The sequence below is a fragment of the Pseudomonas nitroreducens genome, assembly GCF_010994165.1.
In the GTDB taxonomy this organism is placed as follows: Bacteria; Pseudomonadota; Gammaproteobacteria; order Pseudomonadales; family Pseudomonadaceae; genus Pseudomonas; species Pseudomonas nitroreducens.
Genome location: NZ_WMBX01000001.1, coordinates 111,415 through 166,554, shown reverse-complemented (window position 1 = coordinate 166,554; position 55,140 = coordinate 111,415). Strand labels below are relative to the sequence as shown.

Below are 55,140 nucleotides of genomic sequence, written 5' to 3'. Positions count from 1 at the left end.
GCGGGATGCAAAAGAAAAGGGAGCTGCCAAAGCACCAGGGGGAAGGTTGGGAGGGCGGCAGCTCCACTGAAAGGTTTCTTGCGCGGACCGCACGGCCCGGAGACTGAGGACAATGCGGTGTGACCTGAGTCACGGATCGCATTGTCCCGCAGAACTCCGGAAAACCCTTGAGATAAGTCAGGGATTTCCGCGGTCGCCCTGCGCTCCTTGAGATAAGTCAGGGAGTGTCGGATCGACCCTCGAACTCGTTCGATACCAGATGGCGCGCAGCTTACCGCCGCCGCAGCGTCCTGCTGAAATGCCCAATCTCAATGCCCCCCATAGGCTGCCCCTATGTAGCGGGCAGCCACTGCACCTGTGTCTAGACTCAAGCAAACCAGAGGTCACCCGGACCACCATGAACCTTCGCGCCCGCCTGCTTTGGCTGTGCCTGCCCCTGTTCGTCGCGAGCCTCGCAGGGGTCTGGCTGCTGTCGGACATGATCCTGCTCGACCGCTTCGACCGCGGGGACCGCCAGCGCCTGGCCGACGAGGTACGCATCGTCCACAACCGCATCGCCTACGAGAAGCAGCGCAACCTCGACATCGTCCATAGCTATGCCTGGTGGGACGCCAGCTACCAGTTCATGCGCCTGCCGCAGGCGCGCTTCGTCGAGGACAACCTGGACCAGGACCTGCTGGGCATCCTCGGCTTCGACTATGTCCTGTTCGTCGACCGCAACGGGCACATTCTCGCCCAGCAATGGAAGCTCGACGAACTGGCCCGGCGCTTCCCCGGCCAGCCGGTGCCCGGCACCACCCGGCTGCGCGACGGCATCCTGCGCACCGCGCTGGAACTGGGCGCGCTGGATATCGATGGCGACCCGCGCCACAGCCTGGACCAATTGCTGCAAATCGAAGGCGTCCCCCAGATGCTGCTCAGCTATCCCATCAGCAATACCGCGGGTACCGCCGAGCCGGCCGGTGTGGTCATCGCTGGCGTGCTGCTCGACAGCGCGCGCATGTACAACCTGCAGACCCAGATGGGCGCAAGCCTTCGCCTGGCCCAGGATCCGGTGCAGAACAAGGATTGGCGCACCCTGAACATCCCCACCGGGCGCGGTGCCACCCTGCTCAGCTCGCGGCATCTGCTGGACGGGAACAGTCAGCAGATGTCCCTGCTCTATCTCGACTCCCGCGGCCGGCCGCAACTGCGCCTGGAACTGACCAGCCCGCGGCCGCTGTACCAGCAAGGCCGGCAGTCGGTCAGCCTGTTCCTCTACCTGACCCTGGCCCTGCTCGGCGGCGCCATCCTGCTCACCTACGTGGCCCTGGAGCTGCGGATCATCCGCCGGGTCAGCAGGATGAACCGCGAAGTGGCGGTCATCGGGCAGGACCGCACCGCCCTGCGCCTGAGCCCACAGGGGACGGACGAACTGGGCCAGCTGGCCAACGAGATGAACCGTACCCTCGATCGCCTGGCGCAGAGCGAAGCGCGCGATCGGGCCATCCTCGATGCCATCCGCGATGGCTACTTCGAGATGGACACCCGGGGCATCATCCGCACCGTCAACCCAGCACTGTGCCGGATGCTCGACTACGCCGCCGACCAGCTCAACGGCCAGCACTTCGGCATCCTCCTGCAGGAGGAGGACTATCACCGCGCCCAGAGCCTGTACGACAAGGTTCGCGACGACGAGCAGGAAACCACCTTCTCCGCCCCGTTCAAGCGCCGCGATGGTCGGCTGGTGAGCTGCGAAACGCGGCTCTCGGCGATCCGTGATGGCCAGGGTGGACTCCAGGGCTTCCGCGGCATCCTGCGCGACATCAGCGAGCAGGTGGCCTACCAGAAACAGCTGATCAACCTCGCGTACCGAGACACGCTGACCGCACTGGGCAACCGCAAAGCCTTCAACGAGCAATTGCAGCGCGCCATCGTGCACAGCAATCGGGTGGCCCTGCTGTACATCGACCTGGACCGCTTCAAGCAGGTCAATGACCGCTTCGGCCATGCCATCGGCGATGCGCTGCTCAGCACCGTCGGCGAGCGCATGCGCGGCAGCCTGCGCCAGCCGGACCAGGCCTTCCGCCTGGGCGGCGACGAATTCGCCGTGCTGCTGGAAAATGCCCAGCCGGATCAGGCCGAAGCCCTGGGCATGCGCCTGCTGGGCGTACTCGGCGCCGAGTACCGCCTGGGCGGCCAGGTCATCGACTTCGTCACCCCCAGCATCGGCATCGCCTTCTACCCGCAGGACGCCGCCGATGCCGACGCCCTGACCCGCGCCGCCGACATCGCCATGTACCAGGCCAAGCAGGAACGCAACCGCTGTTATCGCTACACGGTCGCCTGAACGCGCGGCTGCGATGCACATACCCGGCAAAACAGACGGCTCGCCGGGCCTTCGCCGGGTCTGCTAAGGTCGCCTACGGTTCAACCCTGGAGAGTCCGATGTCCACCCTGAGCGGCCCGCAATACCTCGGCGAAGGCCTGAAACTGATGATGCGCCCCGGCCTGCGGCTGTTCGTCCTGCTGCCCCTGAGCATCAACATCCTGCTGTTCGTCGGCCTGATCGGCTTCGCCATCAACCAGTTCAGCCACTGGGTCGACTGGCTGATGCCGACCCTGCCGGACTGGCTGAGCTTCCTGCAGTTCATCCTCTGGCCGCTGTTCGTGGCGCTGGTCCTGCTGATCGTGTTCTTCACCTTCACCATGATCGCCAACATCATCGCCGCGCCCTTCAACGGCTTCCTGGCTGAGAAGGTCGAAGTCGTGGTGCGCGGCACCGACGACTTTCCCGAATTCAGCTGGGGCGAGCTGATGGCCATGGTGCCGCGGACCATCGGCCGCGAGCTGCGCAAGCTCGGCTATTTCCTGCCACGCGCCATCGCGCTGTTCATCCTCAGCCTGATCCCCGGCCTGAACCTGATCGCTGCACCGCTGTGGCTGATCTTCGGCGTGTGGATGATGGCGGTGCAGTACATCGACTACCCGGCGGACAACCACAAGCTGGGCTGGAACGAGATGCTCGCCTGGCTGCGCAGCAAGCGCTGGGCCTGCATGGGCTTCGGTGGCATCACCTACCTCGCGCTGCTGATCCCGCTGGTCAACCTGGTCGCCATGCCCGCCGCCGTGGCCGGCGCCGTGCTGTTCTGGGTGCGCGAGGGTGGTGAAAAGGCGCTGGTGAAGTAACCCGCCGCCGCGCCTGAGCGGCTGTCACCTATCGATCATCGCATTGTCATCGGCGCGCCACCGCGCGCCGGGACACTGCGAGCATGACCACGATTCCCCTGCGCATCGCGCTGATCAGCGAAACCTTTCCGCCGGAAATCAACGGCGTGGCCAACACCCTCGGGCGGCTGGCCTCAGGGCTGTTGCATCTCGGACACCAGATCCAGGTCGTCCGCCCGCGCCAGCAGAGCGACGAAGGCCGACACAGCGATGGCGAGCTGGTGCTGACCCGTGGTTGGCCGCTGCCCGGCTACCCTGGCCTGCAATGGGGCCAGTCGTGCCTGCACAAGCTGCTGCGCCACTGGAAACGCACCCGCCCGGATGTGCTCTACATCGCCACCGAAGGCCCCCTCGGCCTCGCCGCCCTGCGCGCCGCCCGGCGCCTGCAAATCCCGGTGATCAGCGGTTTCCACACCAATTTCCAGCAGTACAGCGCGCACTACGGCTTTGGCCCGCTGATGCGCCTGGTGACCCTGTACCTGCGCTGGTTCCACAACCGCACCCAGCAGACCCTGGTGCCCAGCGCCAGCCAGTCCATGGAGCTGCAGCGGCGCGGATTCGAGCGCCTGGCGCAGCTCTCGCGCGGCGTCGACAGCCAACTGTTCAACCCGGCCCGCCGCGACGAAGCGCTGCGTCGCGAATGGGGCCTGGGCGAACGGGATATTGCCGTGCTGCATGTAGGCCGGCTGGCTGCGGAGAAGAACCTGTCGTTGCTGGGCAGCAGCTTCCGCGCCCTGTGCGCCGACCACCCGCAACTGAAACTGCGCCTGGTGATAGTCGGTGACGGCCCGCAGCGCGCGCACCTGCAGAGGGAACTGCCCGAAGCAGTGTTCTGCGGCCTGCAGCGTGGCGAGGAACTGGCCCGGCACTATGCCAGCGGCGATCTGTTCCTGTTCCCCAGCCTGTCGGAAACCTTTGGCAATGTGGTGCTGGAGGCGCTGGCCTCAGGGCTGGCGGTGGTGGCCTTCGACCAGGCGGCCGCCGGCCAGCACATCCGCCACGGGCACAACGGCGTACTCGGTGTTCCGGGCGAGAGCCAGAGCTTCTTCGAAGCAGCGAGCTGGCTGCTGGCGGACCCGGAGCGTTTGCGCCGGGTGCGCCTCAACGCTCGTCACCACGCCATCCACCAGGCGTGGGACACGGTGGTCGAGCGCTTCGCGGGCTATCTGCAGGAAGCCTGCCGCGCGGGCCTGCCGGGGAAGAACTCCGGCGGCCTGGGTCACCCTGAAACCCACAAGTAGCGATCAGGCGAAGGGCTTGGGCTCGGCGGCGAAGGACAGGCTCATGGCGCCGGCGCCGAGGTTGATGCCGCCGGTGGGGCTGAGCATCGCCAGGTGCACCTGCACGCCCTTGGCCTGGCAGGCCGCTTCCAGCGCGGCGAAGCCCGGCAGGTCACGCAACGCGGAAGGATCGCCGGCATAACTCAGGCTCATCTGCGGCGCCAGCAAGTCGCCCGCCTCGACCCGCGAGCGGGCGAAATTGAGCAGGCGCTCGGCGGATTTCTCGTAGTTGGGCGAAACCGAGACGGGCTTGTCCTCGCCCTGCACCAGGCTCAGCACCGGCTTCATGTCGAGCATCGAACCCAGGCCGAGGAAGGCGCCACGCAGGCGGTCGCCGATGCTGCTGCGGTCGCCCTTCTGGAAGCCACGGCGGCGGATGTGCCCCAGGTCGCTGGCGACCAGGAAGGTGTTCATCTGCTGGCTGAGCTGCTCCAGGCGGGTGCGCACGGCGTTGGGGTGCTGATCTTCGCCGAGCAGGCGCACGCCTTCGGCGGCCAGCACGGCCAGGCCGGCGAACACGGTCTGGCTATCGATCACCCGCAGCGCGAAGGGCCCGGCGATGCCGGCGGCGGCGCGGCGCTCCTTATAACTCTGCAGGAGGCTGAAGGAGGCCTGGGTGGCGTTGTCGAAGATCGGGCTGCGCTGGCTGCTGACGGTCAGGCAGATCACATAGTCGAAATCGGTGACCAGCTTTTCCAGAAACCAGTCGTGGGTCTGCGCCGGCGTCAGCGGCTCGCTGCCGTCCTCGGGGCCGACCTTGGGCAGGTCCTGGGAATAGAACTTCAGGGTGGTGTCGGGATCGCGATCATCGACGATGCGACGCTCGCCCACACGGATACCGATGGGGAGGACGCGAATGTTATGGGCAGCAAGGAATTCGGGGGGAAGGTCGCAGGTTGCATCGACTACCAAGCCGATCCGCATGACTTACTCCTATGGCCGTCTCCCGGCCTATTGTTGTGTGAACGCGTTCATACTCTGCCCGTTTCGGACTGGGAAGTCAGCATGCGGAAAGGTGGGTCTCGGAAAAGATTTGTAAACGCCTGGGACGGTGCTTTCAGACCATTCAGACAATCAATAACCCACCATAAACAAGGCATCACTGGTAGGAGCGAGGGGGGACGCCCTCGTTCCTAGAGAAACGAGAAAGCCCCTGGCACCAACGGTGCCAGGGGCTTTCCTGCATCAGGCGCGGGCGAATCAGGCCAGCGACATCAACGCGTCACGGCTGAACGGTTTGATATCGGCAAGACGACCGTCGCGGACCTTCACTGCCCAGTCCGGGTCGACCAGCAGAGCACGACCGACGGCGACCAGGTCGAACTCCTCCTTGTTCAGACGCTCCAGCAAGCCGTCGATGCCCGAGGGCTGGGCGATTTCCTCGGTGTTGCCGAAGAAGGCCAGGAACTCGCTGCCATCCAGGCCGACGTTACCGACTGTGATGGTCGGCTTGCCGGTGAGCTGGCGGGTCCAGCCGGCGAGGTTGAGGTCGGAGCCTTCGAATTCCGGAATCCAGAAGCGGCGGGTGGAGCAGTGGAAGATGTCCACGCCGGCCTCCGCCAGCGGCTTGAGGAAGGCTTCCAGCTCCTCGGCGGTCTGCACCAGTCGGGCGCTGTAGTCCTGCTGCTTCCACTGGGAGAAGCGGAAGATGATCGGGTAGTCGGGGCCGACGGCCGCGCGCACGGCCTGGATCAGCTCGATGGCGAAGCGCGAACGGTTGGCCAGGCTGCCGCCGTATTCGTCAGTGCGCTTGTTGCTGCCGTCCCAGAAGAACTGGTCGATCAGGTAGCCGTGGGCACCGTGGATTTCCACCCCGTCCATGCCGATGGCCTTGGCGTCGCGAGCGGCCTGGGCAAAGGCGGCGATGACTTCCTGGATGTCATCCTTGGTCATCTCATGGACCAGCACAGTGCCGTCCTTTTCCTTGCCGCTGGGGCCATAGCCCGGAACGCTGGCGTCCGGTTCGGTACCCAGGCGGCGCACGGCACCGACGTGCCACAGCTGCGGGACGATCTTGCCGCCTTCGGCGTGCACGGCGTCGACCACCTGCTTCCAGCCAGCCAGGGCGTCTTCACCATGGAAGCGCGGCACGTTCGGATAGCCGTTGGCAGCCTTGTGGTTGACCGTGGTGCCCTCAGTGACGATCAGGCCAACGCCGGCAGCAGCGCGACGGCGGTAGTACTCGACGACCTGCGCGTGAGGCACGCCGCCGGGGCTGAAATTGCGGGTCATCGGCGCCATCACGATGCGCGTGGGCAGTTCCAGACCGCCCAGGCGGAAGGGCGAGAACAGGGTATCTACGGATGCAGTCATTGAAGTCTCCATGACGGCCAGGCGACCGGTCGTCTCGTTTTTGAGTGGGGCTGAAAAAATGAGTGATGACTCAGGCAGATCAAGCCTGCAGCAAGTGCTCCAGGCGCTCGATAAAGCGTTCCACCGGCTTGAGCGAAGCGCTGACTTTCAGGCGCGCCAGCACACCCTGCCAGGCATTGCCGATGAACTCGGCCAGTTGCTCGACGTTCTCCGAGGCGGGCAATTCCCCGGCGCGCTGGGCGTCGGCCAGGCAGTCGCGCAGGGTGTCGATGGACTGCTGGAGGATGCCGTCGACGCGCTCGGCAATGGGCGGCGACAGCTCAGCCATCTCGAAGCTCAGGCTGCCGATGAAGCAGTGGTACTCGAGCTTCTCCTGACGGGCAAAATGCGCCAGCAGTTCGCGGTAATAGGTGAGGATGCGCGCACGCGGCCCCAGGGCCGGGTTGCCCAGAGCCTCGGCGTAGCGTGCCAGACGCGGCGCGTACAGGTGCTCCAGGGCCTGCAGGGCGAAGTCTTCCTTGCTGTCGAAGTAGTGATAGAAAGAGCCCTTGGGGATGCCGGCGGCCTGGACGATGTCCTGCACGCCGGTGCCGTGGTAGCCGCTGCGGGTCATCGCCAGGGAGCCCTTGGCGAGGATCAGGTCACGCTTGTCGAGTCGGATGCTGTTCATGGCGGCAAGAATATGACCGGTCGTCTCGCTTTTGCCAGCATCATTGATCGCAGTGATTTTCCTTCAGAAGCGGATCAGCGAAGCGCCGGGCTTTCCAGCAGCTCCGCCACGCCTTCCTTCAGCAACTCACGCAGGCGCTCCACCACGGCTTCAGGTTCGGCTTCACTGCAATGCAGGCACAGGCCCAGCGGCTCCATGGTCGGCAGCCCGGCGCGCCCGGCATCCAGCCGCTCGACGCCGACAGGCAAGCCGATGGGAGTACGCAGGCCGATCCCCAACCCCGCGCCGACGGCGGCCCAGATGCCGGACAGCCCGGCACTGGTGAAGGCCACGCGCCAAGGCACGCCGGCCCTGTCCAGGGCCGTCATTGCCGCGCTGCGCAGCAGGCAGGGCGCCTCCAGCATGACCAGCGGCAGCGCTTGGGCAGCGGGAAACAAGGGCGCATCCGGTGCACCGATCCAGCACTGCGCCACTGCCCCCAGGCGTTCCATGTAGGGCGTGCGCTCACCGGTTTCCCACGCCAGCGCCAGGTCCAGTTCGCCGCTGCGCACCCCTTCGATGAGTTGTTGATTGCGCGAGGTACGCACCTCGATGCGCACCTTGGGGTGAGCACGGGCGAAGCGCGCGAGCACGGCGGGCAACAGGGTTTCGCCGAAGTCCTCCTGCAGGCCGAGGCGCACCCGGCCTTCCAGCGAACCACCGCGCAACGCGCCGGCGGCTTCGTCGTTCAACTCCAGCAGGCGGCGGGCGTAGGCCAACAGCGTCTCCCCCGCCTCGGTCAGTGCCATGCCGCGTCCTTCGCGGCGCAACACCGGGGTGCCGGCCTGCTCTTCCAGCTTCTTCAGCTGCGCGCTGACGGCAGAGGTGGAGCGCCCCAGGCGGTCCGCCGCACGGGCGAAGCTGCCCAGCTCGATGCCGGTGACGAAGGTGCGCAGTACGTCCAGATCGAAGTTGATGCGAGCCATGGCAACCATTCTGATTAATCGAACTATCAGTCAAATATTTCCTGATTTTCAGAACAAACTTGCCGCGCTAGCCTGATTCCGTCAAGCCACAGAAGAGGAACGGCAGCATGTCTCGTCCACCCCAGGTCTCCCCTGCCCTGCAACAGCAGGCACCGAAGCTGGCGCAAATCACCGAGCAGGTGCTGTTCGGGGATGTCTGGCAACGCCCACAGCTGAGTCCGCGCGAGCGCAGCCTGGCAACCGTCGCCGCCCTGGTGGTGCAAGGCCGGCAGGAACAACTGCCGTTCCATTTCGAACTGGCCCGCGACAACGGCCTGACCCGCGAGGAGCTGGTCGAGCTGATCACCCACCTGGCCTTCTACGGCGGCTGGCCGACGGCCGCTTCCGCTCTCAACCGTCTCGACGAGGAGTGACATCATGCCCACCGTCCGCATCTCCCTGCGCAAAGGCAAGCAACCGCAGTACCTGCGCCAGCTGGCCGACACCGTGTACGACGCCATGCACGAGGCTTTCAACGTCCCGGAAGGTGACCAGTTCGTGATGATCCACCAGCATGAAGCGGAGGAATTCGTCTACAACCGCGACTACCTCGGCGGCCCGCGCAGCGACGACTTCGTCCTCATCGCCATCACCATCGGCCGCCCGCGCGACTCGCAGACCAAACAGGCGTTCTACCGGCGATTGAACGCGCTGTTGGGCGAGCGACTGGGAATCGCCAGCGAGGACGTGATGGTGCAGATCACCACCAGCGAGGCGGACGACTGGTCCTTCGGCGGCGGGCGCATGGGCGTGCTGACGCGCCCCGATGCGGTCAGTGCCAGCTGACGCGCTGCTCCAGCGGGAAGCGCAGGCGCGGGTTGTAGACGCCGTTGTCCGCAGCCCGCCCTGCCGCCAGCAGCATGATCGGCACCGCGCGGCGGGGAATCTGCAGCACCTTGCGTAACCGCACTTCATCGAAGCCCTCCATGGGGCAACTGGCGAAGCCGTGGCTCTGCAGGGCGAGCATCAGGTTCTGCGCCGCCAGCGCGGTGGATTTCACCGCCCACAGGCGCATTTCGGCGTGGCTGTTGGGCTGCCGCATCAGGGCACGGCGCAACCCGACGACCGAATACAGCGCGCGCTTGAACAGCCCGCGCAAGCCCAATGCGCCCTGGTCGTACTGGAAAGGCGCGGTGCGCTCATAGAAGCGCCGGACCTTCTCCGGCACCTGCGGTTCGGGCCATTGCTCGAGGATGTCGGCGCAGGACTCGCGCCAAGTATCCGGCCGCGCCAGCACCGCGATCAGCACCGGCGCCGTGCGCGCTGCGTTCTGCCCCAGGCAGACCGGCACCAGTTGGCGCCGCAGCTGGGCATCGCGGATCACCTGGAAACTCCAGGGCTGCAGGTTGCAGGCATTGGGAGCGAGCACCGCCAGCTCCAGGCAATCGCGCAGCACGGCATCGGGCACAGGCTCGTCGAGGAAGCGACGAACCGAACGACGCTGCTCGATCAAGGCGCGCAGGGCATCAGGCGTGGCAGGCAAGCAGGCGGACTCGGCGGCGAAACGGTTCATGGCGGGCTCCGGAAGCAGGTCGCCCGATTAAGCCGCCGCACGCTGCGCGAAACAACGTAAAGGAAGAAATGCCAGCGGGAATGGCGCAAGCGCCCTCTCCCGCCGGCAGCGGTCAGGCGCCCAGCGCCTTCTCGATAGCCTGGACCAGCGCCGGATCATCCGGTGCAGTGCGCGGGCTGAAGCGCGCCAGCACGCGGCCGTCCGGACCGAGCAGGAACTTCTCGAAGTTCCAGGTAATGTCGCCGGGGAACTCGGCGCCCTCGCCCGCCAGCAGGCGGTACAGCGGATGACGTTCCGAGCCGTTGACGTCCAGCTTGCCCGACATGGGGAAGCTGACCCCATAGTTCAGCGAGCAGAACGACTGGATCTCGGATTCGCTGCCCGGCTCCTGCCCGGCGAACTGGTTGCAAGGCAGCCCCAGTACCACGAACCCCTGATCCTTGTATTGCTGGTAGAGCTTCTCCAGACCGGCGTACTGCGGAGTCAGGCCGCACTTCGAGGCGACGTTGACCACCAGCACGACCTTGCCCTTGAGCGGGGCCAGCGGCAGATCCTGGCCGTCGAGACCATGCAGCGTCAGATCGTGAAAAGCGCTCATTGCTTGCTCCTTGAAGAAGTAGGCACGAAGTGCCCGCGCAGGGGCGGACAATGTGTCCGACGTGCTGCGCAATCCCAGTCGATGCGGGAAAAATGCCCTGGCATTCTTTGCAGTTGAAGCCGATTGCATGAGAAAGGCGCCCGAAGGCGCCTTTCCCGATTGAGCTTAGCAGCTCAATGATGGCTCCACCCGATCTCGATGAGCGACCGGGTGGCAGCGATCAGTGGTGATGACCACCTTCGCCGTGGACGTGGCCGTGGGCGACTTCTTCAGCCGAAGCGTCACGGATGTCGACCACTTTCACCTTGAAGTTCAGGCGCTGGCCGGCCAGCGGGTGGTTGCCGTCGACAGTCACGTCATCGCCGTCGATGTCGCGGATGGTGACGATCTGCATGCCGCCGTCCGGAGCGGAGGCGTGGAACTGCATGCCGACTTCCAGCTCGTCCACGCCTTCGAACATCTCGCGGGTCAGGGTGGCGACCAGTTCGGCGCTGTACTCGCCATAGGCCTCGGCCGGCTCGACGGTCACGTCCAGTTCATCACCGACCTGCTTGCCTTCGAGGGCTTTTTCCAGGCCGCCAATGATGTTGTGGGCACCGTGCAGGTAGACCAGCGGAGCGCCGCCGGCGGAGCTGTCGATGACCTCACCTGCGTCGTTGGTCAGGGTATAGTCGATGGAAACCGCCTTGTTGGCCGCGATCTGCATGGTTCGAAACCTATCTGATATAGAAGTTGAGCGCGTAAGTTTACGCGGCGACGCCCCCGAATGCGACCCGAAGACGGACGGACGGGACAACGCGGGGCCACCGCGCCTGCTTGACTTTCATCAGGACGAAGACGGCCACTGGGTGGCAGTCTTGTCCTGCGGCCACACCCAGCACCTGCGCCACCAGCCGCCCTGGCAGTCACGGCCCTGGGTGCTGGATCCGCAGCAACGCAAGGCGCAGATCGGCCGCTGGTTCCCCTGCGGCTGGTGCGCCAAGGATTCCGACAGCAACAAGGAGTAGGCATGCCAGCTCGCAATATCCTGGTGATCAACTGCGGCAGTTCTTCGATCAAGTTCGCTCTGGTTCGAGAAGGGCGCGAAGACTTCATCCTCCACGGCCTGGCCGAGCGCCTCGGCTCCAACGGCGCCAGCCTGCGCTGGCAGGGCGAGACCGACGAGCAGCCGCAGACCCTGGAGCTGCCCGGTGGCGACCACAAGGCCGCCCTCGCCCGCCTGCTGCCGCTGGTGGCCCAGGCTGCGCAGGGCGAGTTGCACGCCATCGGCCACCGCGTGGTACACGGCGGCGAGCGCTTCACCCAGGCCTCGCGCCTGACCGATGAAGTGCTCAGCGCCATCCGCGAGACCTCGCCCCTGGCGCCGCTGCACAACCCGGCCAACCTGGTGGGCATCGACGCCGCCATGGCGCTCTACCCGGCCCTCCCGCACATCGCCGTGTTCGATACCGCCTTCCACCAGAGCCTGCCCGAGCGCGCCTACCGCTACGCCATCCCCGAGCCGCTGTACCGCGAGCAGCACGTACGCCGCTACGGCTTCCACGGCACCAGCCACCGCTACGTCAGCCACAAGGCGGCCGAGATGAGCGGGCTGGCGGTGGGCGACAGCTACTGGCTGTCCGCGCACCTGGGCAACGGCAGCTCCACCTGCGCCATCGCCAACGGCCAGAGCCGCGACACCAGCATGGGCCTGACCCCGCTGGAAGGCCTGATGATGGGGACCCGCTCGGGCGACGTCGACCCGAACCTGCACAGCCACCTGGCGCGCACCCTGGGCTGGAGCCTGGAAAAGATCGACCACATGCTCAACCACGACAGCGGCCTGCTCGGCCTGTCGGGGCTGTCCAACGACATGCGCACCCTGGAGCATGCCCGCGAGCAGGGCCACGCCAATGCGGCACTGGCCATCGAAGTATTCTGTTACCGATTGGCCAAGTCGCTGGCCTCGCTGACCTGTGCGCTGCCGCGGCTGGACGGCATCATCTTCACCGGCGGCATCGGCGAGAACTCCGCGCTGGTGCGCAACCTCACGGTCAAGCACCTGCACGTGCTCAACCTCGAACTCGACGGCGAGGCCAACGCCCGCTGCGTGCGCGGCGTCGGCGGGCCGATCCACCTCGCCGGGCACCCGCGCGTGCTGGTCATCCCGACCAATGAGGAAAAGCAGATCGCACTCGACACCCTGGCTGTCCTCGACTGAAGATTCATCGGTTGCGCCCCACAAGGGCACAGACCATTCCCGCACGGCTTAAGGAGCCCGGATGCACACCTTCTTTCTCGCGCCGACCGGTTTCGGTGTCGGCCTGACGTCCACCAGCCTGGGCCTGATCCGCGCCCTGCAACGCGCCGGTCTGAAGGTCGGCTTCTTCAAGCCCATCGCCCAGCCCCATGCAGGGGACGATGGCCCCGAGCGCTCCAGCGAACTGGTCGCGCGCACCCACGGACTCAACGCCCCAACGCCGCTGTCGCTGGCAAAAGTCGAGCGCATGCTCGGCGACGGCCTGCTCGACGAACTGCTCGAAGACATCGTCGGCATGTACAACAACGCCGCTGCGGACAAGGACGTGATGATCGTCGAAGGCATGGTGCCGACCAAGCACGCCAGCTACGCCGCACGCATCAACGCGCACCTGGCGCGCAGCGTGGATGCCGAAGTGATCCTCGTCTCCGCGCCGGACAACGAAACGGTCAGCGAACTGTCCGACCGCATCGAGATCCTCGCCCAGTTGTTCGGCGGCCCACGCGACCCGCACCTGGCCGGCCTGATCGTGAACAAGGTGCGCGGCGGGCAAAGCGACGACATGCCGCGCGACGCCGTGGAAGCCGCGCGGCTGTTCGGCGAGCGCCTGAAGGAACACTCCCCGCTGCTGCGCGACGGCGATGTGCGCCTGCTCGGCTGCATCCCCTGGCAGGACGAGATGAACGCCCCGCGCACCCGCGACGTCGCCGACTTGCTGGACGCCAGCGTGCTCAACGCCGGCGACTACGAACAACGCCGCGTGCAGAAGATCATCCTCTGCGCACCCTCCGCGCCGAATACCGTGCACCTGCTCAAGCCCGGCGTGCTGGTGGTGGTGCCGGGCGATCGCGACGACATCATCCTCGCCGCCTGCCTCGCCGCCATGAACGGCGTGCCCCTGGCCGGCCTGCTGCTGTGCTCGGGCCTGGCGCCGGACGCGCGGGTCATGGAGCTGTGCCGCAGTGCGTTGCAGAGCGGCCTGCCGGTGCTGACGGTGAAGACCGGCTCGTTCGACACCGCCGGCGACCTGTCGCGGATGAACAAGGAAATTCCGGTGGACGATCGCGAGCGCGCCGAGCGCGTCACCGAATTCGTCGCCGAACACATCGATTTCGAGTGGCTGAAGGACCGCTGCGGCGCTCCCCACGAGCTGCGTCTGTCACCACCGGTATTCCGCTACCAACTGACCCAGCGCGCCAACCGCGCCGGCAAGCGCATCGTCCTGCCCGAAGGCAGCGAGCCGCGTACCGTGCAAGCCGCCGCCATCTGCCATGCCCGCGGCATTGCGCGCTGCGTGCTGCTGGCCAAGCCCGACGATGTGCAGGCCGTGGCGCAGATGCTGGGCATCGTGCTGCCCGAGGACCTGGAAGTGGTCGACCCGGACCTGGTCCGCAGCCGCTACGTCGAACCCATGGTCGAACTGCGCAAGGGCAAGAGCCTGAACGCGCCGATGGCCGAGCAGCAACTGGAAGACAACGTCGTGCTGGGCACCATGATGCTCGCTCTGGACGAAGTGGACGGGCTGGTCTCCGGCGCCATCCACACCACCGCCAACACCATCCGCCCCGCCCTGCAGCTGATCAAGACGGCGCCGGGCTACAACCTGGTGTCCTCGGTGTTCTTCATGCTGCTGCCCGACCAGGTGGTGGTCTATGGCGACTGCGCGGTGAATCCCGATCCTTCGGCCAGTGACCTGGCGGAGATCGCCCTGCAGAGTGCCGCCTCGGCGCAATCCTTCGGCATCACCCCGCGCGTGGCGATGATCAGCTACTCCACGGGTGACTCCGGAACCGGCGCAGATGTCGATAAAGTCCGCGAAGCGACACGCATCGCGCAGGAAAAACGCCCCGATCTGTTGATCGACGGCCCCTTGCAGTATGATGCCGCCGCCATCGCCAGCGTGGGCCGCCAGAAGGCGCCTGACAGCCCGGTGGCCGGACGCGCCAACGTGTTCGTGTTCCCCGACCTGAACACCGGGAACACCACCTACAAGGCGGTCCAGCGCAGCGCCGACTGCGTCAGTATCGGGCCGATGCTGCAGGGCCTGCGCAAACCGGTGAACGACCTGTCACGCGGGGCGCTGGTGGACGACATCGTCTATACCATCGCGCTGACGGCGATCCAGGCGGACAGCGGCAAGGACGGCCGATAATCCAGGCACTAGGGATGTGCCCGTGAACGCATCACGCGCCCGGCCAACCGGGCGCCTACGTACAAGGACCATTCCTCGATGTTGAGTTTTCTCCCGCACACACTGCGCGGCATTCTCGCCACCCTGATCCTGGTGGTGAGCACACTGTGCTGGTGCATTCCGCTGCTCTCCATGTCCATCGTCAAGCTGCTGCTGCCCTTCGCCGCCGCGCAGCAGGTGTGCAGCAAGATCATGAGCCTGATCGCCGAAGGCTGGATCGCCTGCAACAAAGGCTGGATGAACCTGGTCCGCCGTACCGGCTGGAACGTGCAGGGCCTGCAGGGGCTGGAGTACGACCACTCGTATCTGGTGACCAGCAACCACCAGAGCTGGGTCGATATCCTCGTGCTGCAGTACCAGCTCAACCGCCGCATTCCACTGCTGCGCTTCTTCCTCAAGCAGGAGCTGATCTGGGTTCCGGTGATCGGCCTGTGCTGGTGGGCGCTCGACTTCCCCTTCATGAAGCGCTACACCAAGGCGTACCTCGCCAAGCACCCGGAAAAGAAAGGCAAGGACCTGGAAACCACCCGCAAGGCGTGCGCCAAGTTCAGCCGCATTCCCGTGGCGATCTTCAACTTCCTCGAAGGCACCCGCTTCACCCCGGAAAAGCATGACGAGCAGGCCTCTCCGTTCAGGCACCTGCTCAAGCCCAAGGCCGGCGGCATCGCCTTCGTCCTCGACGCCATGGGCGAACAGCTGCGCACCCTGGTGAATGTCACCATTCATTATCCCGACGGCCGCCCGACCTTCTGGTGTCTGCTGTCCGGCCGCCTGCGCTCGGTGGTGGTGCGTTTCGAAGAGATGGAAATTCCCCGCCAGTTCGTCGGCAGGAGCTACGACCAGGACGAAGGCTATCGCGCCGAGTTCCAGCTGTGGGTGAACCAGCTGTGGGAGCGCAAGGACCAGTTACTGGCCCAGTTGCACCGGGAGTTCCCGGCCGCCAAGGCTTGACCCAGCGTCGGTCACGCTACAACGAAAAAGCCCGCCAATCGGCGGGCTTTTTCATGGGCGCTGCTTACTGCTGGTACTGCTGGGTCTGCGCCCCCGGCAGGGCCTTCAGGTTCACTTCCACGCGGCGGTTCTGCGCGCGGCCATTGGCGTCGGCGTTGGACGCAATCGGTTGGTCCGGGCCCATGCCACGGGTGCTGACGCGGGTGCCGTCGACGCCCTGGGAGGTCAGGTAGGTCGCAACCGACTGCGCACGGCGCTGGGACAGGTCCATGTTGTGCTGGCGGCTGCCGGTGCTGTCGGTATAGCCGACGATCTCGATGCTGTTCTGGTTGAACTCCTTGAAGGAGTTGGCCAGGTTGTTCAGCGGGGTATAGAAGGACGGCGCGATATTCGCCGAGTCGGTGGCGAAGGTGATGTTGCCCGGCATGATCAGCTTGATGTCGTCACCCTGACGCTCGACCTGCACGCCGGTGCCCTGCATCTGCTGGCGCAGCTTGGCTTCCTGCTTGTCGGCGTAGTAGCCGTAGCCCGCCGCCGCGGCGCCCACGGCGGCGGCGCCGATCAGCGCGCCTTTGCCACGGTTGTTGTGGTCGATGGCGGCACCGGCGATGGCACCGGCCAGAGCACCCAGCCCACCGTACTTGGCGGTCTTGCTCACTCCGCCTTCGGCCGGAACCTGGGTGTTGGGATCATAGGGGTTCTGGGAGGCGCAACCGGCCATGAGGGCAAAGGCGGTGGCAGCCGCGACCATGGACAGACTACGTGCGGTGAACATGTCGGATGACTCCTCGAATTAGCGAAACACCCAGTAGCGGGCGGCAGTTTAGAGCTTAGGTCATGCAAATAATTCCGTAGCAACCTTAAGCACGGATGAAGGGATTCTCCCGCATCTCGTCGCCCAGGTTGGTATCCGGACCGTGGCCAGTAACCACGGTGGCTTCTTCGTCCAGGGAATAGAGACGCTCGCGGATCGAACGCTCGATAGTGGCGTAATCGCCACCCCACAGATCCGTGCGGCCAATGCTGCGGCGGAACAGCGTGTCGCCGGCGATCAGCAGCTTGTCCTTCGGGAACCAGAAACTCATGGAGCCCGGCGTGTGCCCCGGCGTATGCAGCGCCACGCCGCAGCCGCAGGCCAGTTCCTCGTCGTCGGCCAGCCATTGGTCTGGCGACGGCACCGGCGTATAGGGCACGCCGAACATGCGGCACTGCATTTCCAGGTTGTCCCAGAGGAACTGGTCGTCCTTGTGCAGGTGCAGGGTCGCGCCGGTCTTTTCCTTCATCTGCCCGGAGGCGAGGAAGTGATCCAGGTGCGCATGGGTATGGATGATGCTGACCACCTTGAGCCCCAGTGCGTCGAGACGTTGCAGGATGAGCTCGTGGTTGCCACCCGGATCGACGACGATGGCCTTCTTCGTCACGGGATCACCGATGATGGTGCAGTTGCACTGCAAGGGGCCGACAGGAAAGGTTTCGCGGATCAGGGCAGGCTGTTCGCTCATCAAGGGCTCGCTGGGTGGCGGAAGTACACGACGCCCATTTTCGCTGATTCCCCCTGCCCTGGCGAGCCGGCCCGGTCGACGGTTCAGTCGCCCTGGCGGTAATCCGTGGGCAGCTTGCCGGTCCACTTGCGGAACGCCCGGCGGAAGTTCGACGGATCGTTGAAGCCCAGCAACAGCGCGATTTCGTAGAGCGGCAAGTGGGTCGTGGTGAGGTATTGCAGGGCCAGGCGCTTGCGCACGTCGTCGAGCACTTCCTGGTATGTGGTACCCAGGTTCGAAAGATGTCGACGCAGGCTGCGGCCGCTGGTGTGCAGGTCCGCCGCCACCGCCTCCAGGTCGGGAAACTCACCGGGGCGCGCCAGCAGCAGGCGGCGGATGCGAGTCAGCAGGCCTTCCTGCACGTCCAGCGTGGCCAGCAGCGCCTCGCACTGCTGCTCGCACATCTGCACCGTGGCCGGGTTGGCCAGCGCCATGGGCCGCGCCAGGTATTCGCTGGGCAGGCCGATGAAGTGGAATGGCTGGTCGAACAGCACTTCGCCGCCGAATACCTCGGCGTAGCGCTCGGCGTAGTCCGGCTCGGCATGGGCGAAGCCAACACTGACGCCCTGCAGCGGCTCGCCCACCAGGAAGCGGGCGATGGTGTGCAGGCTGGTCATCAGACCCTCGGCGGCGAAGCGGCTCGTCGGCCCGAGGGGAATCGACTCGCTGGCCCGCAGGTAGGACACGCCGCCGTCTTCCACCATCTCCAGATCGTAGGCCAGGCCCAGCACACGGTAGTACTTCAGGGCGAAGGCGATGGCACGCTCGAGATTGGCGCTGGACAGCACGGCGTAGCCGAGGATGCCGTGGGTGGAGACGTTCAGCCGTTGACCCAGCAGCAGGCCGAAGGCGGGTTCGTTGCAGTGCGCCAGGGCGGCGCTGGACAACTGATGGAAATCGACGAAGGACAACCGACCGTTGGGGCTCTGCAGTACTTCGGGGCGCACGCGGGCCAGCTCGAACAGGCGCGCGCGCGGCACGCCAAGCTCTTCGGCAAGGTCCAGGAGCGCCTGCGCATAGGCGACCGGCACCAGTTCGGCGGTGAAATTGAGCGGTTGCTTCATCGTTCTTCTTATGTTGACCGCTGGCCGGATATGACCGGAAAGTTGGCAGACAATAACCTTGTGACGCTTCCGCTACAAGCCCAGAGTAATGACCATGGACAACCACCACACTGGAGCCGCCATGGCCAGCACCACCCCCGCAGGACTGGAGATCAAGCCCCGGCACATGGACTTCGACCTGCCCGATCCGCTGCCGCGTCACTGGCACGGCGGAGACGCTTTCAAGTCCCACCTGTTCGACGCCATGTCGGTACTCTTCCCCGACGGCGAGCGCTTCTTCATCGACTCGGTGCGGCAGTTCCGCGACCAGATCAGCGACCCGGTGCTGAAAGAGCAGATCCGCGGCTTCATCGGCCAGGAAGGTCACCACAGCCGCGAGCACCTGACCTACAGCCAGCGCCTGCGCGACCTGGGCTACGACGTCACCGCCATCGAGAAACGCGCCCAGGCGCGCATCCGCTTCACCCAGAAGAAGTTCCCCGCCAAGCGCCAGTTGGCCGCGACCGCAGCGCTGGAACACATCACCGCGATCATGGCCAACGGGCTGCTGACCGACCCGCGCACCATGGAAGGTGCCGACCCGGTGATGCAGCGCCTGTGGCGCTGGCACGCACTGGAAGAAACCGAGCACAAGGCGGTGGCCTTCGACGTCTACAACCAGGTCTGCGGCAGCCGCAAGCTGCTGCGCCGGGCGATGCGCATGGCGACCTTCTTCTTCGTGCTGGATACCTTCCGCGGCCTGGTGCACATGCTCAAGGTGGACGGCCTGCTGTGGAACTGGCGCGTCTGGCGCGACGGCATCAAGTGGACTTGGGGCAAGCACGGCGTGTTCCGCCCGCTGCTGCGCGAGTACCTGGATTTCTTCAAGTCCGACTTCCATCCATGGCAGCACAACAACCTCGATGTGCTTTACGAGGTGCGCAAGGAATACGACCCGCAGCCGCTGGCACACGCTGGCTGATCCGCGCCTCGCTTCGAACACCGCCCCGCCCTGTCGGGGCGGTGTCGTTTGCGGACCTCTGTAGGAGCTAGCTTGCTCGCGAAGCTCTTCACTCGGCTGGAGAATCTGGCGCTCATGCGGTTCGCGAGCAAAGTCGCTCCTACAAAAAGCCGTTAGAGAAAAAAGCCCGGCGCTTGGCCGGGCTTTTCCTTGGGGCGATCAACAGTCAAGCATGCAGAAAGCGCAGCGCATCCGCCGCCGACTCCTCGGGGATTTCCTCCATCGGGATATGCCCCACGCCCGGATACACCTTCACCTCGATCCCCGGTACGTCACGCTGCCACATCGGCACATGGCGCGGCGAAATCCAGCGATCGCGCTCACCCCACATCAGCATCGTCGGCACCTTCAGCGCGGCGACGCGGTTGGGGGTGGTAGGCAGCTCCTCGCGGTTGGCCTTCATCAGTACGCGGAAGATGTCGATCATCGCGCGGCGGTTACCCGGCCGGCGGCTGATGTCGTAGTAACGATCGATCACGCCCGGCTTGATCTTGCGCGCATCGCCGTAGACTTCCTTGATGCCCTGCGCCACCAGGGCGCGCGGCATCCACATCGGCATCATGATGCCGGCGCCGGGCAGTACGGCGCTGGCGATCATCAGCGGCACCTTCTGCATGTAGTAGCCGGCCGGGTCGATGAGGATCAGCCGCTCGACGCGGTGGGCGTTGGCCAGCGCATAGTTCCAGGCGATGTAGCCGCCCAGCGAGTTGCCGGCGATGGACACCTGCTTGAGGTCCAGGCGGTCGAGGAACAGGCCGAACACCTTCACCAGGCGCTCGCCGTCGTACTCGCGGTCCTGGCCGCCACCAGTGAGGCCGAAGCCGGGAACATCGAGGCGGATGATGCGGAAGTGCTCGGACAACTCGGCGACCCAGCCGTCCCAGGTATGCAGCGAGGCCATTACGCCGTGGACCATCACCAGCACCGGTTTGTCGGGGCTGCCTTCGTCGCGGTAATGGATGTCGAAGCCGTCGACGTGGATGAACTTCGAACCGGACTCGGGCGAAGCGTAGCGTGCCTTCAGCGCAGCCAGCGGCAGGGGGCCGAAACCATAGCGGGCCAGGCCCTCGGCCAGCGGCGGTTGCACAGACAATGTGGCGGTCATGGACGAGTGACTCCCGTGCTTGTTGTTCTCAAACCCGAATCACACCACAGCGCCCACGTCGCCGCGCCCAACCTAGGTAGTGTCGAGGCCCGTCACGGGATGACGCAGGCCTTGCACCTGGTTAACCTAGCCCGACCCGCCCTCGCGCAAGGAAAGCCCGTTCGTGCCGATCCTGACTCGCCGTTCGCTGTGGCCGCTGGCCGTGCTGTTGCTGCTCCTGTGCCGCCCGGCCCTGTCCGCCGATCTCTATTACCTGGGCCAGAAGATTCCCGACATCCAGCGCAACTGGACCAGCGCCGACTACCAGGTGCTGATCGACGCGCTGAAGAAGATCGACGAGACCCAGGTCAACGGCCTGCCCCGTCGCAGCGGCGAGTTCACCGGGCCGATCTACCAGCGCATGGTCAGCGAGGAAAATTTCCGCCCGCAGCTGAACATCTACGCGCCGCTGGAGCTGCGGCAGAACGAGGCGCGCGAGGTGCTGTTCAAGCTCAAGGAGCTGATGCGCCTGTACTTCAACTTCCGCGCCGCCAAGCAGCCCTACGGTGCCGAGGCGCTGGGCCTGATGAGCTACTCGCTGCGCGAACAGGCGATCCTGTTCAACCTGACGGTGGAGTTCTGGATGACCCTGGCACAGAGCGAGCAGCGCAACCCGGTACGCCTGCAGGGCATGCAGGAAGCCAAGGCCGCCGCCTCGATGCTCACCAGCAGCGCCCTGGACTACCTCGGCCTGACTGCCCAGTTCGATCGCCAGGACCTGGTGCTCTACAGCGCCGAACTGGCAAAGCAGTTGCCTGAACTCTTCATCCACCTGCCGCCGGAAGTGCGCGTGCAACTGCTGATGCGCGTGGAGGAACTGGCGCAGAAGCACGCCTACCCAGAGGTGCGCGAGAACATGCGCGACCTGCTGCCGGTGCTGCAGGCGATCCAGGCGGATGTTCAGAAACAGCTGGCCGCGCCAGCCAAGGGGCAGGCCGCGCCCAAGGGATTGGATTTGAGTGCGCCGGCGGAGGCGGAGAAGAAGAAGGGGATGTGAGCCTGGAGCCAGCGGATCGCTGTTTAGATAGCTGAAGATCAGCCCAGCATCGGAGCCCACGGCTCGGCACCCTCACTCCAGCCCTATCCCAGAGGGAGAGGGAGCCGTCCGCGCCGGCTGATGCCTTGGCCACTCCCTGCTCCGATCAGTCCCCCTCTCCCTTAGGGAGAGGGGAAACCCAGGTAGAGGAGCTCCTATCGCAGCAACCCCATCTCCTTCGCCCGCGCCACCGCCTGGGTACGACGTTCCACGCCGAGCTTGTCGTTGATGTGCCGGGCGTGGCTCTTCACGGTATGCAGGGAAATGAACAGGCGATCGCTGATCTCCTGGTTCGAGCAGCCCTGGGCGATCAGTTCCAGTACGGCCAGCTCACGGCCGCTGAGGCAGTCGGTGAGCGTCGTGCTGCGCTCCGGCGCCGCCGGCAAGCGTTCACGCAGGGCCTCGATGGCTGGCGAGGTGACCCGCACGGCCAGTTGCTCGCGCAGCCATTCCGGATGTTGCTGCAGCACTTCCTGAAGCGGGATCGTCAGGCCGGCGGCCAGGCCGCTCAGGCACTCGCCCAACTCGAAGGAAGCCTCGCGCTCGCGGCCATCCTGCAGCAGCAAGGCAACCAGCTGGCCCTGGGCAAAGCGCGCCTGCAACTGCGCACCACCTTGCAGGGCGCCGCTGGCCACGGCTCGCAGGCGTGCTTCGGCCTCGGCCATGCGGCCTTCGCGGCGCTCCAGTTGGGCCTGGAGCATTTCCACATTGCGCGGCAGCTGCGGCGAGCATTCCGGTGGCGTGGCCGGCTCGGCGCCGGTGTAGGTGTCGCGCAGACGCTCCAGCCAGGCACTGGCCAGTTCGACCTGGCCCTGGCCGAGCCAGAGCTCGCATTTGATCAGGGTGATGGCCGACAGGTAATAGACCGGCGGCACGTCCCAGACATGCATCATCCGCTCGACCTCGGCGAGGTGGGCGAAGGCACGGGTGTAGTTGCCCAGCCGCCCCTCCAGACTTGCCAGCACGCAGAAGCCGATCACCAGGCTGATGTCGCGGCAGGCGCGGGCTTCCTCGATGCCGGCCTTGAGGCACTTGCGCGCCTCGTCCGGTTGCAGCGAGAGGCTGCGCAGGTAGCCCTGGTAAAGCATCAGCCGGCCACGCACGGCATAGCGCCGCTGCGAGGACAGACCGGAAAGCCGCGCCAGCCCCTGGCGCACTTCGTCTTCGGCACGCAGCACTTCACCGCGTGCTTGCAGTACGCGGGCACGGTCGTAATGGACCATGGCCTCGAACAGCGGATTGCCGAAGCGCTGCGCCAGCTCCAGCGCTTCTCTGTTCAGGCCGCGCGCGCGCCACAGATCGTCGCGCACGATGGCCAGGTTGCTCAGCGTCGACAGGCACAACAGGCGCGGGCCGAAGCGTTCCGGGCCAAGGCCGTGCATGGCCTCTTCGCAGTGGCGCTCGGCCGCATCGATCTCGCCGCGGCCACGGGCAATCACTCCGGCCAGAGCCTGCCATTGCGCCAGCAGATCGCGCTGGGCCGTGGCATCGGCGGCGGGCAGGAAGCGCGACAGCTGCGCAGCCAGTTCCTCCGCCGCATCCAGCTGGCAGGCCAGCGCCAGCGCCCAGCTGTACAGCACGATCAGACGCGACGTGCTGGCCAGCAGGCTGTCGGGCAGGTCCATCTTCCAGCGCAGCAGCGTGGCGACGTTCTGCTCGGCCAGCAGTTGTTCTTCGGAAAGGCTCTGTACCAGGCTCGCCGCGACTTCCGGATGGCCGGCGCGCAGGGCCTGCTCCACCGCGTCATCGAACATTCCCTGGGCGCTGAACCAGCGGCACGCGCGAAGGTGCAGCGCAGCGGTGGACGGCCCTGAGCCAGGCAGCGGGCGCGCCAGCAGAAGGTCGGAGAACAGGTGGTGATATCGGAACCACTGGCCTTGCTCGTCCAGCGGCACGAGGAACACCTGGTGCTGCTGTAGATGGCGCAGGATCGATGCGCTGTCGTGTGCGTCACGCAGCGCGTCGCAAAGCTCGGCAGAGAAGCGTTCGAAACGCGCGGTCTGGGCCAGGAATACCTGGACCTCCGGCGACTGCTTGTCGATCACCTCTTCCAATAGATAGTCGCGGATCAGCTCCTCCGCGCCATGCACCGAAAGATCGGGCACGTTCGCCGCCAGTTCGTCGCCATGGGCCAGCAGCCACAGGCGCAGGCCGGCGATCCAGCCTTCACTGCGCTCGACGAGGTTGTCCAGGGCGTTGTCGTCGAGCTGGGCGCCGCTTGCCGAGACCAGTTGCGCGGTTTCCTCGACGGTCAGGCGCAGGTCCTGTTCGGTGAACTCCAGCAGTTGCCGCGACAGGCGCAGGCGCGCGAGGTGCCAGTCCGGCCGCTGGCGGCTGGTGACCAGCACGACCAGGCCGGCGGGCTGGTGATTGAGGAGGAACTGCAGGCAGCGGTCGAGCACCGCGCCCTGGGCCAGGTGGTAGTCGTCCAGTACCAGCAGCAATGGGCGGTCGACGGACAGGCTGCCGACCAGTTCATCGAGCAAGTCATCGAGCCAGGATTCGAAAGCGAACGGCTGGTGGCGCTGGCGCATTTTCAGCAGCGCCAGGGCTTCTTCACCGAGGGTGGGGAAATGCAGGCGCAGGCCTTCGAGCAGGCGTTCGAGGAATCGGCCGGGGTCACTGTCCCTGCCACTGAGCCCCAGCCACAGACTGCGCCATTGGCTTTCCAGGGTCTGACAGAATTCGATGGCCAGCGAGCTCTTGCCGAATCCGGCCGGCGCGGACACCAGTATCAGCCGCCCCTCCAGCCCGGCGGCCATGCGCTGACAAAGCTGCGAGCGGGCGACGTGGCCATGCGGCAGCGGCGGCCGGAAGAAGCGGCTGCCGGCCGTGCTGGGGGGAATATCGGTCAGACTTGGCAGAGTCGAGAAGTCGGTCATCGGCCTGGCTCTTGCTCTAGCTCTTATCGCTATGTCAACGAAGGTCACACTGCCGTCCGAGCCTAGCCGCTCACGGCCAGGAATAGAAGTCGATTTTGTTACCTTTGCTCACAAGATGACTGGAATAAGTCCGACATTCTTCCATCCATTCATCTGACAGATGATGTTCCATAAAAAAACCGGCCCGAAGGCCGGTCTTTTTTCACCGCGGAACCACCCGTGGGGATCGGGGGATCAGCGCACGCCTTCCTGGCGAAGCGCTGCCGGGGTGAAGTCGCTTTCCGAAGCGCTGTAGTTGAAGTCGTAGGCGGATTTCTCCTCGTTCTTCAGCCCCAGCACCAGGTAGCGGCCGGACAGCAGGTCATACAGGGTTTCCGCGGTGTACCACGGTACCTGGTAGTTGTAATAGTACTGGTTGAACGCCTCGGCTACGCGCCACAGGGTGCCACGACCGTCGTAGTGGTCGATTTCCACAGCCTGCCAGGTGTCTTCGTCGATGAAGAAGTCACGCTTGGCATAGATGTGGCGCTCGCCCGGTTTCAGGGTGGCGGTCACGTGCCATACGCGGTGCAGCTCGTAGCGGGTCAGGTCCTGGTTCAGGTGGCCGGGCTTGATGATGTCGGCGTACTTGAGCTTGGGATCATCGAGCTTGTAGTTGTTGTACGGAATGTACAGCTCCTGCTTGCCCACCAGTTTCCAGTCGTAGCGGTCCGGCGCGCCGTTGTACATGTCCAGGTTGTCGGAGGTACGCAGGCCGTCGGCGGCGGTACCCGGGCCGTCGTAGGAGACCTGCGGCGCACGGCGTACGCGGCGCTGACCGGCGTTGTACAGCCAGGCCAGGCGCGGTTCCTTCACCTGGTCGAGGGTCTCGTGCACCAGCAGCACGTTACCGGCCAGACGCGCCGGGGCGGTTACACGCTGCTTGAAGTAGAACAGCACGTTGCTCGGCTTGCTGGCGTCGTAGTCCTTCAGGTCGGTGCGGAAGACGAATTCGTCCTGGAAGTACACCAGCGAGTAGGAACCGTTGACCTGCGGCGTGGCCTGGGTCACCAGACGGCGTACGTGGCCGCCACGGTAGCGGGTGATGTGGTTCCAGATGACTTCCAGGCCGTCCTTCGGAATCGGGAAGGGGTTAGCCGTCTGGAAGTTTTCCAGGCCGTTGCCGCCCTGCAGCAGTTTGGTATTGGTGGCGTTCTGCTTGGTCGCGGCGAGCACGCTGTCCGGCACGGTGGCGGTCCGGTGCGTCGGATACACCGGCATCTTGTAGGTGTCTGGGTAGCGCTTGAACATGGCCTGCTGGCCGGGGGTCAGCTTGGCCTTGTACTGATCCATGTTCTGCGCGGTGATGGTGAACAGCGGCTTCTCGTTGGCGAACGGGTCGCTGAGGAAACCCTTGCTGTCGGCGGTGCCGGCATTCTTGGGCAGGCCGCCGGTCCAGGCCGGGATGCTGCCGTCGGCGTTGCCGGCCTTTTCTGCGCCCATCGGAGTCAGGGTAGAACCCAGCTTCGCCGCTTCATCGGCAGAGACGGCCGCCATCACCTGGGAGGCGATGAGGCTGAGCGCCAGGGCGCCCGTGTGCAGCAGGATCTTTGTTGTTCTCATTCGTTTATCGTCCTCGTTGAGTCTTTGCCCACCGCGGTGGCCGCGCTTGCAAACGCGGTTCGCGGGTCTTGTCTGCTGCTCGCGCGGGGCGGGTCACCCCGCCCGCGCGGATGGCCCGCCACGCGGGCGGGCCGGTTGCCGGTTGAACGGCCGGCTTAGAAGGTCACACCGAAGCTCAGGCTGACGAAGTCACGATCGTCGACGGTGCTGTACTTGCCATCGAAGTAGTTGGTGTACGCCAGACTTGCGGTGTAGGTGTTCAGGTAATCGGCGTCGATACCCAGGCTGATCGCCTTGCGGCCTTCCTCGAAGTTGCCGCCAGGGCCGGGGGAGTAACCGTCCACGTCGTGCTGCCAGGCCACGTTGGGCTTGAGGTTCACACCGGCGAAGACGTCGTTGTAGTCCCAGATGGCGCGGGCGCGGTAGCCCCACGAGTCGGCAGTGGTAAAGCCTTCGCTTTCGCAGTTGCGGCTGACGTTGTTGGCGTTGGCGGTGCCCAGGGTGGAGACGTTGAGCGCTTCGCAGGTCGGACGGCCATTGAGGCTGCCGTTCAGCGGGCCGGGGCCGAAGACCGGGTCACGGCCGTAGCGCGCCTTGTTCTGGCTTTCCAGGCCGCCGACGTGGGTCCAGCCAACTTCGCCCACCAGGGTCAGGCGCTCGGCGCCCATGACCTGGTCGAAGAAGTGGGTGAAGGTGGTCTGCAGTTGGGTAACTTCCTTGCGGCGGTAGCCATGCAGGTCCTGGCCGGCGGTGCCGGTCAGCACGGAGGCGTTGTCGTAGACGTGGTTGCCGCCGATGGACACCGGGTCCAGGCCGGAATACAGGATGTCGGTGGTGTTCAGTTGGACCGGGGCGTTCGGACGGTAGCTGATCTCGCCCTGCCACGCGGTGCCGGTGGGCAGCGTGGTGGAGAAGCTCAGGCCGTAGAGACGGATGTCTTCGGGGTACTCGATGAAGTAGCTGGAGTTCCCCGCCATCGCCGCCGCGCCGGCTTGGGCCGCCAGGGACGGGCTGATCGCCGCGATGTTGGTGATCAACTGGTTGATCTGCGCCACCTTGGCGGTGTCGGCGCCACGGCCGCTGAAGATCGGCAAGCGGCTGTGGTAGTTCATATAGTAGCCGCCGAACTCGGTGTTCAGGCTGTCGGCGAAGTACTTCAGGGAGAAGCCGTACTGGCCGCTGTCGCGGGCGTCACGGTCCGGGCCACGGCGCACCACGATACCCTCGTTCCACGGCGAGGGAGTCAGGGCCAGGCTTGGGCCGAGCAAGGAGTTCAGGGTGTTGATCGATGCCTGATTGTTGGTCAGCACCGCCAGGTTCTGGGTGCAGCCATCAGCCACCACGTCCGGCTGGGAGAAGAAGGTGCCGCAGTTGTCGACCACCGTCTGGTCCCACTCCAGCTGATAGAAGCCTTCGGCGGAGAGGTTCTCGGTGAGGTTCTGCGACAGGTAGAACATGTTCACCGGCACCAGGGCTTCCTTGATCTCGGAGCCCGGACGGCGGAAGGCGGTGACGTCGAACGGGTTGATCACGCTGATGCCGTTCTGGATGAAGGTACTTTCACCCCAGTTCACCACCTGCTTGCCCAGGCGCACGGTGCCCGGCAGGTCGGCGATGTTGTAGTTGTGATAGATGAAGGCGTCGAGAATCTCACCGCCGGAGGCCTGGGCGGCTTCCTTGCGGTTGTGGTCGGAGAGCGGCTTGAACTCGGTATTTTCGTCCTTCTGCTCGAAGTCATACCAGTACTTGCCACGTACGAACACGCCGGTGTCGCCGTACTTGAGTTCGAGGTCGTGGATGCCCTTGAAGATCTTGGAGAAGGTCTTGCCGGCCTTGTAGTTCAGGTGACCATCGTCGGAGGTCTGGGACAGGCCCTTGCCGCCGTTGTTCACGCCGATGAGATTGCTGTTGGGGTTCTGTGTCGACCAACTGGCCCCCACGGACAGCGTCGAGTCGAACGAGCCTTCGATTTCCCCGATGTTGAAGCTGACAGCGGAAGCGGGAGCCGCCAGCGAAGAAGCCAGGCTGACTGCCAGCGGCAACCGTGCCAGGCGCCAGATATGTTGCATGGTTTTCATCGACGCTACTCCATGTGTTTTTTGTTATGAGTAGTGGCGACTATATCCAGCGCCCCACGACGCTTGATCGCTCGAAAGTGTGATTTGTCTTACAAAGGCCCTGACTAGACGCTTGCGCAGGCCCCGAGGTGGCGTGATCACTGGGCTGCGCCGTGCCAAGCGCTTGCTTGGCACGGCCGCCCGCCAACCGTGACTTGCCGGTCGTCGGTCACACCGTGGAGAGGAAGGCGCTGCCGGCCTCCTGCCATTGGGCGATGTCTACCCGGATGCGCTTCTTGTCGAGCTTACCAACGCTTGTCTTGGGAACTTCAGTAACAACGGCGATCTGCGATGGAATCGCCCATTTGTTGATGTTGCCCTGCTCGACGAAAGGCTTGAGGTGCTCGCGCAGCCCCTTGGCATCCAGCGCGAGGCCATCGCGCAGCACCAGCAGGGCGAATGGGCGCTCGCCCCACTGCGGATCGGGCACGCCGACCACCGCCACTTCGCGCACCGCCGGGTGGCGGCTGATGAGGTCTTCAAGCTCCAGGGAGGACAGCCATTCGCCGCCGGTCTTGATCACATCCTTGATCCGGTCGCGGATATCGATGAAGCCCATGCCATCCAGGGTCGCCACGTCGCCGGTATGCATCCAGCCGCCGGTCCAGAGCTCCTCGCCTTTCTGCGGCTCCCGGAAGTAGCCCTGGGTCAGCCAGGGCGCGCGCAGCACCAGCTCGCCCTGGGATTCGCCGTCGGCCGGCAGGAGTTCGCCGTGTTCATCCATGATCGCCGCCTCCACCAGCGGCACTGGCACACCGGCCTTGATGCGGTAGGTAGTGCGCTCGTCCTCGCTGCCGGCGCACAGTTCCTGGTTGAGGTAGCCACAGGAAATCAGCGGGCAGGTCTCGGACATCCCGTAAGCGGCGGTAAGCTGGATGCCGCGGGCCTTGGCGGCATCGTAGAGCGCTCGATTAAGGGCGCTGCCACCGATAATGATCTTCAGCCCACCAAAGTCGTGATCCCTGGCGCTGGCGGCGTTGAGCATCATCTGCAGGATGGTCGGCACGCAGTGGGAGAAGGTCACCTTCTCCTCACGGATCAGCCTGCACAGCAGCTCCGGCTCGTAACGCCCCGGGTAAACCTGCTTCACCCCCAGCATGGTCGCCACGTACGGCACGCCCCAGGCGTGGACGTGGAACATCGGTGTGATTGGCATGTAGACGTCGTCGGTGCCCATCAGGCGGATGCTGTCCAGGCTGCCGATGGTCGAAGCCATGGCCAGGGTATGCAGCACCAGCTGACGGTGGGTGAAATACACCCCCTTGGGGTTACCGGTGGTGCCGGTGGTATAGAAAGTGGTGGCCACCGAGTTCTCGTCGAAATCTGGGAACGCGTAGCGCGGACTGGCGGCAGCCAGCAGGGTCTCGTACTCACCGACACAATTGGGCAGCGTGCTGGTCTTGTCCGCACCGTCGGTGATCAGCAGGGTCTTTTCCACCGTGGTCAATTGCCCGGCGATGCCCTGGTAGAGAGCGGCGAATTCGCTGTTGACCAGCACGAAGCGGTCGTCGGCGTGGTTCATGGTGTAGAGGATCTGGTCCGGCGAAAGACGGATATTGATGGTGTGCAGCACCGCACCGATCATCGGGATGGCGAACATGCACTCCAGGTAACGGTGACTGTCCCAGTCCATCACCGCCACCGTGTCACCGGCCTTCACACCGGCGTCGGTCAGTACGTTGGCCAGTCGCGCCACACGCTCGTTGAACGTGGCATAGGTGTAACGCACGCTGTCGCGATAGACGATCTCCCTGCCCTTTTCATAACGACTGCCGGACAGCAGCAGGCTCTTGATCAACAACGGATACTGATAGGCGTTCTGAGCAGCGGGGATGACGCGGGTTTTCAGCATGGCGTGCGCACTCTCAAGGCTGGATTTCGAGTTGAGTCTCATCAGGATGAGACCGACTCTAGAGCGCTGCGCCGAGCCATTCATCAGTCAAAAGAGTGATTTGCCGATGACTCTTTGGCGACATCCGGTCACGCGGTAGAATACTGACGCCCGGCCGTTCACGGCCGGTACCTTTACCCGGAGTCCGCGTAGGGCCTGCGAGCTAGAGCAGAACAAGGCGGAAGCAGGCGAGGGAGCGGGGTTTACATCTTGTAAATGAGCATGACTCGCTTCGCTCGCCCCTGCGGGGCCGCGCTGAAGCGCGTTAGCCGCAAGCGGCTTCCGAGCCTGCTTCCAACGCAGTTCTACCGATGCGCAGCCGGTCCTACGCGGACTCCTACAACAAGAGCGAAGAGGTTAGTCATGTCCGAGATCGTCATCGTCAGCGGCGCCCGTACTCCCATGGGCGGCTTCCAGGGCAGCCTGTCCGGCGTTTCCGCCGTCGACCTGGGCGCCATCGCCATCCGCGAAGCCATCTCCCGTGCCGGCATCCAGCCCGAAGACGTGCAGGAAGTGATCATGGGCAATGTGTTGCCCGCCGGTCTGAAACAGGGCCCTGCCCGCCAGGCGTCGCTGAACGCCGGCCTGCCCGCCGCCACCGGCTGCACCACCATCAACAAGCTCTGCGGCTCCGGCATGAAAGCCGTGATGCTGGCCCACGACCTGCTCAAGGCGGGCACCAACAGCGTGATGGTCGCCGGCGGCATGGAAAGCATGTCCAATGCTCCCTACGTGATCGAGAAGGCCCGCACCGGCCTGCGCATGGGCCACGGCGAGATCAAGGACCACATGTTCCTCGACGGCCTGGAGGACGCCCGCACCGGCCGCCTGATGGGTTCTTTCGCCCAGGAAACTGCCGATAAGTACAACGTCACCCGCGAGGAAATGGACGCCTACGCCATCGAATCCCTGCAACGCGCCCAGGCCGCCATCAAGGACGGCTCGCTGGCTTCGGAAATCGTCCCGGTCACCGTCACCACCCGCAAGGGCGAGACCGTGGTCAAGGACGACGAGCAGCCACTGACCGCCAACCTGGACAAGATCCCCGGCCTGCGCCCGGCCTTCCGCAAGGACGGCACCATCACCGCCGCCAACGCCAGCTCCATCTCCGATGGCGCCTCCGCGCTGGTCCTGATGACCGCCGAAGAAGCCGCCCGCCGTGGCCTCAAGCCGCTGGCGAAGATCGTCGCCCATGCTACCCAGAGCCAGGACCCGGCCGAATTCACCCTGGCGCCCATCGGCGCCATGGCCAACCTGTTCAAGAAGGCCGGCTGGAGCAAGGACGACGTCGACCTCTTCGAGATCAACGAAGCCTTCGCCATGGTCACCATGCTCGCCATGCGCGAACACGGTCTGGACCACGCCAAGGTCAACGTTTACGGCGGTGCCTGCGCCCAGGGCCACCCGGTCGGTTCCACCGGCTCGCGGATCATCGTTACCCTGATCAACGCCCTGCAGAAAAAGGGCGGCAAGCGTGGCGTGGCCTCGCTGTGCATTGGCGGCGGCGAAGCCACCGCGGTGGCGATCGAATTGGTCTGATACTTCGTCAGGCATGAAAAAGGGGCGCCTCGGGCGCCCCTTTTTCATTCGGAACAAAGCATTCCTGCAGGAGCGTTCAGCGCAACTCGGTGAAGGCCAGCTTGATCCCCAGGCCGATCAGTACCACGCCCATCAGCCGGTCGAACCAGTGGCCCATGCGAGCGAAGCCGGCACGGACGCGTTGCTGGCTGAACAGCAGCGCCACCAGGCAGAACCACACCGCCGTGGCACAGGCCAGGTACACGCCATAACCGGCCTGGACCAGCAACGGCGTATGCGGGTTGATCACCACGGTGAACAGCGAAAGGAAGAACAGCGTGGCCTTGGGGTTCAGGCCGTTGGTGACGAAACCGGCGACATAGGCACCACGAGCCGTACGGGCGACCGGAGCCGCCATCGTCTCTGCCGCCGCCGGATCAGCCGGGCGCGCACGCAAAGCCTTGAAGCCGATGTACAGCAGATAGGCCGCTGCCAGCCATTTCAGTGCGTTGAACAGCACGATCGACTGCGACACGATCAGGCCGATGCCCAGCAGCGAGTAGGTGACGTGGAGGAAGATCGCGCTACCCACGCCAAGTGCCGTCCAGGTGCCGGCACGGCGGCCGTGGGTCACGCTCTCGCGCACCACCACGGCGAAATCCGGGCCGGGGCTGGCCACCGCCAGCAGGTGAATGAACGCCACCGTGAGAAATTCCGCCCAGTACATCGCGCCTCCGAACAACCGCCGAGAAAAGCTCATCTTCTATACGAAGCGACGGGCAACCGACAAGCCGCTGGCAGGAGACGCGGAAACTAGCGCGCGCCGGCGTGGCCAAGAGCGTGCAGCAGCGGAAGCTGACGCAGCGGGCAGGCCTGCCAGGGCGAAAGATAGTCGGCGAAAGGGCTGATGCCGTCCAGCAGTTCCATGCCGCTACGGATGAGGCGCTTGCCGACCTCCCAATCCTCGTTGGCCAGGGCATGGCCGAGCACCATCGAGATCAGGTATTGCTCCCAGCAATCGAACGCCGCACGGGCCTGACGAGCCATGTGGCGCAGGGCATTCCAGAGTGTCTCTTCATCCAGCAACCCAGCACTGAAAGCCAGCCGCGCACCGAAGGCTGCACGCTCCAGATCGTAGGCCAGCAGGGTCTGACAGTCCTCGATCATCTCCGGATCGTGCCCGGCCTTGAGCAATGCCCGCCGCGCCTGCTCGAAGCGCGCCCCACCGGCCACTCCGTCAGTTTTCCGCTTACCACCCACGGTGCCCAGTTGTCCTAGCAAGGGGTCCAGCTTCAGTCGGCTGCCATGGTCCATCAGCCACTCCATACGCTGGAGAACGCCATTCTGGTCGGTGGCGTTCCAACGTTCGGCGAGCCAGGCCCGGTTCAGTTCCCGTTCATGGTCCGCGATCGCCAGGGAATCGGCACGCGCGCCGCCACTGGTAGCGATCAGCGCCCCGAAGGCGAGCAGTGCCCGCCTCGCAGGGAGGCCGGGCCTTTCGACCGAGTGTTCCGAGTGCAGGACCACCTCGGCCACCTGTATGCCCGCCAGCGGATGCGCCTGCCACAGGCCAGCCACCGCATTGCCTTTATGCCTCTCCCCCATGAGCTCCTTGAACGCACGGATCGCCAGCGCAGTCTGTTGCCCGTCGCGCAGCAGGGTTGCCCGTCCCAGCACGAAGGAGGCGGCGTAGTCCTGCCAGTTGGCGAAGCTGCGGATCGCCGCGTCGGCCACCCAGGCCAGGGTCAACCAGGCCTCGGCTTCGGTGAGGTATCCACAGGCACGGCAGCGACGTGCCAGCCAGGCGATGCATTCGTAGTCATGGGCCGCCATCGACAAGTGACACGGCAACGTCAGGCCGGCCTTGACCCAGGCCTGCTTCGCCCGCTGCCAGCGCAACCGCTGCTCACCGTCGAAAGCACTGGATTCATTGCGCTGCAGTCGCTGAAAGTCACCGTCCAGTTGCTGGCCATGGGCTTCGAGCAACATATCCTGCAAGGTGCTGCGAGCCGAACCGGCATCGTCTATGCCCCAGCATTCACCCAGTTCCCTGTCCAGGCCGGCGGCGACCTCCGAGCACTCGCCAGCCAGCGAATGCCCAACCGCCCCGTTACAGGCTGCCATCAGTGCGCCGAAGCACAGCAGGGGCTCGGGGCCAGCCGGGGTACTCGGTCGGCGCCGCCGCGCCCGTGGACCGGGAAAATGCCCATCACCGCGCAGCCCGACGCGTGCGCCGAGCGCCCGGATAGCTGTGAGGCTGCAAAGAATCCATCCCATCATCGCGACTCACCTCAGGATTTCGATGAGTGCAATCTACGAAGCCGTTGACGCTTGGCAGATGAGGGAAAACTGAAACGCCCGTCAGACTTTTCAATCAAACATCTACCATCAAAGCAAGACAGCCCAGCCGTGCACGTGCGGGAAGCGCGGGTTGTCCGCAACGGCGGTTGTGCCGAGAATCCCCCCTCATCCCGCCCTTCCGATCAAGGTGTCATCGCTCATGAATCCTGCTCGCGCCGTCTTCCTCGACCATGCCTCCCTCGACCTCGGTGACCTCGACCTCGCGCCGCTGCGCGCCCCCTTCGGCGAACTGGTCCTGCACGGGCGCAGCGAGACTCAGCAGGTGGCCGAGCGGCTGCAGGGCGCACAGGTGGCGATCAGCAACAAGGTTCGCATCACTGCCGAGGTGTTCGAGCAATGCCCGGACCTCCAACTGGTCCTGGTGGCCGCCACCGGCACCAACAACGTCGACCTTGAGGCCGCGCGCCAGCACGGCGTGACCGTGAGCAATTGCCAGGGCTACGGCACCCCGTCGGTGGCCCAGCACACTCTGATGCTGCTGCTCGCCCTGGCCACCCGCCTGCCGGATTACCAGGCGGCGATCCGCGAAGGCCGCTGGCAGAAGGCGCCGCAGTTCTGCCTGCTGGACTTCCCCATCGTCGAACTGGAGGGCAAGACCCTCGGCCTGCTCGGCCACGGCGAACTGGGCGGCGCGGTGGCGAAGCTGGCCGAAGCCTTCGGCATGCGCGTGCTGCTCGGCGCCCTGCCCGGCCGGCCGCCGCGCGCTGATCGGCTGGCGCTGGACGAACTGCTGCCGCAGGTGGATGCCCTCACCCTGCATTGCCCGCTGACCGACGCCACGCGCAACCTGATCAGCCAGCGCGAGTTGGACCTGATGAAACCCGGCGCCTTCCTGATCAACACCGCCCGCGGCGGGCTGGTGAACGAACAGGCGCTCGCCGACACCCTGCGTCGCGGCCATCTGGGCGGTGCGGCCTTCGACGTGCTCAGCGTGGAGCCGCCCAAGGACGGCAACCCGCTGCTGGCCGGCGATATCCCGCGCTTCATCCTCACCCCGCACAGCGCCTGGGGCAGCCGCGAGGCACGGCAGCGCATCGTCGGCCAGTTGAGCGAGAACGCCGCCGGCTTCTTTGCCGGCGAGCCGCGCCGGGTGGTAGCGCCATGAGCCTGCACCTGGTTTGCGGCGACGGCGCCGCCGATGCCCTGCGCCGCGCGGTCGAAGCAGGCGTGCTGACCGAGAAGAAAATCCGCGTGATGCCGGACGACCTGGCCGTCGGCCCGCTGAGTGACGTCGACACCCCGCCTTGCCAGCAACGCGCCGCGTTCTGGCACGAACTGGGCGGCGACGCCCTGCAGAACCGGGAAATCGCCATCGAGATGGCCACCGAAGTGAACTGGCTACGCAGCCCCGACGTACCCGCCGTCACCCTCTGGCACGGCGACAGCGCCAGCGAGCAATTGCTGCTGCGGCGCGTCTGCGCGCTGCTACCCGCGCACGTCACCCTGCGCAGCGTTGGCGCTGGCAGCGGCCAGTGCCGCAGCGAGGACCGCCACGCCATCGCCATGCTCAAACCCGAGGAACTGGCCAACGCCCTGGCCGGCAGTCATGAACTGGTAGCCACCGAGCGCCAGCGCCTGGGCGCGGACTGGGAGCGCGCGCTGCTTGAGAACGCCGAGTTGCGCCTGTGGCTCGATGGCCAGTTGAGCGGCACCGGTTACGCACACATCGACCGCATCCTGCTGGACAGCGCCAGCGAATCCTGGCGCCCGGTGCAATCGCTGATCGGGCCGACCATGGCTTACGTCGACGGCCTGTTCGTCAGCGACCTGCTGGCCGCCTGGCGCCTGCGCGCACAAGTCGCGGCCGGCGCCCTGGAAATGCGTGGCGAGGACTTCTGGAAGAACGCCGAGGTGCGGCTCGCCTAGGCTCGGCCGCGGCAGCCCTGCTAAACTCGCGCCCTTTTTTCGAGGAGGCCGCATGTCCAACGCCCCCACCAGTGAAGTGCTGCTGCGCCAGATCGAGCGCTTCCAGGGCCGCGTCCTGCTCGCCGGCCTGCCCGCCGACGCCCTGCTCGGCGACCTGCCGCAGGCGCAAGGCTGGAGTTGGCACGCCGGCGAGGCCCGACAGCTCGAAGCCCGCTACGCTGGCCGTTGCCACTTCGGCGCCACACCGCCCGAGGGCCAGTTCGACGCCGCTGTGCTGTTCCTGCCCAAGTCCCGCGAACTGACCGATTACCTGCTGGCCGCGCTGGCCAGCTGCGTGGCGGACGGCGAGCTGTACCTGGTCGGTGAGAAGCGTGCCGGTGTCGAGCGCGCCAGCAAGCAGCTCGGCGAATTCGGCCGCGCCAGCAAGCTCGACAGCGCTCGCCACTGCCAGCTGTGGCACACGCACATCGACGGCGCCCCGGCAGCACCCGACCTGCATGCCCTCGCGCAACGCTATGAACTGCCGCTGGCCGACGGCCCGCTGCACGTCATCACCCTGCCCGGCGTGTTCAGCCATGGCCGCCTGGATCGCGGCAGCGCCCTGCTGCTGGAGCACCTGGACAAGCTGCCCGTCGGCCACCTGCTGGACTTCGGCTGTGGCGCAGGCGTGCTCGGCGCGACGCTCAAGCGACGTTATCCACAAAGCCGGCTGACCTTGCTGGACGTCGACGCCTTCGCCGTCGAAAGCAGCCGCCTGACCCTGGCTGCCAACGGACTGGAAGGCGATGTGATTGCTGGCGACGGCATCGACGCCGCGCCAAGCGATCTGGCCGCCATCGTCACCAACCCGCCCTTCCACCAGGGCGTGCACACCAGCTACGCCGCCACCGAACACCTGCTGCGCCAGTCTGCCCGCCACCTGGCGCCCGGCGGCGAGCTGCGCCTGGTGGCCAACAGCTTCCTGAAATACCCGCCGCTGATCGAACAGCACCTGGGCCCCTGCCGCACCCTGGCCGAGGCCGACGGCTTCCGACTCTACAGCGCCCGGCGGTGATCCCAGGCTCGCACTACACTCCACCGAGCCTGCCCGGATCGGCGCATCGCCGCTCGCCCTGAACTATCGAGGACACCCGTGAATCGCAGAATCAAAGACGACGTCGAACTGACATTCGCCATGGGGCCGAAAGAGAAGCCACATCACCTCAAGCGCTCTCTCAAGCCACGCCACCTGAACATGATCGCCATCGGCGGCTCCATCGGCACCGGGTTGTTCGTCGCCTCCGGCAGCACCATCGCCACCGCAGGCCCCGGCGGTGCGCTGCTGGCCTACGCGCTGATCGGGCTGATGGTGTTCTTCCTCATGACCAGCCTCGGCGAACTGGCGGCCTACATTCCCGATTCCGGCTCGTTCTGCACCTATGGTAGCCGCTTCATCGACGATGGCTTCGGCTTCGCCATGGGCTGGAACTACTGGTACAACTGGGCGGTGACCATTGCCGCCGAACTGGTGGCGGCGCAGCTGGTGATGAAATTCTGGTTCCCGGAAGTCTCGGGCATGTACTGGAGCGCCGGCTTCCTGGGCATCATGTTCATGCTCAACTTCTTCTCGGTGAAGGGTTTCGGCGAAAGCGAATTCTGGTTCGCGCTGATCAAGGTGGTCGCCGTGGTGGTCTTCATCGGCATCGGCCTGGCCAGCATCATCGGCATCATGCATGGCATCGACAGCCCCGGCTTCAGCAACTTCACCACCGGTGATGCGCCCTTCGTCGGCGGCCTGCAGGCGATGATCGGGGTGGCGATGATCGCCGGATTCTCGTTCCAGGGCACCGAGCTGATCGGCGTCGCCGCCGGTGAATCGGAGAATCCGCAGAAGTCCATTCCCATCGCCATCCGCCAGGTGTTCTGGCGAATCCTGATGTTCTACATCCTGTCGATCTTCGTCATCGGCATGCTGATTCCCTACACCGATCCGAACCTGCTCAAGACTGACAGCAGCGACATCAGCACCTCGCCCTTCACCCTGCTGTTCGAGCGTGCGGGCCTGGCCGCCGCGGCCGGCGTGATGAACGCGGTGATCCTCTCGGCGATTCTCTCGGCCGGCAACTCGGGCATGTACGCCTCCACCCGGATGCTCTACACCATGGCCACCCAGGGCAAGGCGCCGCGAATGTTCACCCAGGTGTCCGAGAGCGGCGTGCCGCGCTACGCGCTGTACGCCACCACGCTGATCGGCGCGCTGTGCTTCCTCACCAGCTTCATCGGCGACAAGACCGTTTACACCTGGCTGCTCAACGCGTCGGGCATGTGCGGCTTCATCGTCTGGCTGGGCATCGCGGTGTCGCACTACCGCTTCCGCAAGGCCTTCGTCCTGCAAGGTGGCAACCTCGGCGACCTGCCCTACCGCGCCAAGTGGTTCCCCTTCGGCCCGCTGTTCGCGTTCGTCCTCTGCCTGATCATCACCCTGGGGCAGAACTACCAGGCCTTCGTCGGTGAGCACGTGGACTGGGCGGGACTGGTCGCCACCTACATCACCATCCCGCTGTTCCTCGCCATCTGGCTGGGCTATCGCTGGAAGAACGGCACCCGCTTCATCCGCTACGAAGACATGGACATTCGCCCCACCCGCGAATGATCCGACACGCAGGCTTGCCCAAGTCCCAGGACTTGGGCAGAATGCGCCCCGTCCTAGGGGAGTAGTCTCCCGCGAGCAACCCGCTCGCCCGGTACGCGTCAACACACTTGGTCCGCAGACCATGGCGCGTACGATCCAGGCCTGCAGCGTTCAGGCCGGGGTTTGACAAGACCTATGACACGAGCAACCTGACCCGGGGCGGGCAGGTGGCGCGTGTCATGGTGATTCGTCGACCCGCCCCTTAGGAAGCCTGATGGAATCCCTCTTCGTCCCCACCCTGATCGTTGCCCTCGCGGAAATCGGCGACAAGACACAACTGCTCGCGCTCGTCCTCGCCGCGCGCTTCCGCAAGCCCTGGCCGATCATCGCCGGGATCATCGCCGCCACGTTGGCCAACCACTTCGCCGCCGGCGCCGTCGGCAGCTGGGTCGCCAGCTTCTTCTCCGAAGCCACGCTGAGCTGGGTACTGGCCGTATCCTTCCTGGCCGTTGCCGGCTGGACCCTGATCCCGGACAAACTGGATGACGACGAAGAAGGCTCGCTGAAGAAATTCGGCCCCTTCCTCACCACCCTGATCGCCTTCTTCCTCGCCGAGATGGGCGACAAGACCCAGGTTGCCACGGTGATGCTGGCCGCGCAGTACCCGCACTTCTGGCTGGTGGTCATCGGCACCACTCTGGGCATGCTGATCGCCAACGTGCCGGTAGTGCTGGCCGGCAACTTCGCCGCCGAGCGCCTGCCGCTGAACCTGATCCGTCGCCTGGCTGCCGCGGCCTTCGCCGTCCTCGGCCTGGCCGCCGTGTACCACGCGCTGAAACTGGGCGGCGTGTTCTGACCGAGAGCTTTTCGATGGGAGGCTGGCGCGCCGGCCAATGCCTGTGTATCGCCTGCGATACACAGTGGCGATTCCACCTCCTACGACAAAGGAAGTCGCCATGCCGGAAAAAGACCTGAAGAAGATCGCCCGCCAGCACATCGACCTCGCCTGGAACAAGGGACACCTGGCATTGGTGGAGCAACTGCACAGTCCGGATTTCATCTACAAGAGCGCCTTCACCGCGCAACCGTTGGACAATACCGGCTACCGCGCACTGGTGGAGGAAATCCGCGGCGGCATGGACGATCTGGAAGTGGCCGTCGAGGAATGCATCCGCGAGGGCAACAAGGTCTTTACCTGGAGCACACTGATGGGCTGCATTGTCCGGCCCGTACTGGGCTACCCGGCCAGCGACCGCATCGTCAGCATCTCGGCCATGGGCTTCTGGGTGTTCAACAGCCAGGACCAGGTACAGGAGCTGTGCACGCTGTTCGACATGGAAAGTTTCCGTGCACAGATGGGACTGCCCAACCGGCCCTTCGCCGAGAAGGCGCTGCCCTGATCAGTTAAAAAGCCCGGCATGTGCCGGGCTTGTTGTTCTGGTTCGCGTTCACCTACAACTGCTGGCCCTGGAAATCAGAGGTAGTCGTTGGCGTGGAACCAGGAAATGGCCCGCTCCAGCGTGTCCTGCAACGGCACATGCGACTCGAAGCCCAGCTCCTCGCGTGCCTTGCGGCCGTCGAGGAACTGCCCGCCGGCCATCACCTCGATGGCGGTGTCGTCGAGCAACGGCATCTTGCCGGTCAGGCGATAACGCCAGCGCCCCAGGGTCGCCAGCGCGCGGGCGCGGTGCAGCGGCATCGGCGTTGGCGCCGGCTTGCCCAGCAACCTGGCGATGGTCGCGGTCAGCTCGGCCATTTCGATGTTGTGCCCGGTGAGCAGGTAGCGCTCCCCTACCCGGCCGCGCTCCAGAGCCTTGAGCAGACCGCGCCCGGCTTCGAAAGCATCGATGACATTTCGCCGCCCCGGCACGTAATGCAGCATCTCGTCGCGGCCGATGGCGGTGATCAGGCGGCCGGTGGTCGGGCCGATGTCCAGCTCGCCCAGCACCATGCCGGGAATCCCGATCACCACCGGCAGCCCGCCGCGAGCCTGTTCACGAGCCTGCTCGTCCAGCGCCCACTTGCACATCACGTAGGCGCTCTTGCCGGTGGGCAAGCCTTCGTAGAACAGCCCCTCATGCCCCGGCAACCCCTGCGGATGCAAAGGCATGGCGAACGCCGAGCCGACATAGAGGATGCGCGGCACCCTGGCCTGCAGGCAGGCGGCGTAGAAGTGGTTGGTCAGGTCCAGCGCGCTGGCGACTTCCTCCTGCCAGCGACGCGGCCGCACCGGGTAGTAACCGGCGCTGAAGATCACCGCGTCCAGGCCGCTCAGCGCGCGGGCCATGCCCTGGTGATCGAAGAGTTCGGCCACCCGGCACTCCGGCTCCAGATAGGCCAGGCGCTGGATCTGCGACGAGGGTCGGTGGATCAGCACCAGTTGATGGCCCGCCGCCTTGATCGCGCGGGCGGCATGGTGGCCCAGGAGGCCGGTGGCTCCGAGTACAGCGATTTTCACGGATACTCCCTGTTCACGGGGCAAAACAGCGCAACCATACGCTGACCGATGGCAAAGAGGAATCAGCGAGTCTTGGACTGCTCATAAAGCGGCATGACTTTCGGGATAGCCGCCTGCAGGTTGGCCATCCGCGTGCTGTCCGCCGGGTGGGTGCTGAGGATTTCCGGTGGCGCGTCGCCGCCAGCCTGGCCCATTTTCTGCCACAAGGTGATCGCGGCGTTGGGGTTATAGCCGGCTCGTGCCGCCAGCTCCAGGCCGATCAGGTCGGCTTCGTTCTCGTTCTGCCGGCTGTTGGGCAACGTCAGGCTGTACTCCACCACCTGATGCGCCAGGTCGACACTGGTCTGGCCAAGGCCCAGCAACTGGCCGCCCAGCCCCAGGCCAACCTGCTCGGCATAGGCACGGGACATCGCCTCGCGACCGTGCTCGCGCAGCGCGTGAGCGATCTCGTGCCCCATGACGGCAGCGAGTTCGTCGTCGGTCAACTTAAGCTTATCGATCAGCCCGGTGTAGACGATGATCTTGCCGCCGGGGCCGCAGTTGGCGTTGAGCTCATCACTCTGGATCACGTTGACTTCCCACTTCCACGAGGGCGCGTCCGGACGGAAGGCGCTGGTCTGCGGAATCAGCCGTGCGGCGATGGCCTTCACGCGCTTGGCGTCACTGCTGCTGGCATCCAGCTTGCCGGCCTTGGAGGCCTCGCCAAGGGTCTGCTGGTAGGACTGCGCATACATCTGGTCGACCTGCGCGCTGGACAGCATGCTGAACATGGTCTGCTTGCGATCCACGCCGACGACGCCGCCGCTGGTGGTGTTCACCTGCTGGCAGGCGGTCAGCAGCAGGGCGGCGGCAAGGCCGGCTACACGAAAGACGCTGGGCATGATGCTCTCCTGAATCAATGCATTATCCCGGGGACAGCGCGCATGGTAGGCCCAGCCCCGGCGGCCGGCAACTATCGCAAAAAACGCTGGCACAGCAGGGAGTTACGGACATTTGAGACCTGCCGCAACGTGCTCGCCGGCGACCGCGGGACCGATGATTGCATTGAGCCATCACCTGCTAGACCGCCCGGTCGACGCCGACAATCCTGCGACAAGCGGCGAACAGCCGCGTTACAACCCATTACAAGGACCGATTAAGGATTTTCGCGGGTTCTGCCGATATAGAAAGACACGCAGGCTTCTGGCGAATTCCGGGTACCCGTATGAAATTCAAGTCGATCCAGTTTTCCGTGGTTGCGCTGGCCGGTGCCAGCGTTCTGGCGGTGGTCGCCGCACTGGTCCTGTACGCGCTCTTCGCCGGGTCAAGAACCCAGGCGCTGGTGCAGGATCGTACCCAGGCGCTGCTCGAACAGGTCATCAATGAACGCCTGGTGGCCCTGGCGCGCGGCCAGGTCGCCCAGATCCAGCGCGAGCTGGAATACCCGCTCACCGTCGCCCGTGACCTGGCCAACACCAACGCCCTGATCGATGCGACCGACGCCAACGGTCAGCCGCTGCTGGGCATCGGCCGCGCCGGCATGTCCAACCTGCTGCGCCAGACCGTCGAACTCAACCCCAAGCTGCTCGACGCCTTCGCCGGCTGGGAGCCCGACGCCTTCGCCGGCAACGACAGCCAGTACTCGGGCCTGCCCGGCTACGACGCCAGCGGCCGCTTCATGCCCTGGTGGTACCGCAAGGACGGCAGCCTGACCGTCGAAGCCATGGGCGACACCCTGGAAAGCCAGAAGATGCAGCCCACTGGCGTGCGCGAAGGCGAGTACTACCTGTGCCCGAAGGAAAAGCACAAACCCTGCATCATCGACCCGGCACCTTACGAGATGGGCGGCAAGATGGTGCTGATGTCCTCGTTCAACGCGCCGATCATGGTCAAGGGCCAGTTCAAGGGCACCGTCGGCGTGGACCTGTCCCTGGACTTCATCCAGGACCTGCTCAAGACCGCCGACAGCCAGCTCTACAACGGCGCTGGCGAGATGGCGCTGATCTCCACCAACGGCCGCCTGGTCGCCTACACCAAGGACCCGTCCAAGCTCGGTGAATCCGCCAGCAGCGTGCTGGACGCCAACGAAGTGGCCAACCTGGCCAAGCTCACCCTCGACCAGCCGCTGACCTCGGTGGACAAGGAGCACGGTCACATCGAGCTGTTCCTGCCCTTCACCATCGCCGACTCCGGCGCGCGCTGGACCCTGATGCTGCAGCTGCCGCAGGAAGCCGTTCTGGGTGACCTGAACCAGCTGCAGAGCGACCTGAAAGCCCAGCGCGACAGCGACACCCTGGGCATGACCCTGGTCGGCCTGCTGATCGCCGCCGTCGGCCTGGCCGTGATCTGGCTGGTCGGCCACGGCATCGCCCGCCCGCTGCGCCAGCTGGTCGGCATGCTCGATGACATCGCCCAGGGCGAAGGCGACCTGACACGCCGCCTGACCAGCGACCGCGCCGACGAACTGGGTTCCATCGCCAAGGGCTTCAACACCTTCCTGATCAAGCTGCAGGGCATGATCGGCCAGGTGGTGACCTCGGTGCAGCACGTCAGCGACTCCTCCGAGCACACGGCCGACATTGCCATCCGCACCAACCAGGGCGTGCAGAAGCAACTGGCGGAGATCGAACTGGTTGCCACCGCCGTCCATGAGATGACCGCTACCGCGCAAGATGTGGCGCGCAACGCCACCCACGCGGCAGAAGCGGCCAACCACGCCGACCAGGCCGCGCACCACGGCAAGCGCATCGTCGAAAGCAGTTCGGCTGCGATCCAGGCGCTGGCCAGCGAAATCGGCCGCGCCGTGGGCGTGGTGCAGTCTCTGGCCCGCGACAGCGAGAACATCAACGCCATCCTGGTGGCCATCCGCGGTATCGCCGAACAGACCAACCTGCTGGCGCTCAACGCTGCCATCGAGGCCGCCCGCGCCGGTGAGCAGGGCCGCGGCTTCGCGGTGGTCGCCGACGAAGTGCGCAACCTGGCGCAGAAGACCCAGCAGGCCACCGAGGAAATCCAGTCGATGATCCAGCAACTGCAGAACGGCACCCGCGAAGTGGTGCAGGTGATGCAGCAGAGCCAGGACAAGACCGAGGACAGCGTGCGCCATGCCGGCGAAGCAGCTCAGGCGCTGGAGTCGATCACTCAGGCGGTGTCGGTGATCAACGACATGAACACCCAGATCGCCAGCGCCGCCGAGGAGCAGAGCGCGGTGGCCGAGGACATCAACCGCAACGTCAGCAACATCGGCATGGTCGCCAACCAGGTGGCCGGCGGCGCCGACGAAGCCTCCCAGGCCAGCGCCGAACTGACCAAGCTGGCCGAGCAACAGCGCAGGCTGGTGAATCAGTTCAAGGTGTAGAGCCAGCCCCGCGCGCTGATCCCGTCGGCGCAACTGTCTTCCTCTGAACGGCCGTGCAAGTGCGTCCCCTCTCCCGCTTGCGGGAGAGGGTGAGAGCGCTGTTGATCCTGCAGGGTGCGTCGTCAGGCGGGAGTGAGGCACTCCGGCCCATTGCAGGTGGGGTCGTTGATGAAGTTCGCCAGCGCCTGCTCGCGCAGCCGCGCCTGGGGCAGCAGGAGCAACTCCATCAGCCGCGCCGTCCCGGTCTCGTTCGACAGCCACTGCGCCTGCTCGGCGACATCCAGAACCAGTGGCCGACGCATGCCGCCCGCTTCCTGGGTCAGCATCGCCACGCTGTAATAGGTGTGGCCCTCCACCGGATACGCCTCCCACACGCCTGCGAAGCAGATCAGCCCGCCGCCGGAAACCCAGTGCGGCCGCTTGCGCACGCCGCGCCACTCGTAGAAGCCGTTGGCCGGCAACAGGCAGCGGCGCTGGGCAAACGCATCGCGAAACATCGGCTGTTCGGCGATGGTTTCGACGCGGGCATGGGCGGGAGTACGCGACAAGTCCTTCAACCAGGCGGGCGTCAGGCCCCAGCGCGCAAGGTCGGCATGGCGAGTGCCGTTCTCCTCGCGCAGCATCAGCACACGCGCGCCGGGCGAGAGACTCCACTGCGGCCGCAGGTCGGCGGGGAAGCCGGCGCTGTCGGCCAGCTCGCGGTTCCAGCGGAACAGGGCGTAGCGGCTGGTCATCGGGACTCGTTGTCGGAATTCAGCAAAGCAGAACGCCTGGGCCGCCTTCGTGATCGTCAGCGGGCCCCGGCAGGGGTTGCGCGGCATTGTACGCGGCGATCAGCTCCCGCGCCTGCTCGGCCATCTCGTCCTCGACCCAGAGGTGCAACAGCCCCATGCCGGGCAGCTCGCCGATGCCGCCGACCAGGTGACGCCCGCCCAGGTGCGACGAAATGCCCTCGTTGGCCAGCATGCCCCCCAGCAGTTCGGCTTCGATCAGGTCGGCAGGTGCGTAGATTCGCTGCATCAATCGTCCTCGCGCTGGACTTCCAGGGACCATTCCACCCCATCGGTGTGGAGCTGGAACAGGATCGGCCGGCAACACACCGGGCAATCTTCATAGTAGCTCTGGTCGCCCCCGGAGAGGTCGAGCATGGCCTCGGCCGGCTCGCCGCAATAAGGGCAGGAATAGGCCTGACTTTCGAGCATCGCTGGTTCCCCCGTGACTTCCGTTTATAATCGCGCGGTCTTTTTGGGCGCCCGCCTGACGGATGAGTCGGCGGCATACCCTTCCGGACCGTCTACATCGCGGCCCGACCCGTGATACCCCCGAGCATTCATTAGAGAGCATGATGGGCGAGTTCGAAGCCATCCGACCGTACAACGACGCCGAAGTCCCGGCTGTCCTGCAGCGCCTGCTGAGCGATGACGCCTTCCTCGGCGCCCTGGCGCGTTACCGTTTCCCGCGTCTGTCCGGTCCGTTCGGCTGGCTGCTCAGACCTCTTATAGCCCATCGGCTGGCCCGCGAAGTCACCGGCATCCGCAGCGTCAGCGAGCTGCAGCACAAAGTCGAGCCCTACGTCGACCGGACCATCGAGCACGCCACCGACGGCGTCACCTATTCGGGTGTCGAGCGCCTGCAATCCGGCCGTGCCTACCTGTTCATCGCCAACCACCGCGACATTGTGGTGGACCCGGCCTTCTGCAACTACGCGATCTACCACGCGAAGCTGCCAACGCCACGCATCGCCATCGGCGACAACCTGCTGCAGAAGTCCTTCGTCAGCGACCTGATGCGCCTGAACAAGAGCTTCATCGTGCACCGCTCGATCAGCGGTCGCCGCGAGAAGCTGGCGGCGTACCAGAACCTCTCGGCCTACATCAATCACTCGATCCGAAACGACGGCCAGTCGATCTGGATCGCCCAGGCCGAGGGCCGCGCCAAGGACGGCGATGACCGCACCGATTCGGCGATCCTCAAGATGTTCCACATGAGCCGCAAGGACGAGCCGTTCGCCGAAGTGATCCGCGAGCTGCACCTGATCCCGGTGTCCATCAGCTACGAATACGACCCGTGCGACGCCGCCAAGGCCCGCGAACTGTATACCCGCGCCACCACCGGCGAGTACAGGAAGGCGCCAGGCGAAGACGACCGCAGCATCGTGCAGGGCATCACCGGCTACAAGGGCCGAGTGCACATCAACTTCGGCGAGGAGATCACCGGTGACTTCGCCGATGCCAAGCAGCTCGCCGCCGAGCTGGACCGGCAGATCCTCGGCAACTACCGGCTGTTCCCGGTGCACTACCTCGCCTACGAGGCCTCCGACCTGCGCGACGCAGCGCTGAACGTGCCCCGCGCCGAAACCCTGTTCAAGGCCGAGGAACTGCAGCGTGCGCGCACCGAATGGGAGCGTCGCGTGGGCGAATGCCCCATGGAGCAGCGCGGCCACCTGATCCTGCAATACGCCAACCCGGTGTTGAACCAGTACCGGCTCAAGCCGCAGGTATGAAAAAAGGCGCCCTCGGGCGCCTTTTTGCTTCCACTCGCTACTGGCCCAGCTGCGTGCTGTACCAGCTCACGGCCAGCGCCAGCGTCATGCAGGCAAAGCCGAAACGGTAGAAGAAGCGATTCATCCGCACGGTCGGCTGGACGCTGTCCAGGGGGACCGGTGCGATCTCGCTTTCGGCAGCCAGGCGAGCCAGGGCGAGGCGTTCGCGGCGGCGGGTGGCCAGCAGCAACCAGCCTCCGGCCAGGGCGAAGAACAGGGCCAGGTCGTTCACGATACGACCGGGATGGGCCTGGAAAAGACTACAGAGCGCCTGCAGCGACATCACAACCTCCGCTTCAGAACTGCACGCCATCGACTTCGAAGCAAAGCGGGGGTCAGTCTGGACGAACGGGCTTGGCCCGTCATGGATGAGAAACAATGGTCGCGCATTTTATCCGCTGGCCCTGCCTCGCAGCCAGCGCGTTACGCTTATTTACGACGAGCGTAAAGGTTATCGAGAAATGGTCTAAGACCTCTCCCGCGCTTTGGCACGCTGCTGGCTTTCACGAAATCTGCCAATCGAAGTCTTTCGCCAAGGAGATTCGCCATGCTCGAAATCGTCCCCCACGAAAACGCCTATCTGATGGAACACCTGGAAGAAATCGAAGCCGTCGTCACCGAACTCTCGTTCAATGTCCAGGATGACCATTGGCTGGTCTACACCCAGGCCTGTGGCCACGAGCACCTGGACCTGCCGGAAGCCGACGAGCGCGTGCGCCTTGTCGAGGTCGACCCGTACCACCAGGCCGCCTGATCCTTCGATCGGCCGCCCACGAAAAAGCCCGGCAGATGCCGGGCTTTTTCATTGCCGCCTCGATCAGCGCTGGTTCAGCGTCTGGCCGATGGTCGGGTCTTTGAACACCCGGGTCAGCGCGTCGCTGAGCACTTCGCTCACCAGCTTGGTGTTGGTCGCCTCGTTGGGCGCCATGCCGAAGCGCTGGTTGGTCGAGGCACCATAACGACCGCTGTAGCGACGGGTGCCGCTCTGCACGTCGGCACGGAAGGTGGCGCCGATGTCCGCCTCGGTGACGTACATGCCTTCCTTGGGCGACTGGTACTTCAGTTCGGCCAGGGTCAGGGTCAGTTGCGGTGCGTTGTAGGCGTTGGCCGACGGGGTGAAGCCCAGCAGGCGCACGGCGGTTTCAGCCTGCAGCTGCAGCTTGGGAATCACGTCCTCGCTGCGCACGGTCAGTTGGCTGGTTTCCGAATACAGGCCGCCACGGGTGCCCAGCGCGGTGCTGGGACGACCGTCGACGACACGTACCACTACCGGCTGGCCCTGGCCAACCGCGGCGACCGGCCCCTTGAATTCGGGAGTCGGGTTGAGTTGTTGCGGGCTGAGCGCGCAGCCGGTCAAGGTCAGGCTGGCGGCAGCGATAAAGCCGAGCAACAGGCGAGGCAGCATGCTCATCTCTCCATGGGGTAAGCGATGGCCGGCAGTATACCGGCGGGCAGCGCGGTCAGATAGCGCTTGGCCATTGGACGCAGAACCCGTTCTCAGGGTTCCCGTGCGCGCGTCGATCGGCCGCCTTGACCCACCCGGAGGCGAGACGCACCGGGACGGGGCACAATTGGCAAATCAAGGGGTGCAGACTAGGAAAAAAGTCTAAGGTGCAGAGCTTTTTTTTGTGTTTCGCCGTTATAATCGCCCCCCGATTATAAGGACGCCTCCTGGTCGGGCCCCGCACGATGCCGACACACCGTGTCTCGCCTCTGCCACCCCTCAAAGAGAGTCGCCACTCGCCTCGGTCACTGGCCGTCGCGCTTTGTACGTTCGTTGCGCAGAACTTGGCAAGGATGCAGCCGCCCACTCCGCACGGAGACCGGACCGGCCCGCGACGACGATCCCCTTTGAGCTTCACGCCTCCAAAAGAGCGTGATCGAAGGTTTTTCACTACTTCACGAGAGTGTGGCGAGCAATGAAGAGTTTTGCGTTGGTAGCACCATTGACGTCTGACCCCGCAGCACTGAATCGCTTTTTCGGCACCGGAAGCCGCGCCTGAGCGCCACTTTCGGATGCACTTGCGGATGAGTTCGTCCGCCGTGGACTGCCGAGAAGGTGCGCATTTCCCCTCCTCCGATCCCGGCCCGACACATTCGCGAAAGGTCCCTCGTGACCTGGGAAGAATTCGGACATGCGGCTTTGCCACTTAGTGCAAGCCCGCTGTCACAACTGGCTGCTGATAGTTTTGGAGACGCGTTAATGGCGCAGAACGAAATCGAATCGATGGACGTGCTGCTGGTCGGCGCCGGCATCATGAGCGCAACCCTGGCTGTCCTGCTCAAGGAAGTCGATCCGGGCGTGAAGCTGGAGATCGTCGAACTGCAGGAATCCGGAGCCATCGAGAGTTCCAACCCGTGGAACAACGCCGGCACCGGTCACGCCGGCCTCTGCGAGCTGAACTACACCCCGCAGGCCGCCGACGGCTCGATCGACATCAAGAAGGCGGTGAACATCAACGCCCAGTTCGAAGTGTCCAAACAGTTCTGGGCCTATCTGACCGGGAAGGACGCCTTCGGCGCGCCGCGCAACTTCATCAACCCCGTTCCGCACATGAGCTTCGTGCGTGGCAAGGACATTCCTTTCCTGAAGAAGCGTCATGAACTGCTCAGCCAGCACCATGCCTTCGCCTCGATGGAATACACCGAGGACCGCGCGAAGATCGCCGAATGGGCCCCGCTGACCATGCCCGGCCGTCCGGCTGACGAGCAGGTCGCGATGACCCGCGTGGAAAGCGGCACTGACGTCAACTTCGGCGCCCTGACCAACCAGTTGCTGGGCTACCTGTCCAGCCGCGAAGGCAGCGAAGTCCGCTACTTCCAGAAAGTGGTCGGCCTTGAACGCAGCGGCGACGGCTGGCTGGTGGACATCAAGAACACCCAGACCGGCGAAGCCCGCAAGGTCAGAGCGAAGTTCGTCTTCCTCGGCGCCGGCGGCGGCGCCCTGCCGCTGCTGCAGATGTCCGGCATCCCGGAAAGCAAGGGCTTCGGCGGCTTCCCGGTGAGCGGCCAGTGGCTGCGCTGCGACAACCCCGAGGTGGTCAAGCAGCACCAGGCCAAGGTCTACAGCCAGGCCGAAGTCGGCGCCCCGCCGATGTCCGTGCCGCACCTGGACACCCGCGTGGTCGAGGGCAAGACTTCCCTGCTGTTCGGCCCCTATGCCGGCTTCTCCACCAAGTTCCTGCGTCATGGCTCGTTCCTCGACCTGCCGCTCTCGGTGCGCACCAGCAACCTGCTGCCCATGCTCGCCGTGGCCCGCGACAACATGGACCTCACCCGCTACCTGGTGAAGGAAGTCATGCAGTCCATGGACCAGCGCATCGAAGCCCTGCGCAAGTTCTACCCGCAGCTGAACCCGGCCGACTGGCGCCTCGAAACCGCCGGCCAGCGCGTGCAGATCATCAAGAAGGATCCGAAGAAGGGCGGCATCCTGCAGTTCGGTACCGAACTGGTGGCAGCCCAGGACGGCAGCATCGCCGCTCTGCTCGGCGCCTCGCCGGGCGCCTCGGTCACCGTGTCGATCATGCTGGGCCTGCTGGAGCGCTGCTTCCCCGAGCGCTACCAGTCGGCCGAGTGGACCGCGAAGCTCAAGGAGATCTTCCCGGCCCGCGAGAAGCAGCTGGAAACCGACGCCGCGGTGTACCGCGAAGTCAACCAGATGACCGCCGACCGCCTGCAGATCGTCGCCGCGTCCTGAGTGCTGCACTCATGAAAAAGCCCGCCATCCGGCGGGCTTTTTCGTTTCGGGCGAATCAGTGGCAACTGACCATCCAGCCGACGCCGAAACGGTCGGTGAGCATGCCGAAGCGCTGCGCCCAGAAGGTCTTTTCCAGCGGCATCTCCACCCGCCCCTTCTCCGCCAGGGCGGCAAACGCCTGCTCCGCGGCCACCACGCTGCGCAGCGTCAGGTGCAGGGAGAAGCCGTTGAAATTGGCGTTGTGCTCGCCGCGACCATCAGACAGGAAAACCTCCGTCTCGCCGATCTGCAGGCTGGCGTGCATCACCTTGTCCAGCCAGCCATCGGGCACCGGCGACGGTCCCGGGGCCTCTTCGAAGCGCATCAGCGCGCCGAGCTGAGCACCTACCGCATGCTGGTAGAAGGCAATGGCCTCATCGGCGCGACCATGGAAAAACAGATAGGGCTGTACTTGCACGGCTTCGTCCTCGCCTTGTCGTTATCGTTCTTCCGAGAAGTCTAGGCGGGGATTTTGGAGCGGTGCCCCGAGCGGCCTCAAAAGCCTCGCCGCGAGCTATTTTCGCGAGCTGGCTCGCGAGCCGCCCGAACAAAAAAGCCCGCACAAGGCGGGCTTTTCAGCGCATCGATGCAATCAGCCGCGAGCGGACTTGATCACTTCGATATAGGGCTCGGCCTGGCGCTGGTCCTGGATCAGGGCGACGAAATCCTTGCCCTGGGCATCCTTGGCGGACAGGTCGTACCCAGCTTCGACGAAGAAGCCGACGAAGCGCTCGAAGTCGTCGATGCGCAGGCCGCGGTAGGCCTTGACCAGCTTGTGCAGGGACGCCGGGGTGTCGTCGGCCGGTTCCACGTCGAGGAACAGCTTGATCTCGGCGTCGTCGATCTCTTCGCCAATCACCTGCTTCTTGTCTTTACGCATCGCTCGCTTCTCTCTACGGCTGTCTCGGGGATCGCGGCCGGCAACGGCTGGCCGGGCACCACGGGTCGGGCAGTTTACCCCCGCGCCGGGCGCGGCTCAACGCGCACGCACCGCGCCGGTATGCAGGTCGGCCCAGATATGGCCGTTGCCGTAGGTGAGGAACTGCACGTAGACGGTGCCATTGCGCAGCAGATCGAGCAGCTGTGGATAAGCGGCCTGCGGGTAATACAGGCTGAGCACGCGGGTCTTTTCGTCGTAGGCCGGCTTCTTCAGGCTCTTGCCCTCGGCGTCGAAGCTGATCACCACCTGGCTGATCAGCGCGCCCTTGTTCAGCGGCTTGCCCTTGAGGCGCAGCAGCGACGGCGTGGTAATCGGGATCGGCTGCTGGTTGGACTGGCGCTGGTTGCCCAGCACCACGCTGTATTCGGTGACCTGCAGCAGTTGCTGCTGCTCCGGCTCGCCCTGGCGCAGGCCGGCATCGTCCGGCGGCAGGAACTGGCCGTGCATCGGCGCAGCGATGGCGGCATCAGCAAAGCCGAGGGGAATGCAGAACAGCAGCGCCAGCACGGCGCCCGGCATGCGAACGGACATCATCACCTCCGCGGGACAGGGCCGGGCACTCTAGCACGCACGTCGAGCAGGACGACAGGCACGCATGGCAAGCCCGCCGATACATTGATAGCCTTCGAAGTTACCAACTCATTACATCGCCGGCCTCCGATCGAAACCGCCATGCTGCACAACGTCTCCGACCTCGACCTGCGCCTGCTGCGCATCTTCGCCTGTGTGGTGCGCTGCGGCGGCTTCTCTGCCGCGCAGGGCGAACTGGGCATGGGCCAGTCGACCATCAGCACGCACATCGCCAGCCTGGAGACGCGCCTGGGCTACCGCCTGTGCGAACGTGGCAAGAGCGGCTTCCGCCTGACCGAGAAAGGCGAGCGGGTGCTGGACTACGCGCAGAACCTGTTCGCTGCGCTGGGGGACTTCCGTGATCAGGTACAGTCACTGGCCGGGCGCCTGGTCGGCGAGTTGCACCTGGGCCTGGCCGACAATATCGCCACGCTGCCCGACGCACGCATCCACCAGACCCTGGCGCGTTTCAACCGCCGCGACCAGGACGTGCGCCTGCACTTCCTCATCGAATCATCCAGTGAACTGGAGCGCCTGGTACTCAGCGGTCGCCTGCACCTGGCCATCGCCTGCTTCAGCCGGCGCCTGCCGAACCTGCGCTATGAGCCGCTTTACCACGAGCGCGTGGCGGTGTTCTGCGGGCGCGAGCATCCGCTGTTCGACAAGGACGTGCGCGCCGCCGCCGAACTGGAAACCTGCAACTGGATCCAGCACGGCTATGCGGTGGCGGACGTGCAACTGCCCGCCGACCCACAGCGCAGCACGGCCTTCGCCCAGCACATGGAAGCGGTGCTGCACGCGGTGCGTGCCGGGACCCACCTGGGCTACCTGCCGACGCACTACGCCGAGCGCTGGGTCGAACAGGGCGAGATGCGCGCGTTGCTGCCGGACACCCTCGGCTACGGCATCACCCACAGCCTGGTGGTGCGCGACGAGCCGGGGCACAACGAAGCGCTCCAGGCGCTGGTCGAAGACCTGCGCCTGGAGCACGGGGTGACGCCGATCAGCGCGGCGCGGTGATGTGCTTGATATCGAAGAATGCCGACAGGCCCCACGGTCCCAGCTCGCGACCGATGCCGCTGCGCTTGCCGCCGCCCCAGGAAGTCTGCGGGAAGACGACTTGCGGCGAGTTCAGCCAGACGTTGCCGGCCTCCAGGTTCTCGGCGACACGCTGGGCACGCTCGAGGTCGGCGCTGCACACGGTGGCGGCCAGGGCGAAATCGCTGTCGTTGGCCTGACGCAGGGCATCGGCTTCATCGCTGAAGGTACGTACGCACAGCACCGGGCCGAAGATTTCCTCACGCCACAGGCGGCTGTCCGCCGGCACGTCGGTGTACACGGTCGGCTGGATGAACCAGCCCTCGCCTGCTTCGCCACCGGTCAGGCAGGCCAGGCCTTCGTCGCGGGCCACGGCGAAGTAGTCGAGCACCTTGCGGTACTGCGCTTGGCTGGTCATCGGCCCCATGTCGGTCTCGCCCAGCAACGAGTCGCCAACGCGCAGGCCTTCCACCGCGACCTTCAGCTTCGCCAGCAGCGGTGCGGCGATGGACTCCTGCACCAGCAGGCGCGAGGTGGCGGAGCACATCTGCCCCGCGTTCCAGTAGACGCCGGCGATGATCCACTGCACGGCTTCGTCCAGGTCACAGTCCTCGAACACCAGGATCGGCGACTTGCCGCCCAGCTCCAGGCCCACCGGCAGCGTGCGCGCGGCGGCCGCTTCCATGACCTTGCGGCCAACGACATTGCTGCCGGTGAAGGACAGCTTGGCGATGCCCGCATGGCTGCACAGCGCAGCGCCGGCATCGGCCAGGCCCGGCACCAGGTTCAGCACGCCGGCAGGCAGGCCGATGGCGTCGGCGATCTCGCCCAGCACCAGTTCGATCAGCGGGGTGATTTCCGAGGGCTTGAGTACCACGGTGCAGCCCGCTGCCAGGGCCGGCGCGACCTTCCAGGCGCTGGTCACCAGCGGGAAGTTCCACGGTACGATCAGGCCGACCACGCCGATGGGCTCGAAACGGGTCTGCGAGCGGTAGCCGGCGTCGGGCAGGGCCACCTCGGCGTTCTGCCGGGCATCCAGTTGCTCGGCCAGCTCGGCGTAGTAGGCGAAGGTCGCGATGGCGTCACCGATATCGATTTCCGCTTCCAGGCGCGGCTTGCCGCTGGCCTGCATCTGCAGGGTGATCAGCGCTTCGCTGCGGGCTTCGAGCTGCTCGGCGAAAGCTCGCAGGTAACCGGCGCGCTGGGCGGCGCTGGTCAGCTTCCAGTCGGCGAAGGCGCGCCTGGCGGCAGCGACGGCGCGCTCTACGTCGGACACACCGGCGCAGGCAACTTCCGGCAGCGCTTCACGGGTAGCAGGAGCGATCGGGCGCAGGACGGCGCCGCTGTCGGCGGCCTGCCATTGGCCATCGATATAAAGGAGACGGGACATGCGAACCTCGGGCGGTTGTCTTGTGAGGGTCGCAGGATAGGCGGAGCATGCATTGGCAAAAATGAGCGCTTACCCATGCATACATCGATACTGCTCGATGCATGCCCTTGCGCAGGAACGCAATTCAGAGTGGGAACTGAGAACGCATCCACGCCAGGTATTCAGTCGCACCCGCCTCGCCCTCGCGCGGCGCCCACTGCCCGCGCTCGTCCTCGCCCAGCGGCACGAAGGGGCCAGCCTTGGCTTCGAACATGATGCTGTCCGGCTCCAGCGCGACGATGGCGTGGAAGGTGCCCGGCGGCAGGTCTGCGCCGACGCACTCGCCGCCCGCGCGCAGTTCGCGAGTGGTCAATAGCTCACCGGAGTCGGAGAAGATCAGCAGGCCCAGAGCGCCCTTCACCACCAGCAGGCTTTCGGCCTTGTCCGGGTGGCGATGGCAATGCGGCGGGATGTAGCTGTCGGGCTGCAGTGCATTGAACAGGCGATGGCAGGGCTCGGTCTGCTCATGGAAGTTGTGGTTCTGCCGGCGC

General features: G+C 65.3%; 52 protein-coding genes and 1 riboswitch (1 of these 53 only partly in view). Of the genes, 23 read left to right on the top strand and 29 right to left on the bottom strand.

Annotated features, from left to right (window positions below; all coding sequences use genetic code 11):
• Positions 1 to 397: 397 nt before the first annotated feature.
• The 3 genes from GJV37_RS00805 to GJV37_RS00795 all read left to right on the top strand — a co-directional run bounded on the left by GJV37_RS00805 (position 398) and on the right by GJV37_RS00795 (position 4,448).
• Entirely contained in the window at positions 398 to 2,329 is a 1,932-nt protein-coding gene (locus tag GJV37_RS00805; protein ID WP_170859754.1) for a sensor domain-containing diguanylate cyclase, read from the top strand.
• A 98-nt stretch (positions 2,330 to 2,427) separates the two neighbouring features.
• Complete coding sequence (gene cysZ, locus GJV37_RS00800) at positions 2,428 to 3,168, top strand: sulfate transporter CysZ (protein WP_024762687.1); 741 nt, start codon at positions 2,428 to 2,430, stop codon at positions 3,166 to 3,168.
• Positions 3,169 to 3,251: 83 nt separating this feature from the next.
• Positions 3,252 to 4,448, top strand: a complete 1,197-nt coding sequence (locus tag GJV37_RS00795; protein WP_170859755.1) for a glycosyltransferase family 4 protein — start codon at positions 3,252 to 3,254, stop codon at positions 4,446 to 4,448.
• Positions 4,449 to 4,451: 3 nt separating this feature from the next.
• Here the strand turns inward: GJV37_RS00795 and GJV37_RS00790 are convergent, their stop codons facing one another.
• The 4 genes from GJV37_RS00790 to GJV37_RS00775 form a co-directional block, all read right to left on the bottom strand.
• Complete coding sequence (locus GJV37_RS00790; protein WP_024762685.1) at positions 4,452 to 5,411, bottom strand: DegV family protein; 960 nt, start codon at positions 5,409 to 5,411, stop codon at positions 4,452 to 4,454.
• A 276-nt stretch (positions 5,412 to 5,687) separates the two neighbouring features.
• Positions 5,688 to 6,800 (bottom strand): NADH:flavin oxidoreductase, encoded by a 1,113-nt coding sequence (locus tag GJV37_RS00785; protein ID WP_037015083.1) that lies wholly within the window; start codon positions 6,798 to 6,800, stop codon positions 5,688 to 5,690.
• Positions 6,801 to 6,879: 79 nt separating this feature from the next.
• The gene (locus GJV37_RS00780) at positions 6,880 to 7,470 is read right to left on the bottom strand and encodes a TetR/AcrR family transcriptional regulator (protein ID WP_170859756.1); all 591 of its coding nucleotides are present in this window, start codon (positions 7,468 to 7,470) and stop codon (positions 6,880 to 6,882) included.
• Between the two features lie 74 nt (positions 7,471 to 7,544).
• Complete coding sequence (locus tag GJV37_RS00775; protein ID WP_193452093.1) at positions 7,545 to 8,435, bottom strand: LysR substrate-binding domain-containing protein; 891 nt, start codon at positions 8,433 to 8,435, stop codon at positions 7,545 to 7,547.
• Between the two features lie 107 nt (positions 8,436 to 8,542).
• On the opposite strand from GJV37_RS00775, the gene GJV37_RS00770 reads away from it, so the two are divergent.
• On the top strand, positions 8,543 to 8,848 hold the full coding sequence (locus GJV37_RS00770) for a carboxymuconolactone decarboxylase family protein (RefSeq protein ID WP_038803571.1): 306 nt from the start codon (positions 8,543 to 8,545) through the stop codon (positions 8,846 to 8,848).
• Between the two features lie 4 nt (positions 8,849 to 8,852).
• Complete coding sequence (locus GJV37_RS00765) at positions 8,853 to 9,260, top strand: tautomerase family protein (RefSeq protein WP_037015090.1); 408 nt, start codon at positions 8,853 to 8,855, stop codon at positions 9,258 to 9,260.
• Here the strand turns inward: GJV37_RS00765 and GJV37_RS00760 are convergent.
• The 3 genes from GJV37_RS00760 to GJV37_RS00750 all read right to left on the bottom strand — a co-directional run bounded on the left by GJV37_RS00760 (position 9,247) and on the right by GJV37_RS00750 (position 11,291).
• Complete coding sequence (locus tag GJV37_RS00760; protein ID WP_170859758.1) at positions 9,247 to 9,987, bottom strand: nitroreductase family protein; 741 nt, start codon at positions 9,985 to 9,987, stop codon at positions 9,247 to 9,249. The two genes, GJV37_RS00765 and GJV37_RS00760, sit on opposite strands and share 14 nt — an antisense overlap.
• Before the next feature lie 112 nt (positions 9,988 to 10,099).
• Complete coding sequence (locus GJV37_RS00755) at positions 10,100 to 10,585, bottom strand: glutathione peroxidase (RefSeq protein ID WP_037015094.1); 486 nt, start codon at positions 10,583 to 10,585, stop codon at positions 10,100 to 10,102.
• A 220-nt stretch (positions 10,586 to 10,805) separates the two neighbouring features.
• On the bottom strand, positions 10,806 to 11,291 hold the full coding sequence (locus GJV37_RS00750) for an FKBP-type peptidyl-prolyl cis-trans isomerase (protein WP_037015096.1): 486 nt from the start codon (positions 11,289 to 11,291) through the stop codon (positions 10,806 to 10,808).
• Between GJV37_RS00750 and GJV37_RS00745 the strand changes: the two genes are divergently transcribed.
• The 4 genes from GJV37_RS00745 (at position 11,260) to GJV37_RS00730 (ending at position 15,966) form a co-directional block, all read left to right on the top strand.
• Positions 11,260 to 11,592: a DUF3565 domain-containing protein gene (locus GJV37_RS00745; protein ID WP_164488281.1), complete on the top strand. Its 333-nt coding sequence runs from the start codon at positions 11,260 to 11,262 to the stop codon at positions 11,590 to 11,592. The two genes, GJV37_RS00750 and GJV37_RS00745, sit on opposite strands and share 32 nt — an antisense overlap.
• A 2-nt stretch (positions 11,593 to 11,594) precedes the next feature.
• Positions 11,595 to 12,785, top strand: coding sequence for an acetate kinase (locus tag GJV37_RS00740; RefSeq protein WP_024762677.1), 1,191 nt, complete (start codon positions 11,595 to 11,597; stop codon positions 12,783 to 12,785).
• A gap of 61 nt (positions 12,786 to 12,846) precedes the next feature.
• Positions 12,847 to 14,976, top strand: a complete 2,130-nt coding sequence (gene pta / locus GJV37_RS00735) for a phosphate acetyltransferase (RefSeq protein ID WP_170859759.1) — start codon at positions 12,847 to 12,849, stop codon at positions 14,974 to 14,976.
• A 78-nt stretch (positions 14,977 to 15,054) separates the two neighbouring features.
• The gene (locus tag GJV37_RS00730; RefSeq protein WP_024762675.1) at positions 15,055 to 15,966 is read left to right on the top strand and encodes an acyltransferase; all 912 of its coding nucleotides are present in this window, start codon (positions 15,055 to 15,057) and stop codon (positions 15,964 to 15,966) included.
• Positions 15,967 to 16,030: 64 nt separating this feature from the next.
• On the opposite strand, the gene GJV37_RS00725 is transcribed toward GJV37_RS00730, so the two are convergent.
• From GJV37_RS00725 to GJV37_RS00715, 3 genes are all read right to left on the bottom strand, one after another.
• Positions 16,031 to 16,741, bottom strand: coding sequence for a YiaD family glycine zipper/OmpA-like lipoprotein (locus tag GJV37_RS00725; RefSeq protein ID WP_024762674.1), 711 nt, complete (start codon positions 16,739 to 16,741; stop codon positions 16,031 to 16,033).
• Between the two features lie 85 nt (positions 16,742 to 16,826).
• A complete protein-coding gene (locus GJV37_RS00720) occupies positions 16,827 to 17,468 on the bottom strand; it encodes an MBL fold metallo-hydrolase (protein ID WP_024762673.1) in 642 nt (213 codons plus the stop codon).
• 83 nt (positions 17,469 to 17,551) lie between these two features.
• A complete protein-coding gene (locus GJV37_RS00715; RefSeq protein WP_024762672.1) occupies positions 17,552 to 18,571 on the bottom strand; it encodes an AraC family transcriptional regulator in 1,020 nt (339 codons plus the stop codon).
• 121 nt (positions 18,572 to 18,692) lie between these two features.
• Here GJV37_RS00715 and GJV37_RS00710 point away from each other — a divergent pair, with 121 nt between their 5' ends.
• A complete protein-coding gene (locus GJV37_RS00710; RefSeq protein ID WP_024762671.1) occupies positions 18,693 to 19,532 on the top strand; it encodes a metal-dependent hydrolase in 840 nt (279 codons plus the stop codon).
• A 205-nt stretch (positions 19,533 to 19,737) separates the two neighbouring features.
• Here GJV37_RS00710 and GJV37_RS00705 read toward each other — a convergent pair whose 3' ends face one another.
• Positions 19,738 to 20,676 carry an alpha/beta fold hydrolase gene (locus tag GJV37_RS00705; RefSeq protein WP_170859760.1) on the bottom strand — a complete coding sequence of 313 codons (939 nt, stop codon included), beginning with the start codon at positions 20,674 to 20,676 and terminating at the stop codon, positions 19,738 to 19,740.
• A 163-nt stretch (positions 20,677 to 20,839) separates the two neighbouring features.
• Here GJV37_RS00705 and GJV37_RS00700 point away from each other — a divergent pair, with 163 nt between their 5' ends.
• Entirely contained in the window at positions 20,840 to 21,712 is an 873-nt protein-coding gene (locus GJV37_RS00700; RefSeq protein WP_170859761.1) for a hypothetical protein, read from the top strand.
• A 194-nt stretch (positions 21,713 to 21,906) separates the two neighbouring features.
• Here the strand turns inward: GJV37_RS00700 and GJV37_RS00695 are convergent, their stop codons facing one another.
• The 4 genes from GJV37_RS00695 to GJV37_RS00680 form a co-directional block, all read right to left on the bottom strand.
• Complete coding sequence (locus tag GJV37_RS00695; protein WP_193452092.1) at positions 21,907 to 24,633, bottom strand: winged helix-turn-helix domain-containing protein; 2,727 nt, start codon at positions 24,631 to 24,633, stop codon at positions 21,907 to 21,909.
• 234 nt (positions 24,634 to 24,867) lie between these two features.
• Positions 24,868 to 26,235 (bottom strand): DUF1329 domain-containing protein, encoded by a 1,368-nt coding sequence (locus tag GJV37_RS00690; RefSeq protein WP_024762668.1) that lies wholly within the window; start codon positions 26,233 to 26,235, stop codon positions 24,868 to 24,870.
• Positions 26,236 to 26,390: 155 nt separating this feature from the next.
• Positions 26,391 to 28,313 carry a DUF1302 domain-containing protein gene (locus GJV37_RS00685; protein WP_065084508.1) on the bottom strand — a complete coding sequence of 641 codons (1,923 nt, stop codon included), beginning with the start codon at positions 28,311 to 28,313 and terminating at the stop codon, positions 26,391 to 26,393.
• Positions 28,314 to 28,521: 208 nt separating this feature from the next.
• Positions 28,522 to 30,204 (bottom strand): fatty acid--CoA ligase, encoded by a 1,683-nt coding sequence (locus tag GJV37_RS00680; protein WP_193452091.1) that lies wholly within the window; start codon positions 30,202 to 30,204, stop codon positions 28,522 to 28,524.
• Between the two features lie 402 nt (positions 30,205 to 30,606).
• On the opposite strand from GJV37_RS00680, the gene GJV37_RS00675 reads away from it, so the two are divergent.
• Positions 30,607 to 31,782 (top strand): thiolase family protein, encoded by a 1,176-nt coding sequence (locus GJV37_RS00675; protein WP_065084506.1) that lies wholly within the window; start codon positions 30,607 to 30,609, stop codon positions 31,780 to 31,782.
• Between the two features lie 76 nt (positions 31,783 to 31,858).
• On the opposite strand, the gene GJV37_RS00670 is transcribed toward GJV37_RS00675, so the two are convergent.
• On the bottom strand, positions 31,859 to 32,488 hold the full coding sequence (locus GJV37_RS00670; RefSeq protein WP_037012647.1) for a LysE family translocator: 630 nt from the start codon (positions 32,486 to 32,488) through the stop codon (positions 31,859 to 31,861).
• An 86-nt stretch (positions 32,489 to 32,574) separates the two neighbouring features.
• Positions 32,575 to 34,041 carry a DUF1266 domain-containing protein gene (locus GJV37_RS00665; RefSeq protein ID WP_193452090.1) on the bottom strand — a complete coding sequence of 489 codons (1,467 nt, stop codon included), beginning with the start codon at positions 34,039 to 34,041 and terminating at the stop codon, positions 32,575 to 32,577.
• A gap of 220 nt (positions 34,042 to 34,261) precedes the next feature.
• On the opposite strand from GJV37_RS00665, the gene GJV37_RS00660 reads away from it, so the two are divergent.
• From GJV37_RS00660 to GJV37_RS00635, 6 genes are all read left to right on the top strand, one after another.
• Positions 34,262 to 35,227 (top strand): 2-hydroxyacid dehydrogenase, encoded by a 966-nt coding sequence (locus GJV37_RS00660; RefSeq protein WP_170859765.1) that lies wholly within the window; start codon positions 34,262 to 34,264, stop codon positions 35,225 to 35,227.
• Entirely contained in the window at positions 35,224 to 35,988 is a 765-nt protein-coding gene (locus tag GJV37_RS00655) for a DUF1835 domain-containing protein (RefSeq protein WP_170859766.1), read from the top strand. The genes GJV37_RS00660 and GJV37_RS00655 overlap by 4 nt, the downstream gene beginning before the upstream one ends.
• Before the next feature lie 52 nt (positions 35,989 to 36,040).
• Positions 36,041 to 37,042 (top strand): methyltransferase, encoded by a 1,002-nt coding sequence (locus tag GJV37_RS00650; protein ID WP_170859767.1) that lies wholly within the window; start codon positions 36,041 to 36,043, stop codon positions 37,040 to 37,042.
• A gap of 120 nt (positions 37,043 to 37,162) precedes the next feature.
• Positions 37,163 to 38,620, top strand: coding sequence for an amino acid permease (locus GJV37_RS00645; protein ID WP_024762661.1), 1,458 nt, complete (start codon positions 37,163 to 37,165; stop codon positions 38,618 to 38,620).
• Positions 38,621 to 38,664: 44 nt separating this feature from the next.
• A riboswitch (yybP-ykoY riboswitch) is annotated at positions 38,665 to 38,859 on the top strand.
• 14 nt (positions 38,860 to 38,873) lie between these two features.
• A complete protein-coding gene (locus GJV37_RS00640; protein WP_024762660.1) occupies positions 38,874 to 39,455 on the top strand; it encodes a TMEM165/GDT1 family protein in 582 nt (193 codons plus the stop codon).
• Between the two features lie 100 nt (positions 39,456 to 39,555).
• Positions 39,556 to 39,999: a ketosteroid isomerase-related protein gene (locus GJV37_RS00635; protein ID WP_024762659.1), complete on the top strand. Its 444-nt coding sequence runs from the start codon at positions 39,556 to 39,558 to the stop codon at positions 39,997 to 39,999.
• 74 nt (positions 40,000 to 40,073) lie between these two features.
• Here GJV37_RS00635 and GJV37_RS00630 read toward each other — a convergent pair whose 3' ends face one another.
• Positions 40,074 to 41,081, bottom strand: coding sequence for an NAD-dependent epimerase/dehydratase family protein (locus GJV37_RS00630; RefSeq protein ID WP_193452089.1), 1,008 nt, complete (start codon positions 41,079 to 41,081; stop codon positions 40,074 to 40,076).
• A 38-nt stretch (positions 41,082 to 41,119) separates the two neighbouring features.
• Positions 41,120 to 41,938: a M48 family metallopeptidase gene (locus tag GJV37_RS00625; RefSeq protein ID WP_193452088.1), complete on the bottom strand. Its 819-nt coding sequence runs from the start codon at positions 41,936 to 41,938 to the stop codon at positions 41,120 to 41,122.
• Positions 41,939 to 42,261: 323 nt separating this feature from the next.
• Here GJV37_RS00625 and GJV37_RS00620 point away from each other — a divergent pair, with 323 nt between their 5' ends.
• Complete coding sequence (locus tag GJV37_RS00620) at positions 42,262 to 44,394, top strand: methyl-accepting chemotaxis protein (protein WP_193452087.1); 2,133 nt, start codon at positions 42,262 to 42,264, stop codon at positions 44,392 to 44,394.
• A gap of 122 nt (positions 44,395 to 44,516) precedes the next feature.
• On the opposite strand, the gene GJV37_RS00615 is transcribed toward GJV37_RS00620, so the two are convergent.
• The 3 genes from GJV37_RS00615 to GJV37_RS00605 are packed head-to-tail and all read right to left on the bottom strand — an operon-like array spanning position 44,517 to position 45,596.
• Positions 44,517 to 45,128 (bottom strand): SOS response-associated peptidase, encoded by a 612-nt coding sequence (locus GJV37_RS00615; protein ID WP_193452086.1) that lies wholly within the window; start codon positions 45,126 to 45,128, stop codon positions 44,517 to 44,519.
• Positions 45,129 to 45,147: 19 nt separating this feature from the next.
• Positions 45,148 to 45,414: a putative signal transducing protein gene (locus GJV37_RS00610; RefSeq protein ID WP_024762654.1), complete on the bottom strand. Its 267-nt coding sequence runs from the start codon at positions 45,412 to 45,414 to the stop codon at positions 45,148 to 45,150.
• A complete protein-coding gene (locus GJV37_RS00605; RefSeq protein WP_193452085.1) occupies positions 45,414 to 45,596 on the bottom strand; it encodes a CPXCG motif-containing cysteine-rich protein in 183 nt (60 codons plus the stop codon). The genes GJV37_RS00610 and GJV37_RS00605 overlap by 1 nt, the downstream gene beginning before the upstream one ends.
• Positions 45,597 to 45,736: 140 nt before the next feature.
• Between GJV37_RS00605 and GJV37_RS00600 the strand changes: the two genes are divergently transcribed.
• Positions 45,737 to 46,897: a 1-acyl-sn-glycerol-3-phosphate acyltransferase gene (locus tag GJV37_RS00600; protein WP_193452084.1), complete on the top strand. Its 1,161-nt coding sequence runs from the start codon at positions 45,737 to 45,739 to the stop codon at positions 46,895 to 46,897.
• Between the two features lie 37 nt (positions 46,898 to 46,934).
• On the opposite strand, the gene GJV37_RS00595 is transcribed toward GJV37_RS00600, so the two are convergent.
• Entirely contained in the window at positions 46,935 to 47,219 is a 285-nt protein-coding gene (locus GJV37_RS00595) for a hypothetical protein (RefSeq protein ID WP_193452083.1), read from the bottom strand.
• 264 nt (positions 47,220 to 47,483) lie between these two features.
• Between GJV37_RS00595 and GJV37_RS00590 the strand changes: the two genes are divergently transcribed.
• A complete protein-coding gene (locus tag GJV37_RS00590; RefSeq protein WP_024762650.1) occupies positions 47,484 to 47,690 on the top strand; it encodes a hypothetical protein in 207 nt (68 codons plus the stop codon).
• A gap of 63 nt (positions 47,691 to 47,753) precedes the next feature.
• On the opposite strand, the gene GJV37_RS00585 is transcribed toward GJV37_RS00590, so the two are convergent.
• The gene (locus GJV37_RS00585; protein WP_024762649.1) at positions 47,754 to 48,341 is read right to left on the bottom strand and encodes a YajG family lipoprotein; all 588 of its coding nucleotides are present in this window, start codon (positions 48,339 to 48,341) and stop codon (positions 47,754 to 47,756) included.
• A gap of 798 nt (positions 48,342 to 49,139) precedes the next feature.
• Here GJV37_RS00585 and mqo point away from each other — a divergent pair.
• Positions 49,140 to 50,633: a malate dehydrogenase (quinone) gene (gene mqo, locus GJV37_RS00580; protein ID WP_193452082.1), complete on the top strand. Its 1,494-nt coding sequence runs from the start codon at positions 49,140 to 49,142 to the stop codon at positions 50,631 to 50,633.
• Between the two features lie 55 nt (positions 50,634 to 50,688).
• On the opposite strand, the gene GJV37_RS00575 is transcribed toward mqo, so the two are convergent.
• The 3 genes from GJV37_RS00575 to GJV37_RS00565 all read right to left on the bottom strand — a co-directional run bounded on the left by GJV37_RS00575 (position 50,689) and on the right by GJV37_RS00565 (position 52,131).
• Entirely contained in the window at positions 50,689 to 51,090 is a 402-nt protein-coding gene (locus tag GJV37_RS00575; protein ID WP_024762647.1) for a VOC family protein, read from the bottom strand.
• A 174-nt stretch (positions 51,091 to 51,264) separates the two neighbouring features.
• On the bottom strand, positions 51,265 to 51,552 hold the full coding sequence (locus GJV37_RS00570; protein ID WP_024762646.1) for a PA4642 family protein: 288 nt from the start codon (positions 51,550 to 51,552) through the stop codon (positions 51,265 to 51,267).
• A 96-nt stretch (positions 51,553 to 51,648) separates the two neighbouring features.
• Positions 51,649 to 52,131 carry a hypothetical protein gene (locus GJV37_RS00565; RefSeq protein WP_425326831.1) on the bottom strand — a complete coding sequence of 161 codons (483 nt, stop codon included), beginning with the start codon at positions 52,129 to 52,131 and terminating at the stop codon, positions 51,649 to 51,651.
• 153 nt (positions 52,132 to 52,284) lie between these two features.
• Between GJV37_RS00565 and GJV37_RS00560 the strand changes: the two genes are divergently transcribed.
• Positions 52,285 to 53,202: a LysR family transcriptional regulator gene (locus GJV37_RS00560; protein ID WP_193452080.1), complete on the top strand. Its 918-nt coding sequence runs from the start codon at positions 52,285 to 52,287 to the stop codon at positions 53,200 to 53,202.
• On the opposite strand, the gene GJV37_RS00555 is transcribed toward GJV37_RS00560, so the two are convergent.
• Positions 53,186 to 54,610, bottom strand: coding sequence for an aldehyde dehydrogenase family protein (locus GJV37_RS00555; RefSeq protein ID WP_193452079.1), 1,425 nt, complete (start codon positions 54,608 to 54,610; stop codon positions 53,186 to 53,188). The two genes, GJV37_RS00560 and GJV37_RS00555, sit on opposite strands and share 17 nt — an antisense overlap.
• Before the next feature lie 124 nt (positions 54,611 to 54,734).
• Positions 54,735 to 55,140: the 3' portion of a WbuC family cupin fold metalloprotein gene (locus tag GJV37_RS00550; protein WP_193452078.1), read on the bottom strand. 71 nt of this gene lie beyond the right edge of the window; only the last 406 of its 477 coding nucleotides appear in the window; the start codon falls outside the window, past its right edge; it ends in the stop codon at positions 54,735 to 54,737.

Bases quoted from the DNA above. Each gene is read 5' to 3' on its own strand.
- GJV37_RS00805 (WP_170859754.1), top strand. From the start codon at position 398: ATGAACCTTCGCGCCCGCCTGCTTTGGCTGTGCCTGCCCCTGTTCGTC.
- cysZ (WP_024762687.1), top strand. From the start codon at position 2,428: ATGTCCACCCTGAGCGGCCCGCAATACCTCGGCGAAGGCCTGAAACTG.
- GJV37_RS00795 (WP_170859755.1), top strand. From the start codon at position 3,252: ATGACCACGATTCCCCTGCGCATCGCGCTGATCAGCGAAACCTTTCCG.
- GJV37_RS00790 (WP_024762685.1), bottom strand. From the start codon at position 5,411: ATGCGGATCGGCTTGGTAGTCGATGCAACCTGCGACCTTCCCCCCGAA.
- GJV37_RS00785 (WP_037015083.1), bottom strand. From the start codon at position 6,800: ATGACTGCATCCGTAGATACCCTGTTCTCGCCCTTCCGCCTGGGCGGT.
- GJV37_RS00780 (WP_170859756.1), bottom strand. From the start codon at position 7,470: ATGAACAGCATCCGACTCGACAAGCGTGACCTGATCCTCGCCAAGGGC.
- GJV37_RS00775 (WP_193452093.1), bottom strand. From the start codon at position 8,435: ATGGCTCGCATCAACTTCGATCTGGACGTACTGCGCACCTTCGTCACC.
- GJV37_RS00770 (WP_038803571.1), top strand. From the start codon at position 8,543: ATGTCTCGTCCACCCCAGGTCTCCCCTGCCCTGCAACAGCAGGCACCG.
- GJV37_RS00765 (WP_037015090.1), top strand. From the start codon at position 8,853: ATGCCCACCGTCCGCATCTCCCTGCGCAAAGGCAAGCAACCGCAGTAC.
- GJV37_RS00760 (WP_170859758.1), bottom strand. From the start codon at position 9,987: ATGAACCGTTTCGCCGCCGAGTCCGCCTGCTTGCCTGCCACGCCTGAT.
- GJV37_RS00755 (WP_037015094.1), bottom strand. From the start codon at position 10,585: ATGAGCGCTTTTCACGATCTGACGCTGCATGGTCTCGACGGCCAGGAT.
- GJV37_RS00745 (WP_164488281.1), top strand. From the start codon at position 11,260: ATGGAAACCGCCTTGTTGGCCGCGATCTGCATGGTTCGAAACCTATCT.
- GJV37_RS00750 (WP_037015096.1), bottom strand. From the start codon at position 11,291: ATGCAGATCGCGGCCAACAAGGCGGTTTCCATCGACTATACCCTGACC.
- GJV37_RS00740 (WP_024762677.1), top strand. From the start codon at position 11,595: ATGCCAGCTCGCAATATCCTGGTGATCAACTGCGGCAGTTCTTCGATC.
- pta (WP_170859759.1), top strand. From the start codon at position 12,847: ATGCACACCTTCTTTCTCGCGCCGACCGGTTTCGGTGTCGGCCTGACG.
- GJV37_RS00730 (WP_024762675.1), top strand. From the start codon at position 15,055: ATGTTGAGTTTTCTCCCGCACACACTGCGCGGCATTCTCGCCACCCTG.
- GJV37_RS00725 (WP_024762674.1), bottom strand. From the start codon at position 16,741: ATGTTCACCGCACGTAGTCTGTCCATGGTCGCGGCTGCCACCGCCTTT.
- GJV37_RS00720 (WP_024762673.1), bottom strand. From the start codon at position 17,468: ATGAGCGAACAGCCTGCCCTGATCCGCGAAACCTTTCCTGTCGGCCCC.
- GJV37_RS00715 (WP_024762672.1), bottom strand. From the start codon at position 18,571: ATGAAGCAACCGCTCAATTTCACCGCCGAACTGGTGCCGGTCGCCTAT.
- GJV37_RS00710 (WP_024762671.1), top strand. From the start codon at position 18,693: ATGGCCAGCACCACCCCCGCAGGACTGGAGATCAAGCCCCGGCACATG.
- GJV37_RS00705 (WP_170859760.1), bottom strand. From the start codon at position 20,676: ATGACCGCCACATTGTCTGTGCAACCGCCGCTGGCCGAGGGCCTGGCC.
- GJV37_RS00695 (WP_193452092.1), bottom strand. From the start codon at position 24,633: ATGACCGACTTCTCGACTCTGCCAAGTCTGACCGATATTCCCCCCAGC.
- GJV37_RS00690 (WP_024762668.1), bottom strand. From the start codon at position 26,235: ATGAGAACAACAAAGATCCTGCTGCACACGGGCGCCCTGGCGCTCAGC.
- GJV37_RS00685 (WP_065084508.1), bottom strand. From the start codon at position 28,313: ATGAAAACCATGCAACATATCTGGCGCCTGGCACGGTTGCCGCTGGCA.
- GJV37_RS00680 (WP_193452091.1), bottom strand. From the start codon at position 30,204: ATGCTGAAAACCCGCGTCATCCCCGCTGCTCAGAACGCCTATCAGTAT.
- GJV37_RS00675 (WP_065084506.1), top strand. From the start codon at position 30,607: ATGTCCGAGATCGTCATCGTCAGCGGCGCCCGTACTCCCATGGGCGGC.
- GJV37_RS00670 (WP_037012647.1), bottom strand. From the start codon at position 32,488: ATGTACTGGGCGGAATTTCTCACGGTGGCGTTCATTCACCTGCTGGCG.
- GJV37_RS00665 (WP_193452090.1), bottom strand. From the start codon at position 34,041: ATGATGGGATGGATTCTTTGCAGCCTCACAGCTATCCGGGCGCTCGGC.
- GJV37_RS00660 (WP_170859765.1), top strand. From the start codon at position 34,262: ATGAATCCTGCTCGCGCCGTCTTCCTCGACCATGCCTCCCTCGACCTC.
- GJV37_RS00655 (WP_170859766.1), top strand. From the start codon at position 35,224: ATGAGCCTGCACCTGGTTTGCGGCGACGGCGCCGCCGATGCCCTGCGC.
- GJV37_RS00650 (WP_170859767.1), top strand. From the start codon at position 36,041: ATGTCCAACGCCCCCACCAGTGAAGTGCTGCTGCGCCAGATCGAGCGC.
- GJV37_RS00645 (WP_024762661.1), top strand. From the start codon at position 37,163: ATGGGGCCGAAAGAGAAGCCACATCACCTCAAGCGCTCTCTCAAGCCA.
- GJV37_RS00640 (WP_024762660.1), top strand. From the start codon at position 38,874: ATGGAATCCCTCTTCGTCCCCACCCTGATCGTTGCCCTCGCGGAAATC.
- GJV37_RS00635 (WP_024762659.1), top strand. From the start codon at position 39,556: ATGCCGGAAAAAGACCTGAAGAAGATCGCCCGCCAGCACATCGACCTC.
- GJV37_RS00625 (WP_193452088.1), bottom strand. From the start codon at position 41,938: ATGCCCAGCGTCTTTCGTGTAGCCGGCCTTGCCGCCGCCCTGCTGCTG.
- GJV37_RS00620 (WP_193452087.1), top strand. From the start codon at position 42,262: ATGAAATTCAAGTCGATCCAGTTTTCCGTGGTTGCGCTGGCCGGTGCC.
- GJV37_RS00615 (WP_193452086.1), bottom strand. From the start codon at position 45,128: ATGACCAGCCGCTACGCCCTGTTCCGCTGGAACCGCGAGCTGGCCGAC.
- GJV37_RS00610 (WP_024762654.1), bottom strand. From the start codon at position 45,414: ATGCAGCGAATCTACGCACCTGCCGACCTGATCGAAGCCGAACTGCTG.
- GJV37_RS00605 (WP_193452085.1), bottom strand. From the start codon at position 45,596: ATGCTCGAAAGTCAGGCCTATTCCTGCCCTTATTGCGGCGAGCCGGCC.
- GJV37_RS00600 (WP_193452084.1), top strand. From the start codon at position 45,737: ATGATGGGCGAGTTCGAAGCCATCCGACCGTACAACGACGCCGAAGTC.
- GJV37_RS00595 (WP_193452083.1), bottom strand. From the start codon at position 47,219: ATGTCGCTGCAGGCGCTCTGTAGTCTTTTCCAGGCCCATCCCGGTCGT.
- GJV37_RS00590 (WP_024762650.1), top strand. From the start codon at position 47,484: ATGCTCGAAATCGTCCCCCACGAAAACGCCTATCTGATGGAACACCTG.
- GJV37_RS00585 (WP_024762649.1), bottom strand. From the start codon at position 48,341: ATGCTGCCTCGCCTGTTGCTCGGCTTTATCGCTGCCGCCAGCCTGACC.
- mqo (WP_193452082.1), top strand. From the start codon at position 49,140: ATGGCGCAGAACGAAATCGAATCGATGGACGTGCTGCTGGTCGGCGCC.
- GJV37_RS00570 (WP_024762646.1), bottom strand. From the start codon at position 51,552: ATGCGTAAAGACAAGAAGCAGGTGATTGGCGAAGAGATCGACGACGCC.
- GJV37_RS00565 (WP_425326831.1), bottom strand. From the start codon at position 52,131: ATGCCGGGCGCCGTGCTGGCGCTGCTGTTCTGCATTCCCCTCGGCTTT.
- GJV37_RS00560 (WP_193452080.1), top strand. From the start codon at position 52,285: ATGCTGCACAACGTCTCCGACCTCGACCTGCGCCTGCTGCGCATCTTC.
- GJV37_RS00555 (WP_193452079.1), bottom strand. From the start codon at position 54,610: ATGTCCCGTCTCCTTTATATCGATGGCCAATGGCAGGCCGCCGACAGC.